Here is a 57,671-nt window from a genome sequence, read left to right as displayed (position 1 = left end):
CCTGCGCGCCGCGGCCGAGGCGATCGCGGCGCCCCCGGTGTGGACGACACCGGCGACCGTGAAGCCCGGCGTCCTGGTGACGTAGCCGCCGTGGATCCTCGCCACCATGAAGTCGTCGTCCACGACCAGGACGCGGATGTCGCCCATGTGCGTGTCCCCGGTCAACTCGGCACCTTCCGTTCCGTGGAGGCGGATTCCCCCGCTCCTTCCGCGAGAGGCGGGGCGGGCGCCGGCCGCGCTCGATCGCCCCACCCACCGAGGGCTCCTTCCGCGGTGGGCGGGGCGGGCTCCCTGGTGGGAAGGAGCGCGGTGAAGACGGCGCCGCCCGCGTTGTGCACCCGCACCCAGCCGCCCCGGCGTGCGCACGTCTGGCGGGTGAGTGCGAGGCCCAGGCCGCGCGGTCCCGCGTGGGCCGCCTTCGTGGTGAAGCCCTCCCTGAACACCTCGTGGACCAGGCCGGGGGTGACCCCGGGACCGGAGTCGCCGACCCGGACGCGCAGCCCGTCCGACTCGGTACGGACCGAGACCTCCACCGTTCCGCCGGTCTCCTGCAGCGCGTCGAGGGCGTTGGCGACCAGGTTGCCGACGACCAGGACCGCGTCGTGCGGGTCGCCGAGCATGCCCTCCTCCACCCGGGAGTCGTCGGACAGCACCAGGGTGGCGCCCCGCTCGGCCGCCTCGGCCGACTTGGCCAGCAGCAGGGCGGCCAGCGTCGGATCGGCGACCTTCTCCCTGATGCCGGAGGCGTGCCTGCTGTAGGCCTCGGTGGTCTGGGTGATGTAGCTGACGGCCGTCTCGTACTCGCCGAGTTCCAGCAGGCCGACCACGGTGTGCATCCGGTTGGCGAACTCGTGGGCCTGCGCGCGCAGCGCGCCGGTCGTGGTGCTGGCCCGGTCGAGCTCGCGGGTCAGGCGCACCAGTTCGGTACGGTCCCGCAGGGTGACCACCCAGCCGCTCTGCAGTTCCCGTACCGCCACCGGGGTCCGGTTGAGTACGAGCACCCGGTCTCGGTGGAGCACCACCCTGTCGTCGCCGGGGTCCACCCCGTCGAGCACGTCCCGCATCCGGTCGGACAGGGGCATCTCCCGCAGGCTCCGGCCGACGTCGTGCCGGGAGAGTCCGAGCAGTTCGCGCGCCGCGTCGTTGACGAGCGTGACCCTTCCCTGGAGGTCGAGGGCGAGCACCCCCTCCTTGACGCCGTGCAACACGCCCTCGCGCTGTTCGAGCAGGGCCGCGATCTCTCCCGGTTCCAGGCCGAACGTCTGGCGGCGTACCCGCCGGACGATCAGCGCGGCGGCGGCCGACCCGGCGACGAGGACGGCGAGGACCGTCCACAGCAGCGGCGGGAGCGCCTCGCCGAGCTGGTCGGCGAGACGCTCCTCCAGGATCCCGACCGAGGCCAGGCCGATGACCCGCCCCGAGGAGTCGAAGATCGGGGCCTTGCCGCGTACCGAGCGTCCGAGGGTGCCCGTCTGGACGCCGGTCCAGCGCCGCCCGTTCGTGAGGATCTCCGAGCCGTCGGTGGACAGCCTCTTGCCGATCAGGTTCGGGTTGGGGTGGGCGTAGCGGATCTGGTCGCGGTTCGCGATCACCACGTAGTCGGCGCCGGTCGCCGCCTGCACCCCGAGCGCGATCGGCTGCAGGCTCAGCTCGGGCCTGGGCAGGGCGAACGCCTCGCGCACCTGGGGAAGCCCCGCCACCGACTCGGCGATCGCCAGGGCGCGCTGCCGGTACTGCCGGTCCAGCAGGGCGCGGGTGTGCTCCATCCAGACACCCGCCGTACCGGCGACCGCGAGGAACACGATGACGGTCTGCAGCACGAAGAGCTGGGTGCCGAGCGAGGCGTCGAGTAAGCGTCGCACGAGTTGACTCCTGGTCGGAGACCTCGATGAAAGCAGTCGGAGATAACGGCGCGGTCGAGGACGTGTGACCAATACGACCGATACGACGGCAACCACGCAAAGCATCGACAGGGTGACCTCCCGGGGTCAGCATCCTCACCACGCTTTGTTGACGTTTGTTTGGAGCTGACCATGCGACTTCGGAGACTGGCCGCCCTCGCGGTGCTGTCCCTCGCCGCCCTCACCGCCTGCGGTTCCGATGGTGGCTCGGGAACGAGCGCGCTGAGAATCATGGCTCCGGCCTCACCCGGAGGCGGCTGGGACCAGACCTCCCGCGTCGCCGGCGAGGCGCTCAAGACCGCCGAGCCGTCGCGCAAGATCGAGGTCTACAACGTGCCCGGCGCGGGCGGCACCATCGGCCTGGCCCAGCTCGCGGGCGAGAAGGGCAACGGTGACCTGCTGATGACCATGGGCCTGGTCATGGTCGGCGCGATCGAGCAGAACAAGTCGAAGGTCACCCTCGCCGACACCACGCCGATCGCGAAGCTCACCGAGGAGTACGAGATCGTCGTGGTCCCCGCGGGGTCGCCGTACAAAACGCTCGGCGAGCTGGTGACGGCGTGGAAGGCGGATCCGACGAAGATCGCCATCGCGGGCGGCTCCGCCGGGGGCACCGACCACATCGTGGCGGGCCTGATGGCCAAGGCCGCGGGCATCGACCCCAGGCAGGTCAACTACATCGCCCACTCCGGCGGCGGCGAGGCGCTCAACGCGCTGCTCGGCGAGAAGGTCGCGATGGGGATCTCCGGCATCGGCGAGTTCGCCGAGCACGTGAAGTCCGGCAAGCTGCGCGCTCTCGGCGTCAGCTCTCCGGCACGGCTCGGCAACGTCGACGCGCCCACTCTCAAGGAGGGGGGTCTGGACGTGGAGCTGGCCAACTGGCGGGGCTTCGTCGCGCCCGGCGGGCTGGACGACGAGGCGAAGAAGAGCCTCACCGACCTGGTCACCAAGATGCACGAGTCCTCCGCGTGGAAGGAGGCGGTGCTCAAGAACGGGTGGGCCGACGTCTTCCAGACCGGTCAGCCGTTCGCCGACTTCCTCGCGGCCGAGCAGACCAAGGTCAAGGGCATCATCGCGGAGATGGGCCTCGTCTCCTGATGCCTCCCGTGGAAGACCCGTCCGACCGTACCGGCACCGGCGCGACCGGTGCCGGTACGGCCGGCACCGGATCCGAACCGGCCGCCGTCACCCGCGTGGGCGACGGCGGCGCCGATCCCGCCCTGGATTCCGGCTCGGGTTCCGGCCCCGATCCCGCCCTGGATTCCGGCTCGCCTTCGGGAGGCGGGGCGGCGACCGCGGCCGGGTGGTCGTGGCGGCGGCCCGAGCTGGGACTGGCGGTGCTGGTCCTCGCGCTGGGAGCGTTCGTGATCGTCGGTACCGCCGACGTCACCGCCGCGGGCTCCGTCCTCGGTCTCGGCCCCCGGTTCTTCCCCGCCCTCGTCGGGGGGGCGATGCTGCTGATCGGGCTGTTCTACGTGATCGACGTGCTCAGGGGAGGTCACGGCGACCCCGAGGACGCCGAGGACAGCGAGGACGCAGACTCGGCCGCGCGGGCGGACTGGCGTACGGTCGCGCTGGTCAGCGTGATCTTCCTGGCCTTCACCGGGCTGCTCGACCTGCTCGGCTGGATCATCGCGGGCGCGCTGCTCTTCTTCGGCCTGTCCGTGACCCTCGGGGCGACCCGGCGGCTGCGCGCGGGGGGCATCGCGATCCTGGTGTCCTTCCTCACCTACCTGCTGTTCGTCAAGGGCCTCAGCGTGACGCTGCCGGCCGGGCTGCTGTCCGGGGTGATCTGAGTGGACTCCCTGCGGCTGTTGCTGGACGGCTTCGTGACCGCGCTCACCCCGGTGAACCTGCTCTACGCGCTGGTGGGCGTCACGCTGGGCACTCTGGTGGGCGTGCTGCCCGGCATCGGCCCCGCCATGACCGTGGCACTGCTGCTGCCGATCACGTTCACCGTCCCTCCGGAGAGCGCGTTCATCATGTTCGCCGGGATCTACTACGGCGGCATGTACGGCGGGTCGACCACCTCGATCCTGCTCAACACGCCCGGCGAGAGCTCCTCGATGATCACCGCCCTTGAGGGCAACAAGATGGCCAAACGCGGCCGGGCGTCCCAGGCGCTGGCGACGGCCGCGATCGGCTCGTTCGTCGCGGGCACCATCGCCACCACGCTGCTGGTCGTCGCGGCGCCCCTGGTGGTGGACTTCGCGATCTCCTTCGGCCCCGAGGACTACTTCGCGCTCGCCGTCCTCGCCTTCACCGCGGTGTCGTCGGTGCTGTCCCGCTCCGTCGTACGGGGGCTCGCCTCGCTCGGCCTCGGCCTGGTCGTCGGGCTCATCGGCATCGACCAGCAGACCGGGCAGGCCAGGCTCACCCTGGGCGTCCCCCAGCTGCTCGACGGCATCGACGTGGTGATCGTCGCGGTCGGGCTCTTCGCCATGGGCGAGGTGCTCTACGTCGCCTCGCGGCTGCGGCACGACCGGCCGGAGGTGATCCCGGTCGGCCGGGCGTTCCTCGGCCGCTCCGACTGGTCGCGTTCCTGGCGGCCGTGGCTGCGCGGCACCGCGCTCGGCTTCCCGTTCGGCGCGCTGCCCGGCGGCGGCGCGGAGATCCCCACGTTCCTGTCGTACTCGGTGGAGAAGCGGCTGGCGCGCGGGGTCGCCCGCGAGGAGTACGGCAAGGGCGCGATCGAGGGGGTCGCCGGTCCCGAGGCCGCGAACAACGCCTCGGCGGCGGGCACGCTCGTCCCACTGCTCACGCTGGGCCTGCCCACCTCGGCGACGGCCGCGATCCTGCTCGCGGCCTTCCAGCAGTACGGGCTGCAGCCGGGCCCTCAGCTGTTCGACCACAACCCGGCGCTGGTCTGGGGCATGATCGCCTCACTGTTCGTGGGCAACACCATGCTGCTGGTGCTCAACCTGCCGCTCGCCCCGATCTGGGCGCGGGTGCTGCAGATCCCCCGGCCCTACCTCTACTCGGGGATCGTGCTGTTCGCGGCCCTCGGCGTCTACGCGCTGAACTCCTCCTGGGTGGAGCTGGTCATCCTCTACGTCCTGGGCATGCTCGGTTTCGCGATGCGCCGCTTCGGCCTGCCGGTGGCCCCGGCGGTGATCGGCCTGATCCTGGGCCCGATGGCCGAGATCCAGCTCCGCCGGGCCCTCGCGATCGGCGCGGGTGATGTGACGGTCCTGGTCAGGAGCCCGATCGCGGCGACGCTGCTGGTCATCTCGCTTCTGGCGTTGTTCACGCCCCTCATCAGGAAGGTGGCCGCCCGCCGCGGCGCCTGACCGGAACCGGCCGCACCGGGTGCGGCACACGCGGGCACGGACGGAGGTCCGTGCCCGTTTCCGTTTCCGCTCCGTGCTCGCGCAGGCGGTGGGCGAGCAGCGGGGCGGTGAGCGGGGCGAGAAGTGCGTCGGCGAGGGCGTGCAGGAAATCGGCAGCAGCCTCGCGGAACGCGTGCCGTACCCGGGGTGGACCTTTTAAGCGATGAGCAAGTCCGCGCTGGTCGGCCTGCCGAAAGGGCTCGCCAGGGACCTGGGCCCGCAGGGCATCACGGCCAACCTCGTCCAACCCGGCTCGACCGACACCGAGTTGACCTCCTCCCCTCCCTGAAGGGAGGGGAGTCCTCACGGTCACCCGTGAGATTTCCTGCTTCACCGCCGGTTGCCCGCCAGGAGGATCCCCCTTTGAGGTCTTACACCGGCTCCACAGGCGTTTTACCTCTCCGCCAGCCCGGCGGCGAGGATGTTTTTGGCGGCGTTGACATCCCGGTCATGGACCGCGCCGCAGGCGCACACCCAATCACGGACGTTCAGCGGCATGGACCGCTGGAGGGTGCCGCACGCCGAACACAACCTGGAAGACGGGAAGAACCGGTCCACGACCACCAGTTCGCGCCCGTACCAAGCGGCTTTGTACTCCAGCATCGAGCGCATCTGGCGCCAGGAGGCGTCGGAGACGGCGCGGGCCAGGCTGTGGTTTTTCACCATGTTGCGCACGGTGAGGTCTTCGATCACGACCGTTTGGTTCTCACGGACGAGACGAGTGGTGACCTTGTGCAGGTGATCTCGGCGACGGTCGGCGATGCGGGCATACACACGGGCGACCTTGAGTTTCGCCTTGGCCCGGTTCGCCGAACCCTTCTCCTTGCGGGAGAGGTCGCGTTGAGCTTTGGCGAGCTTGCGCCGGTCGGCCCGCTCGTGCTTGGGATTGACGATCTTCTCTCCGGTCGACAGCGTCGCCAGTGCCGTGATGCCCGCGTCCATCCCGACCACGTTGGTCGTCGGCTCCAGCGGCCTGATGGTGTCTTGGCACAGGATGGAGACGAACCAGCGGCCCGCCGCGTCCTTCGACACCGTCACCGTGGACGGCTGCGCCTCCTCGGGCAGGGGGCGCGACCACACGATGTTCAGCGGACCGTCCATCTTCGCCAGGGTGAGCTGGCCGTTGCGGTAGGTGAACGCCGAGCGGGTGTACTCGGCGCTGAGGCGGGACTTCTTTCGGGATTTGAACGTCGGGTACTTCGCGTGCTTGGCGAAGAAGTTGGTGAATGCCGCTTGAAGGTGGCGCAATGCCTGCTGAAGCGGCACCGAGGACACCTCGTTCAGGAACGAGAGGTCGTCGGTCTTCTTCCACCGCGTGAGCGCGGCCGACGACTCCACATAGGAGACGCGACGGCCTTGCAGCGTGTAGGCGCGGGTGCGTTCTTCGAGGGCTTTGTTGTAGACCAGGCGAGCGCAGCCGAATGTCCGGGCAAGCTCTTCGGCCTGCTCGGGGGTCGGGTGGAAGCGGAACTTGAACGCCCGCTTCACGGTCTGCGCCACGTCTCACATACTAACGCAAGATCAGCTAAGAATGGATGTGTATTCGATTCCAGGTCCGTGCGGCACCGTGCCGCGTTTCCTCTCCGGCCTGAAGGCCGGAGTATCCACGCTGGAGGCATTCGATGAACCCCGTCGACGCCCCGAGGCGGAGGAGGAACGGCGCCTCACCGCCCTGGACCGCTACTGCGACCCCGGTGACATCGCCGCCACCGTCGCGCACCTGGCCGGAGATGGTGGCAGGAACATCACCGGCGCCACCATCACCGTCGACACGGGTACCACGGCCTGACCACGAAAAAGGGCCGGCGACGGGAAACGGCCGCCCGGTTGTGGGGAGCCGGGCGGCCGGGTCTTGTCCGGGAAAGTTCGGGAAAAAAGGCTATTCCCGCAGGGTGTCGACGGCCGGTCCGTTGAATTTCAAGCCGTCCTCCCTCGCCAGATAGCTGCACGAAACCCATCCCGTGGTGCCGGAGGGCAATCCCGAGGCCGACCTGGCGCCCAGCCGGAAGTTACACCAGCCGCCCGTCGAGTTCGGGTTGAGAATCTGCCCGTAATCGCCGTAGTAGAGATAGCCGATGACCGTTGAGCCTCCCGCGCTCGATCGCAGGCGCACCCCGTCCGCCACCACCACCGCGTCCACGCCCGGGGCCGCCGACAGGACGAAAGCGCTCCTCACCGGGTCCGCATGAGCGGGAACGGCCGCAACGGCCATCCCCGCGGCGGCCGTCAACGTCGCGGCGGCGAATGCCAGAAGCTTTTTCATTGGACGTTCTTCCGATCGTGAGGTCAGGTCATACCGGAGTTAAAGGTGAGACTGCAGTGATTACTGTGCAAGCCATCAAGAATTTCGTCAACACCTGTTCAGTTTCAGAAATGTGAATTACCACATAAAAGAGGCCCTTCCGATTAAGGGCATGCAGGCGACCGGAAGGATCCTCGACATCCGTCACCGGGCCGGTCCCGCCGGAGGTGCGGGTCGCGTCGCAGGCCTCGCTCCGGGCGGCCACGGCGCCCGGCCCCTCGCGCTCCCAAGCGGAACACAAGTGGTCTACAAGTGATCGTTCCTAGGTTCCTCCGTAGAACCGGGAGCCGAAAGCGGCAACCCGGTGACCGGTTCTCGACACCGAGGCCGGAGGACCAGCCGAGGTCGCGACGACGCGGCCGAGAGGAATGATCATGTCGAAGATCACGATTGACGACCTGCCCTTCGAGGGTGCCGAGCTCGCCGAGGCCGAGCTGGGCGAGGTGTCCGGCGGCAAGTGGTCGGTCAGCGCGTGGAAGAAGGACCTGCCGTGCGAGTGGTGGCAGTACTAGTCCGCGGATCCAGCGGCTGATCGGGCCGGCCCACCGACGGGACCTTCCCCCCGGTGAGGCGGACCGGCCCTCGGCGCATCGGACGAACACGGCGCGGCGGGACGGGAGACCCGTTCCGCCGCGCCTTCGAGACGGGACCGGACAGTGATTCTGATCATCAGCAGGCGGGGTGACGGGGCGGTCGAGAGGGTCGTGGCCGCACTCCGGCGGCGCGGCGCTCACCTGGTGGGAGCGGACCGCGACGCGAACACCACCGCGACCTGCTCGGGGACGCCCGTGCTGTGGTGGGACACCGGTGACTTCCCGAGCCGCAGCCGGATCACCGCGTCGTTCGCCGGCGGGGAACGACGGCTGCTGCTGGACACCGGCGCGGAGACGATCGACCTGTCCCGGATCACCGCGGTCTGGCGCAGCCGTCCGAGCGCGCCCTCCGCGGCCGACACCGTGACCGAGCCGAGTCACCGCGCGCACGTCGACCGGCAGGCGGAGTTCATGCTGGACGGGGTGTGGAGCCTCCTGCCCGCGCGCTGGCTGCCCGGCCGCCGGGCGGACGAACGCCGCGCGCACAACAAGATCTTCCACATGGCGCGTGCGATCGAGCTGGGCTTCTCCGTACCCGACACGGTCTACACCAACGACCCCGCCGAACTCGCGGGCGCGTACGAATCGGCGGAACGGCTGGTCGCCAAGCAGATCACCGCCGAGCCGTTCCAGGTCGACGGCGCCGAGCACCGCGCGTTCACGACCGTGGTCACCCGCCGCCACCTGACCTCCCGGCACCGCCTCCAGGACGAACCGGTGATCCTGCAGCCCTACGTTCCCAAGGCGGTCGAGCTGCGGGTGATCGTCGTGGGAGAGCGCGTGTTCGCCGCGGAGATCGACGCGTCGGCCTCCCGGGCGGCGAGGGACGACTGGCGGCACTACGACAACGACCGGGTCAGGTACGGCGTACACGAACTGCCCGCCGAGGTGGCGTCGCGCTGCGCCCGGCTGGTCGCCGACGTCGGACTCACCTACGCGGCCCTGGACCTCATCGTCACCCCCGGCGGCGAGTACGTCTTCCTGGAGCTGAACTCCAACGGCGCATGGGGGTTCGTCGAACTGTGGAGCGGACTGCCCGTCAGCGACGCGATCGCGGGCTGGCTCATGGACGGAGAGAAACCGTGACCGATTTCGCGCAGGCCCTGCGATCCGGGGTCTCCCTGCTCCGTACGCTGCCCCGCCGCGACGCGGGCGTCGCCGACGCCCACCGTGCCGTCGGCGAGTGGGCGGCGCGGCACCCGGAGATCCGGGCACAGCTCGTCGTCGACCGGCGCCCCGGAACCCCGGTGGTCGACTACGACCTGCTCCTCGACCATCCCGAGGGCGGCACGGTCGCACTGACCTCCCCTGCCGAGGACGGGGTGCCCTGGCTGATCGACCACTCGACGCACTGGGCGGCCGGGTATCTGGTCAGCGTCAACGACGTGGACGTGACGGTTCCCCAGGCGCTGACCATGCTGCGCTCGCTCTCCCGGAGGGACGCGTCGCCGTACCAGGAGATCGTCGACCAGTGCCTGCTCGTCGAGGCCACCGAAGAGGCCGCCGGCACCGAGCCGCTCACCGCCGCCGACCTCCAGGCGACGGCCGACGAGTTCCGCAGGAGCAGAGGGCTGCACGACCGCGCGTCGACCCTGGCCTGGATGACCGAGGCCGGGATGTCCGGCGAGCGGTTCGAGGCGTACATCACCGAGATCGCCCGCCGCCGCCGCTTCCGCCGGGACAAGGAGGCGGAACTCGCCCCGGGCCACCTGGCCGCGAACCCCGGCGCCTTCGCCCGGGTCAGGGCCGTGTGGGTCACCGGCGAGGAGAAGGTGTCCGCCGCCGGCACGACCGACCTCCTCGCCGCCCTGACCTCGTTCGGGGAGGGGACGTCGGCGGAGGAGACGGTGGTGACCTTCGCGACCCGCTGGGAGACGGATCTGCCCGAGGCACTGCGCGGCGCGGCGCCCGGCCGGGTCGTCGGCCCGGTGGAGCTGCCCGACGGCGGCTTCCTGACCGGCGCCGTCCTGTCCAGGAGCGCGGCCACCGGCGACGCCGAGACCCTCGCCGCCGCCGGACGCGCCGCGTTCGCCCGCTGGCTGGCGGAACGTCGCGCCTCGGCCACGATCGAGTGGCACTGGTCGTGATCGATCCGGACAGCACACAGGCCGTCCCGGCGCCCGGCCGGCACCGGGTGCGGAACTGGGAGGACAGCGAGGGGTACCGTACGCGGCCCCCCTACGCCCCTCCCGCCTCCCCTCCGCACCCCGCGGCCGACGCCGACGACCCCCGAACGCGTTTTCCCGTTACCGCCGACGCCACCGAGACGCGGACGCAGCCCTCCACCGCCGCCGACGCCACCGACCCCCGGACGCGTCCCCCGGCCACCACCGGCCCCGGGGGGCCCTCCTCCGCGGCCGGCCCCGCCGCGCCGACGCCGTCCGCACCGGCCGGTCCCCCCTCGGGGAGCGGTCACGGGCGGCCCATCTACCGGGAGGAGGCGCTGCGCCGGCACGCCGACTCCCGCGCCGCCGCCAAGATGCCGCTGGTGATCAGCGGCCCGTCGTTCCTGCTGCTGTGGATCGTGGTGGCCGCCGTCCTCGCGGCCGGTGCCACGCTGATCACGCTCGTGCTGGGAGCGGGCGGATGAGGAACCGCGTACCGGTCCTGCTGCAGAACAGCGTCACCGAGTGCGGCGCGGCGTGCCTGGCGATGGTGCTCTGCCACCACGGCCACCGCACCACGCTGCACCAGGTGTCCGAACGGCTGCAGGTCGGCAGGGACGGGCTGAGCGCCAAGGCCATCGTGGAGGGCGCCCGCGAACACGGCCTGAAGGCGCGTGCCTTCTCCCTCGCACCCGAGGACCTGGCGCGTGTGCCGCTGCCCGCGGTCGCGCACTGGGAGTTCAACCACTTCGTGGTGGTCGAGCGCTGGTCACCCGACCGGGTTGACCTCGTCGATCCCGGGCGGGGCCGCCGCCGCCTCACCGCGGAGGAGTTCGGCGCCGGGTTCACCGGCGTACTGCTGGTCTTCGAACCCGGCGAGGGGTTCCATCGCGGCACGTCCTCGATGGCGAGCGCCTGGCGGCGCGAGTTCGTCCGCACCCTGTTCCGGCGCCGCCGCGGCCTGCTCGCGCAGGTCATCGCCGCCTCGCTGCTGCTGCAACTGCTGGGCCTGGCCCTGCCCCTGCTCTCCCAGCTGCTGATCGACAAGGTCATCCCTTCCCGGGGAGCGGACCTGCTCCCCCTCCTCGGCGGGGCCGTGCTGCTGGCCGGGGTGGCCCAGTTCGTGATCGGCTACCTGCGGGCGGCGCTGCTGGTGGCGGTACGGGCCCGCGCCGACCAGGAACTCACCGAGGGGGTGATCGGCCACCTGGTGACGCTGCCGTACCGGTACTTCGCGCAGCGCGGCAAGGGTGACCTGCTGACCAGGGCCGCCAGCGTCTCCACACTGCGCGACATCCTCACCGGCCAGATCGTGGCGGCGCTGCTGGACGGCCCGCTCGCCATCGGCTACCTCGTGCTCGTCTACATCTGGGATCCCGTCTTCGGGCTCGCCCTGACCGGGGTGGTCGTGGCTCAGGGGCTCCTGGTGCTGGCCACCACCCGCCGGATCAACCTCCTCACCCAGCGGGAGCTGACCGCCTACTCCGCGTCGCAGAGCAGCCTCATCCAGGCGATCACCGGCATCGAGACGCTGAAGGCATCCGGGGCCGAGAGCCGGGCGGTGGAGCAGTGGTCGGCCCACTTCACCGAGCAGCTCAACGCCGACGTGCGCAGCGGCCTCACCCGGGGCCTGGTGGAGGCCGCGCTGTCCGCGATCCGGGTGGTCGCCCCGCTCGGCCTGCTGTGGCTCGGCACCTGGCGGGTCCTCGACGGGGAGCTGACCGTGGGCGCGCTGATCGCGCTCAACGCCATCGCACTCGGCGCCCTCACCCCGCTGGGCTCGCTCATGACCGGCCTGCAGAGCCTGCAGCAGGCGGGCGCGCACTTCGACCGGCTCTCCGACATCCTGGCCTCGGAACCCGAACCCAGCGAAGGCATCGAGGTGCTCCGGCTGCGCGGCGCGGTGGAGTTGCGCGGCGTGAGCTTCCGGCACGACCCCCGCGGCCCGTGGGTGGTGAGGGACGTCTCGGTCTCCATCCGGCCGGGGCAGAAGGTCGCGCTGGTGGGCGCCTCGGGCTCCGGCAAGAGCACGCTGGCCAGGCTGCTGCTCACCCTGCACACCCCGGTGGAGGGCGAGATCCTGTACGACGGCGTTCCGGCCTCCGAGCTCAACCTGCGCACCCTGCGCCGCCAGTTCGGTGTGGTCGGCCAGGACTCCTCCCTGTTCAGCGGATCGATCAGGGAGAACATCGCACTGAACCTCCCCGACGCCCCCCTGGAGCGGGTCGTCGCCGCGGCCGAGGTGGCGGCGCTGCACGAGGAGATCATGGCCATGCCGATGAAGTACGAGACGGTGCTGACCGACGGCGGCGGTCTCTCCGGCGGCCAGCGTCAGCGGCTCTCGCTCGCCCGCGCGATCCTGCCGCGACCGAAGATCCTGCTGCTCGACGAGGCCACCAGCAACCTGGACAGCGCCACCGAGGCGACCATCGAGTCCAACCTGTTCTGGCTCACCCAGACCCGCATCGTGATCGCCCACCGACTGAGCACGATCAGGGACGCCGACCTGATCCTGGTGATCGACTCCGGACGCGTCGTGGAACGCGGCACCCACGACGAACTGATGGCCGCCGCCGGCAAGTACGCCGAACTCGTAACCGCCCAGACCACATCGAACTAACCTCACGCACCCCGCGCGACATCGAAGAGACCTTCGCGCGGACCGGCCCTGGAACCTCCGGCGCGACCTCCAGGACGCCGGCGCGAGTTCCTCGCGGAACCTTGCGCGTGGGCCTCCCGGAAGCCTCACGCGCGGGCCACTCTCAGCCCGTCGCGTGAGCCTCCGGGAGACCCCGCACGCGGATCGCCCGGTCAGCCGGAGACGCCGAGGCGCTCCAGGATGAGCTCGCGGGCGCGGCCCGCGTCGGCCTTGCCCCTGCTCGCCTTCATGACACCGCCGACCAGGGCGCCGACGGCGGCGACCTTGCCGCTGCGGACCTTGTCGGCCGCGTCGGCGTTGCTCGCCAGGACCTGGTCGATGATCTCCATGAGCTCGCCCTCGTCGTTGACGATCTGCAGGCCGCGGGCGGCCACCACCTCGTCGGGGGAGCCCTCACCGTTCAGCACGCCCTCAAGCACCTGGCGGGCCAGCTTGTCGTTCAACGCTCCCCCGGCGACCATCGCGCACACCCTGGCGATCTGGTCGGGGGTGATGCTCAGCGCGCTCAGCGGGAGCCCGGCCTCGTTGGCGCGGCGGGCCAGCTCACCCATCCACCACTTGCGGGCGTCCGCGGGCGGGGCGCCCGCGGCGACCGTCGCCTCGACCAGGGAGATGGCGTCGGCGTTGTGCATGGAGGCCATGTCCAGGTCGGAGACGCCCCACTCCTGCTGGAGCCGCTTGCGCCGCGCGCCCGGCAGCTCGGGCAGGGCGGCCTTGAGGGTCGCGACCCACGCGGGGTCGGGGGCGATCGGCACCAGGTCGGGCTCGGGGAAGTAGCGGTAGTCCTGCGCCTCCTCCTTGGACCGTCCCGAGGTGGTGGTGCCGGTGTTCTCGTGGAAGTGACGGGTCTCCTGGATGATCCGGCCGCCGTCGGCCAGGATCGCGGCCTGACGCTCGATCTCACCCCGTACGGAACGCTCGACGCTGCGCAGCGAGTTGACGTTCTTGGTCTCGGTGCGGGTGCCCCACTCCGAGGAGCCGCGCGGCATGAGGGAGACGTTCACGTCGAAGCGCATGGAGCCCTCCTCCATGCGCACGTCGGAGACACCGAGACCGCGCACCAGCTCACGCAGCTCGGTGCCGTAGGCGCGGGCGACCTCGGGGGCGAGCCTGTCGGTCCCCGGGATCGGCTTGGTGACGATCTCCACCAGCGGGATGCCCGCCCGGTTGTAGTCGACGATCGAGTAGTCGGCGCCGTGGATGCGGCCGGTCGCGCCACCCACGTGGGTGGACTTGCCGGTGTCCTCCTCCAGGTGGACGCGCTCGATCTCGATCCTGACGGTCTTGCCGTCGACCTCGACGTCGAGGTAGCCGTCGAAGCAGAGCGGCTCGTCGTACTGGCTGATCTGGTAGTTCTTCGGCATGTCCGGATAGAAGTAGTTCTTCCGGGCGAAGCGGCACCACTCGGCGATGGAGCAGTTGAGCGCGAGACCGATGCGGATCGTCGCCTCGATCGCGGCGGCGTTCGCCGTCGGCAGCGAGCCGGGCAGCGCCAGGCAGACCGGGCAGACGTGCGTGTTCGGCGGGGCGCCGAACGCGGTCGGGCAGCCGCAGAACATCTTCGACGCCGTACCCAGCTCGACGTGCGTCTCCAGGCCGAGCACCGGCTCGAAGCGCTCCAGCGCCTCGTCGTACGGCATCAACGTCTCAGCGCTCATTGTCGTTCACCGCTCCTCGCTCGCTACGCGGAGCGCTCGTCCCTCGCGCGCCACTACGCTCACTGCGTCGGGCTCTCTCAGCGCTCATTGTCGTTCACCGCTCCTGTGTTCATAGATATCCAAGTCCCTTCAACGCGTTCCTCGTCTCGGCCACCCAGTTCGCGTAGGCGGGCACCTGGGCCAGAACGGCGAGGTCGATGTTGCGTCCTATGTACTCGAAGTAGTCGCGGGCGGGCTTGCCGCGCTGGGGGACGGTCGTGGCCAGCACCCCCGCGGGGTCGGAGATCCTCTCGACGTCGCGAGGTCGCGCGGGCAGCCTGCTGAGGTCGCTGCCCTCCAGTTTCGCCCACGCGGCGGGGTCGGCGAGCATCCAGCCTTCGGTCTCGCCCATCCCGATCACCGGCACCAGGTAGTGCGAGTGGTAGCGGACACCCTCTCTGCGGCGGCGCTCCCGCTCGTCTTCGTGCGTGAAGAGCAGGTGGCAGTCGGCCGCGAGCTCCTCCAGCGCGGTGACCAGGTGCTCCCGGTCACAGGAGACGACCTCCGTCGCCTCGACGTCCACGGCGTACGGCGACATCCAGGTGAGCTCGCGCAGCTGCCTGGAGATCAGGACGCCGAGGAAGCCCTCGTCGACCTCCCCTTCCGCGATGAGTCCCGGCACCAGGGGGCGGCTGCTCATGCCGCCGCTCCCAGGTATTCGCGGACCTGCCGGGGCGAGACGAACGTTCCCGGCTCGCCGTCCGGCTGGATCGACTTGGCCACGGTCACCCGCGAGACCCGGTCGTTGTCGGGGTCGACGCGGACCGCGGTGTCCAGGAACGTGAGCGCGTCCGGCTCGGTCCGGTAGACCTCGGCGACGACGATCGGGGACTGACTGGTGAGGATGAGCTGCCGCAACGGCTCGGGACCTCCGGGCACGGTGATCCGGCGGCGCACCCGCCGGAGCAGCTCGCCGAGACGGGCCGGGTGGACACCGTTCTCGATCTCCTCCACCAGCAGCGTGCCCGGGTGGTCGGGATCGTGCAGGGCGGTGAGAAGGCCGAGGATCCGCAGGGTGCCGTCGGACAGCAGCGCTGCGGGAACCGCTCCCTGGCCGTCGACGAGCAGCTCGAAGGAGCACTCCCCGCGCTCGACGCGCGGCACCAGGTCGATCACGTCGGGAACCACCCCGGCGAGATCGGCCGCGAGGTCGGCCAGCGCCCCCGTACCCGCCATCCGCCCGAGCACCGCGGCCAGGTTCGCGCCGTCGGCCGCGAGCGGCCCCCGGTCGGCCGAGGGGCACCGGCGGCGCATCGCCGCAGGTGACGGCGAGTATCGCCGCCACGACTGGACCGTACGGCGGGGCGTTCCCTCCGGGTCGGGGTCCTCGACCATGAGCTCCAGCAGCTCCTCGGGGATCCGCTGGACCGCGTGGCTGACGACGGCACCGCTGGATCTGGGGATCTTCAGCACCATCTCCGCGCCCACGTCGAACCTGACCGGGACCACGGAGCCCGGCTCCGGGGTGACCAGCGCCTCCACCGAGACGACGAACCCCGGCACCGCCGAGCCGTGGGCGACCCGGTGGAACTGCTCCCCGGGCAGCCCTCGGGTCGCCCCGAGCAGCCCCCCGGAACCTTCGATCTCGGCCGCCACGAACCCCACGGCGTCGAAGAGGTTCGACTTGCCGCTCGCGTTGGGACCGACCAGCGCGAGGAAGGGCGGCACATCGAGATCGAAGCTCAAGAAGGACTTGAACCCGTCGATCTCGATCCGAGTGATCATGCCACCGTTCTCCCTGTCACCTGTCTCCCCCTCGCCCCACGATCCCGGAAAAGCCCTACAGCTCCGGTGCTTTGGACAGCAGGTCGCCGCCCCACCGGCTCTGGAGCGCCTTCTCCACCGCGGCGCCGACCCGGTAGCAGCGGTCGTCGCCGAGCACCGGGGCCATGATCTGCAGACCGACGGGCAGTCCGTCCTCGTCGGCCAGGCCGCACGGCACGGAGATCGCCGCGTTGCCCGCCAGGTTGGTCGGGATGGTGCACAGGTCGGCCAGGTACATCGCCATGGGGTCGTCGGCGCGCTCGCCGATCGGGAACGCCGTGGTGGGCGTCGTCGGCGAGATGAGCACGTCCACCTGCTGGAAGGCGGCCTCGAAGTCGCGCGCGATGAGCGTGCGGACCTTCTGCGCCTGCCCGTAGTAGGCGTCGTAGTAACCGCTGGACAGCGCGTACGTGCCCAGGATGATGCGGCGCTTGACCTCGGGGCCGAAGCCCTGCGCGCGGGTCAGGGCCATGACCTCCTCGGCGCTGCGGGTGCCGTCGTCGCCGACGCGCAGGCCGTAGCGCATCGCGTCGAAGCGGGCCAGGTTGGAGGAGCACTCCGAGGGGGCGATGAGGTAGTACGCCGGGAGCGCGGTGGTGAACGACGGGCAGGAGACCTCGAAGACCTTCGCGCCCAGCGACTCCAGCAGCTCCACGGTCTCGTGGAAGCGCGCGAGCACGCCCGCCTGGTAGCCGTCGCCGCCGAACTCCTTGACCACGCCGATGCGCAGCCCGGCCACGTCGCCGTTGCGCGCCGCCTCGACGACCGAGGGCACCGGGGCGTCGACGGAGGTGGAGTCCATGACGTCGTGCCCGGAGAACGCCTCGTGCAGCAGCGCCGCGTCGAGCACGTTGCGGGCGAAGGGGCCCGGGGTGTCGAGCGAGCTCGCGAAGGCGATCAGGCCGTATCGGGACGAACCGCCGTAGGTGGGCTTCATGCCCACGATGCCGGTGACCGCGGCGGGCTGGCGGATCGAGCCGCCGGTGTCGGTGCCGGTGGACAGCGGGGCCTCGTACGCGGCGACCGCGGCCGAGGAGCCGCCCGAGGAGCCGCCGGGGATGCGGGAGAGGTCCCAGGGGTTGTGGGTGACGCCGTACGCCGAGTTCTCGGTGGAGGAGCCCATCGCGAACTCGTCGAGGTTGGTCTTGCCGAGGATCACCAGCCCGGACTCGCGCAGGCGCCGGGTCACGGTCGCGTCGTACGGCGGCTTCCAGCCCTGGAGGATCTTCGATCCGGCCGTGGTCGGCATGTCCCTGGTGGTGAAGACGTCCTTGTGCGCGATCGGCACCCCGGCCAGCGGGCCGAGCTCCTCGCCGGCGGCCCTGCGGGCATCGACGGCGCGCGCCTGTTCCAGGGTCGTCTCGGCGTCGATGTGGAGGAAGGCGTTCACCTTCGGCTCGACGGCGGCCATCCGGTCGAGGTGGGCCTGGGCGACCTCGACGGCGGAGACCTCACCGCTCGCGATCAGCGCGCCGAGGTCCGCGGCGGACTTGCGGATGAGGCTCATGCTTCCTCCCCGAGGATGCGCGGGACGCGGAAGCGGTCGTCCTCGACCGCCGGGGCGCCGGACAGCGCCTCCTGCGGCGTCAGACTGGGTCGCACCTCGTCGGGACGGTAGACGTTGGTGAGAGGGAGCGCGTGCGAGGACGGCGGGATGTCGTCGGCCGCCACCTCGGCGACGCGGGCGACCGCACCGATGATCACATCGAGCTGGGCGGCGAAGTGGTCGAGCTCCTCGTCGGCCAGCGCCAGCCGGGACAGCCGGGCGAGGTGAGCGACCTCGTCGCGGGTTATGGCGGACATGAGTCGTTGAACCCGTTTCGTGGAATGGCAATTGGACACTGTCATCCTATGGCTCGCGACCTGAGGGTCCCGACTCATTAACACCGCCGCAACCAAGCGAAGATCTCTTACTCAGGGCGGTCAGACCGCGTCCGGGCCGCCGTCCCTCGCGGGAAGCCCTCTGAAGTCCGCCGGTGCGAGTCCGGACGGGGCCGCGATCACGATCCCGGCGGGCCACCGACCTCGAAACGTCCTCCATCACGGACTCGGGCGACGTCCGTACGCGCCGGAGGGAGTGGCCCGTCTCGTCCCGTGTGAACGGTCGGCCGTGCGCCCTTCTGGAGGAGATCGCGGACCACGCTCCTCATCGCATAGAAGCGTACTTCTCAGAAGTACGCTTCTATCTTCACTGGAAATACTATCGCTGCCGATAGTATCCCCAGCGATAGTATCGCCAGTGGAAGTATTGGAGGAGGCGTGGGCGAGTTCATCGGCAGGGAGCGCGAGTTGGCGGCTCTCGGCTCCCTGCTCGACCGCGTCCGGACGGAGGCGACGACCGGGCGTCCCGGACGGTGCGTGCTGATCCGGGGACGCAGGCGGATCGGCAAGTCGGCCCTGGCCGAGGAGTTCATCGCCCGCAGCGGCCTGCCGTCGCTCTTCTACACCTCCGCGCGGGCGGACGCCCAGAGCGAGCTCCACCAGATCATGGCGGACGTCGCGATGTCGGACCTGCCGGGCAGGAACGCGTTCTCCGAGGCGGCACCCGGCACCTGGAACGGAGCACTGCAACTGCTGGCGGACGCGCTTCCCGACGACAGCCCGTCCATCGTCGTGATCGACGAGGTCCCCTATCTCATGGACCGCGTCGACGCCTTCGAGGGACTGCTCCAGCGCGCCTGGGACCGGTTTCTCAGCCGCAAGCCCGTGCTGCTGATCCTCATCGGATCCGACCTGTCCATGATGGAGGCGCTGAACAGCTACGAGCGCCCCTTCCACCAGCGTGGCACCGAGATGATCGTCGGGCCGCTCAACCCCCGCGAGATCCAGCAGATGCTCCGCCTCACGGCCGCCGACGCGTTCGACGCGGCCCTCGTCACCGGCGGTCTCCCGCTCGTCTGTGGGGAGTGGCCTCGCGGGGCGTCGCTCTGGGAATACCTGCACGATGCGCTGACGAACCCGGTCTCGGCCCTTCTGGTGTCCGCCGAGCGCTCCCTCGCGGCCGAGTTCCCCTCCGCCGCCCAGGCGAGTGAGGTGCTCCGGGCCATCGGCAGCGGCGAGCGCACGTTCACCAACATCGCCAGAAGCGCGGGCGGGATCTCACACAGCACCCTCTCCAGGGCGGCCGAGCTCCTCACCTCCAAGGGAATCGTCACCGGTGACCTGCCGCTGTCCACCCGCCCCTCCAAAGAGCGCCGATACCGCGTGACCGATCCCCACCTGCGCTTCTGGCTTCACTTCGTCCGGCCGCACATGCCCGAGATAGAGCGTCGCAGGGGTGACCTGACCATGCGGCGGGTCGCCTCGCAGTGGAGCAGTTGGCGAGGCCGAGCCGTGGAACCTCTCATCCGCGAGTCACTGGCCCGGCTGCTCCCTGACGACCGGTTGCCGGAGGCGCCGGCGATCGGCTCCTACTGGACCAGGAGCAACGATGTGGAGATCGACATCGTGGGTGCGGACAGGGGGCCGATCGCCCGGCGACTGTGTTTCCTGGGGTCGATCAAGTGGCTGGAGAACGCCTCGTTCGACGACCGCGACCTCGCCGCGCTGGCCAGGCACCGGGCGGCCTTGACGGACGAACTGATCCCGCTCGTCGCGGTCTCGCACGGCGGAGTCTCCTGCACCGGCCTCACCGCCGCGTACGGCCCCGACGATCTCATCCGGGCGTGGAGCTGACCCCGTTGCCGGCACGTACCTCATCGTCGCGAGCCGGCAGCCGTATCCGCTCCGGCGCAGCGGGGGATCACCCCCCGGGCCGATCGGGGGGCACGTGCGGAACGCGGGACCGTACGGTCGGGACATCCGGGTGCGTGGACGTCCCCGACGGCATGGCGGCCTACCCCAAAGGACGACCTAGGCCCTCTGGGGATCGAGGATCTCGGTGCGGCGCAGGAAGCCCAGGTCATGGGTGGCGATGGCTCGATGTTCGCGCAACCATACGGTCGCGTCGGCAGCGGACATGGGTTCGGCGAACAACCAGCCCTGGCCTAGGTCGCAGCCCATGTCGGCCAGGCGCTTGGCCACCTCCTCCGACTCGACGCCCTCGGCGACCGAGCGCAGCCCGAGGGAGCGGACCAGGTCGATGATGGAGCGGACGATCCGTTCGTCGTCCTTGGACTCGCCGATACGGCGGACGAACGAGGAGTCGATCTTGACCTCGGAGACGGGAAGGCGCTGCAGGCGCACCAGCGAGGAGTAGCCGGTGCCGAAGTCGTCCAGCGCGAGCGGCACCCCCAGCGCGGTGAGGGCTCGGACGGCCCCGTCGGTGTACGCCTGGTCGGTCATCAGGATGCGTTCGGTGACCTCCAGCTGGATCGCCTTGGGCGGCAGCCGGTATCGCGCCAGCCCCTCCCCCAACTGGTCGGAGAGAGCGCAGTCGAGCAGGTCGCGGGCCGAGACGTTGACGGAGATCTGCTCGTGCAGGCCGGTGTGCCACCAGTGGGCGGCCTGCTCCAGCGCGGCGTCGATGACGTATCCGGTGAGGTGGCGCATCAGATAGGACTGCTCGGCCATCGGCACGAACTCCCCCGGAGGGATCATCCCCCGCTCGGGGTGGCGCCACCGCAGCAGTGCCTCCACGCCCCTGACCTGCCCTCCCTCCAGGTCGAGCTTGGGCTGGTAGTGCAGCCGGAGCTCGGAGCGGTCGATCGCCCTGCGCAGGTCGCCGAGAAGATTGAGGCGTTCCGGACTGTTGCGGTCCTTGTCGGCGGCGTAGATCTCGACCCCGCTCCTGCTCTCCTTCGCGAGATACATCGCCACGTCGGAGCGTTGCAGGAGCATCTCGAAGTCGGGGGCGTGGTCGGGGTAGATGGCGATGCCGAACGAGGCGTCCAGGTCGAAGCTCATGCCCTCCAGCCGGACCGGCTCGGTGATCGCCACCCGCAGGCGGGCCGCCACCTCCCTGGCCGCCGTGGCGTCCCGCACCGAGGGCAGCAGGACGGCGAACTCGTCGCCGCCGAGCCTGGCGACCACGTCGCCGGGCCGGACGCTGTGGGTGAGGCGGTGCGCGACCAGTTGCAGGAGCCGGTCGCCGACCGGGTGCCCGAGGGTGTCGTTGATCTCCTTGAACCTGTCGAGGTCGAGCAGGAACAGGCCGACCCGCTCGCCGTCGCGCGCCTCGGCGAGCGCCTCCTCCGTGCTGAGCACGAGCATCTTGCGGTTGGGCAGCCCGGTCAGCACGTCGTGCGTCGCCTGGTGGTCGCGGCGGACCGACATGGTGGCGGTGAAGTACACCGCCACCATCGGCGCCAGGAAGAGCGGCACCAGGGCCGGTGAGTGGTTCATCACCACCACGACGAGCGGGGCGAGGCCGAGCAGCCCCGTGTAGACGAGGCTCTGGTGGCCGATGGTGGTCCTGATCACCCGGTAGATCGACCTGCGCTCGTGCAGCGCCACCGCGCCGGAGACCAGCAGGGCCCGGACCACGAAGTAGGCGAGCCCGGCCAGTCCGATCGCGAGCAGGTCGGAGCCCGTCGGCACCCAGGCGGTCACCGTGACAGGCCGGTCGCCGAACAGCCCGAGCACCAGCCCGGCCGCACCGCAGGCCATCGTCACCTGCGCGATGTTGAACATGATCCGATGGATCGCCTTGCGGGTGACGGCCCCGTTGACGATCATGGCGACCGCCTGCAGCAGCACGGCGACCGGCAGGCCGTAGTGGAGCAGCGCGGCGAAGGTGAACATGGTCGACGGGTAGGTGCCCCCCACCGTCATCGACGACGACAGGACCACCGGCCGCAGCTCGCCCAGCACGATGAGGGCCGCGAGCATCCAGAACAGCGGGCTGCGGACGAGCTCCGCGGCCTCGGCCGCGTTCATGCTCAGCAGGGACACGACGAGCGCGGTGAACCCGATCGTGATGACGACGGCGAGATAGGCCCACAGGGGCGTCCCCGGTCGCGGTCCGGTGTCGCGAGTGTCGGTTGGGTCGGCCATGAGTAACAAAACCCCCATTAGTTCACTATGGGAGAGTACGGCCTACAGGCCACTTCGCGGAACCGATTGCGCACGTTCTGTCACTATCAATTCGCACGTTTTTGAGACACAAGTCTGGGGTGACCCCTACTCCTCAGGCTTCACCGTGACCTCCGACGCCGCCTCGGGCCCCTCGCTCAGCAGAACCCGCAGGCCGGCCTCGTCGAGGATCGGCACGCCGAGCTTGACCGCCTTGTCGAACTTGGAACCGGCGTTCTCCCCCACCACCACGAAGGAGGTCTTCTTCGACACCGACGCCGAGACCTTGCCGCCGCGGGCGGCCAGGGCCTCGCCCGCCTCGTCACGGGTGAAGTCGGCGAGCGTGCCGGTCACCACGAAGGTGAGACCGGCCAGGGTCTGCGGGAGCTGCTCGGCCGGAGGGTCGTCGACCATCCGGACTCCGGCCGCGGCCCACCTGTCGACGATCTCCCGGTGCCAGTCGACCGTGAACCAGTCGTGGATCGCCGCGGCCACGCGCGGGCCGACGCCCTCGACGGCGGCGAGCTCCTCCTCCGACGCCTCCGCGATCGCGGGGATCGATCGGAACTCCTCGGCGATCGCCTGGGCCGTCGGAGGACCGACATGCCGGATGGAGAGCGCGACGAGCACCCGCCAGACCGGCTGGGTCTTCGCCTTCTCCAGCTGCTCCAGCATCTTCTCCGCGTTCTTGCTCGGCTCGCCGCTCTGGTTGGCGAAGAAGGTGACGACCTTCGGCTCGCCGCTCTCCGGATCGGTTTTGGGCAGGCCGGTGTCGGGGTCGCGGACCACCGACCTGATCGGCAGCAGCCGATCCATCGTCAGGTCGAACAGGTCGGCCTCGGTGCGGACCGGCGGCTCCTGCGGCGGCAGCGGCTGGGTCAGCGCGGTGGCCGCCACGTAGCCGAGCCCTTCGACGTCGAACGCCCTGCGCCCGGCCGCGAAGAAGATGCGTTCGCGGAGCTGGGCGGGGCACGCCCTGGTGTTGGGGCAGCGCAGGTCGGCGTCGCCCTCCTTCTCGTACGCCAGCGGGGTGCCGCACTCCGGACAGTGCTCCGGCATCACGAACTCACGCTCGGTGCCGTCACGCAGGTCGACCACCGGGCCGACGATCTCGGGAATGACGTCGCCCGCCTTGCGCAGCACCACGGTGTCACCGATCAGCACGCCCTTGCGCGCCACCTCGGAGGCGTTGTGCAGCGTGGCCCGCTCGACCGTGGAACCCGCCACGACGATCGGCTCCATGACGCCGTACGGGGTGACCCTGCCGGTGCGGCCCACCGCGACCTGGATGTCGAGGAGCTTCGTGTTGACCTCCTCCGGCGGGTATTTGTAGGCGATCGCCCAGCGCGGGGCCCTGCTGGTCGAGCCCAGGTTGTGCTGCAGCTCGATGCGGTTGACCTTGACCACGACGCCGTCGATCTCGTAGGCCGGGTCGTGGCGGTGCTCACGGTAGAACTCGATGAAGCCGTTGATACCGTCGAGATCGTCGACGACCCGGTAGAGGTCGCTGACCGGCAGGCCGAACCCGCCGAGCCGTTCGTAGATCTCCGACTGGGTGCGGGGCGCGGCGGCACCCTCCCACTTGCCGATCCCGTGAACGATCATGTAGAGCGGCCGCTGGGCGGTGATGCGCGGGTCCTTCTGCCGCAGGGAGCCCGCCGCGGAGTTACGCGGGTTGGCGAACGGCGCCTTGCCCGCCTCGACCAGCTGCTCGTTGAGCTTCTCGAACTCCTCGACGGGGATGTAGACCTCGCCCCTCACCTCCACCACGTCGGGCACGTCGTCGCCGGTCAGGCGGTGGGGGATGTTGGCGATCGTGCGGACGTTGGCCGTCACGTCGTCGCCGACGCGGCCGTCACCCCTGGTCGCCCCCCTGGTGAGGCGCCCCTTCTCGTAGAGCAGCGCGATCGCCAGGCCGTCGATCTTCAGCTCGCACAGGTAGGGCGCGGGGTCGCGCTCGGCCAGCCGCTCGGCCCTCGCCCGCCAGGAGGCGAGGTCGTCGGCGTTGAAGGCGTTGTCGAGGCTCTCCATGCGCTGCAGGTGACTGACCGGGGTGAAGTCGCTGGAGATCGGCGCGCCGATCTTCTGGGTGGGCGAGTCGGGCGTGCGCAGGCTCGGGCTCCGCTCCTCCAGCTCGCGCAGCTCACGCATCCACCCGTCGTACTGCGCGTCGCTCACGGTCGGCGAGTCGAGCACGTGGTAACGCCAGTTGGCCTCCTCGACCAGCTCCGTCAGCTCCGCGTGCCGCTCCAGCGCCGACACCGGCACACCCTCGACCTCAGCGCCCATCGCCCGCTTCTCCCCTCGTCGTGACCCGAGACAGTCGTGGCCCATGACAAACGTATCTTCGAGCACCGACAACGCGACCCCGCCATTGCCCCGACTTGGACAAGCCCGAGCCGCCCCCGTCCGGGCGCCCGCGCGAGATCACTCGCCGGGGTCGTCCCGCAGCACGGCGGCGGCCTTGCGGCAGGCGGCCAGGGCCGCCCTGGCGTAGGCGGGCGAGGCCCCGGCCAGCCCGCAGGCGGGAGTGAGCACGACCTGCGAGGCGAGGGTCGAGGAGGGGAAGCCGAGGCGGTGCCAGAGCCCGACGGCGGGTTCGGCGACCGCGCCGACGTCCGGGATCGCGGAGTCCACGCCCGGTACGACGCCGAGGAACAGGGCGGTCCCGGCCTCGACGGTCTCGCCGATCGCGTCCTCGTCGCGTCTCCTCATCAGGTGGGCGTCCAGCGAGACGCCTCCCACACCCGCCGTGCGCAGGACCCCGAAGGGCACGCCGGGGGCGCAGCAGTGCACGACCGTGAACGTCTCCGCGGGGAACACCGCGCCGAGCCGGTCGGCGACGATCTGACGGTCGACGGCGGCGAGCCGCCCGAAGCCCGAGGCCGTCGGCACCGTACCCCGGAGGACGCCGGGCAGCCCCGGCTCGTCGATCTGCACCACGATCCGCGAGGCGCCAGGAACCCTGCGGCGTACGTCGGCGACGTGCGCGGTGAGCCCTTCCGCCAGGGATTCCACCAGGTCGCGCACCGCTCCCGGGTCGGCGAGCGTCTTGTCGCCGTGCCTGAGCTCGATCGCCCCCGCCAGCGTCCACGGCCCGCACACCTGGATCTTGAAGGGCCCCTCGTATCCCTGGGCCACCTCCTCCAGTCCGTCGAGGTCGCGTACGAGATGGTCGCGGGCGCGCTTGAAGTCGCGTCCCGGCCGGTCGGCGAAGCGCCAGCCGGACGGCTGCACCTCGACGGGCAGGTCCAGCAGGAGTGACGCGGTGCGCCCGATCATGTCGGCGCCGACACCGCGGGCCGGTAGTTCCGGCAGGTACGGCAGCGCGGGTGACTCCCCGAAGGCGACCCTGACCGCCTCGGCGTGATCCTCACCCGGATGCGACCCGATGCCGGTCGCGGTGGCCTCGCCCCATGGGTACTGGCTCAAGACTGCTCCTGGTTTCGCGTGGGGACGTGGGCGGGAACCCGCCGGCGCCTGCTCGGCTCCCCCGCCCAGGCCAGCCTATGGCCGCCGGATCGCGTCTCCGGCCGTGGCGATCCTGCCGCACCGTGACGGCGTGCGATCAAGCTGAGTAGGGTGCTGCCCGGTATTCACCCTTTTCTGGGGCCTTATCGCTCCGGAAGCGTCTCGGTGCGGGGCCGTTTCGCTCGGGGGACCGTTCGTGCTGGTTCGTTCTGGGGGCGTTTCGTGATCGGTCGGATGCTCGTCACGATGCTGGTGCTGGCGGCGGTCGCCGCGCCACCGGCCGTGGCGAAGAGTACAGAGGCGAAGGGTACGGAGGCGGAGACCGCGGCACGGGCCGCCGCGACGGCGGGGACGGCCTCGGCGGGCAGCGCGGGTACGGCGACCGCGGGGGGCGTTTCGACGGCGAAGGGCGGGGTGGGCAGCGCGGGTACGGCGACCGCGGGCGTTTCGACGGCGAGGGGCGGGGCGGGAACCCCGGGAACGTCCGCGCCCGCCAAATGCAACCCCCGGCGCGGTACGACCAGCATCGGGGAGTCCTGGGCCCAGCGCCGGCTCAGCCTCCCCGAGGTGTGGGAGCTGACCAAGGGGGCCGGGGTGACCGTCGCGGTCGTCGACAGCGGGGTGGACACCAGGCATCCCCAGCTGAGGAGGGCCCGGTCGATCGACCTGACCGCGACCGGTGCCCGCGACTGTCTCGGCCACGGCACCGCGGTGGCGGGCATCATCGCGGCGGCCGAGATCAAGGGGGTGCCCTTCACGGGGGTCGCGCCGCAGGCGAAGCTGATCTCCATCAAGCAGACCTCGGACGGTACCGGCGACGTGGGCCGGCTGGCCGCGGCCATCGTGCGGGCCGCCGAGCTGGGCGCCGACGTGATCAACGTGTCGGTCCAGGCGGGCGACCAGACCGACCTGCGCGACGCGGTCGCCTACGCCCTCGCCATGGACGCGGTCGTGGTGGCCGCGGCCGGCAACGTGCAGAAGGAGGACGGCACTCCCTCGCCCGCCTACCCGGCCGCCTACGAGGGGGTCCTCTCGGTCGGGGCCGCCGGTCCCGACGGCGCGAGGGCCGACTCCTCCAACGCCGTCACCCCCGTCTCCGTCCTGGCTCCGGGCCGGAACGTGACGAGCACCTGGGCCGGGCGGACCTACCGCGAGGACCTGGAGGGGACCAGCTTCGCCGCCCCGTACGTGGCCGGTGTGGTCGCGCTGGTCCGGGCCCGCCATCCCGGGCTGGACAACGTGCGGGTACGGCGGCGCGTCGAGTTGACCGCCGACGGCGGCGCGGGGGCGGGTACCGGCGCGGGGATGGTCAACCCGCTGCTGGCGGTCTCGGCGATCCTGCCGTCCGAGCAGGTGGCGCTCGCGCCGCGCCTCGCCGCCCCGCTGCCGGGAAACGTGGTGCGGCCCGCGCCTCCCGAAGATTCCCGGGCCGTCTCGATCTCGATCTGGGTCGCGCTGGGAGCGCTCGTCGTGGGCGTTCTGGTGGCCGTGGCGGGCATCGCGATACCGATGGGACGCCGCAGGGGTTGGCGACCGGGCACCATTGACCGCCAAACGTAACGAACAGGACTAAAAATACGATCTGGTGCGGCAAATTTGGTTGGATGGTGCCCGATTAGTTTAAAGCGGCTTTATTGACAGCTGTGCTGGAAGGAATGCAATGGGGTATTTGCACCCATTACTACCCGAAGATCCCAAGCGCATCGGTGTGTACATCCTGGTCGGCCGGCTCGACCAGGATCCAGGACACGCCGCCTACCTGGGACATCTTCCCGACGACGACATCATCCGCGTCATCCGCCTCCTCCCCGCCGAACCCGGGGCTCCCGACCCCAGGACACGGGAACGGATCACCAACGAACTGCACGCCGCCAAGCGCGCGTCCGGAGCCCACGCCGCGAGACTGCTGGAGGTCGGCTGGTTCGACGACCGCCCGTACGTGGTCCGCGAGCACATCGAGGGACCCACGCTGCGGCAGGCGGTGGCCGAGGGCGGGCCGCTCACCGGGGACGCGCTGGAACGGTTCGCCACCGGCACGCTCACCGCGCTGACCGCCCTCCACCTGTCCGGCCTCGCCCACGGGTCCCTCACCCCCGACACCGTGCTCCTCGGCCCGGACGGTCCCCGCGTCTTCGACATCGGGCTCGAACCCGTCACGGGCGAGCGGGAGCCGGACTACCGGGCCCCCGAGCACATTCGCGAGGAGGCCACCTCCGCGCCGGAGGCGAGCAAGCCCGCCGACCTCTTCGCCTGGGCGGCCACGGTCGTCTACGCCGCGACCGGACGGCCGCCCTTCGGCGGACTTGCCGAGAAGGTCCGGGAAGGCCACGCGAACCTGACCGGCCTGCCCGCGGAGCTGAGGCCACTCCTCGCCTCCTGCCTGGACGGGCGAGCTCGGGAGCGCCCGGACGCCAAGGCCGCCATGCTGCGCCTGCTGGGCGAGCCGGAGGTCACGGACGCACCGGCTCCTCTCCCCGGCATCGCCACCGGTCCCGCGATCCCCTCTCCGCCCGGCCCTGTCTCCGGCGTCCTGGAACTCCCGGGCGTCCCCGGCACCGTCTCGGACGCCGGAACGGAGATCGGGGCACCGGACACCGGCGTGGGGGCGCGGCCGGGCACGGGGACCACGGGGATCACGAGGATCACGGGGGAAGACGACTCATCACGGGGCGAGCAGGTTCCCGGTGCCGCCGCACCGCGACAGGCGGAGCCCGCGACGTCGGTCTGGGGAGCTCCGCAGCTTCCCCAGGTCGCGTCGGCCGCTCCCGGAGCCCCGGACCCGGCACCCGCGAAGGCGGTCAAGGACCGTCCGAGGACGGGCAACTTCTCGATGGCGCTCGCCGCCTGCGTCGGTGTGATCGTCCTGCTCTCCGGGCTCGGGATCTGGGCCGCCGGACGATACACCGCCCTGAGCGAGCAGCGGGCCTCCGCCGACGGCGCGCTCCCCGAGGTCTCGCTCGGGCTGGTGGACCGGTCACGGAACGAGCCGCAGGGGCAGGACCCCGTGCAGAACACCGGGGAGAACCCCTCGGGCAAGGTGACCGTGCCCTGGGGTACGACGCCCGACCCCGAGGTCGCCGAGGTGGGGCCGCTGCAACTGCCGAGCGACGCACCCACCGAGCTACCTCAGGTCCCGGACATCGGCATGTACACCAACCCTCCGCCCGTGCCGACGGCACCGCTCACCGAGGCTCCGAACGTGCCCGGGGTGCCGAGTCCCACGGCCGGGGTGCCCTCGGCGGCGGAGACGTCCGCCCCCGCGGCCCAGCCGACGCCGACACCGTCGTTGACCGTCGAGCCGGAGGGGCCCCCGACCGGAACGCCGACCCCCGAACCGAGCCCCACCCCCACCCCGGCCCCGCCCGGCACCCCCGAACCGACGCCGACCGCGCCCCGGGGAACCCCGACGCCGACGCCGACCCCCAGCATCGCGCCGACCCGTCCGGCCGCGAGACCGACGCCGTCCCCGGCCCCGCCGTCCTGGAAGCCCTCGCACACCGCACGGCCCTCATGGACGTTCAGGCCCTCGCAGACGGCCAGGCCCTCGTGGACGTTCTCGCCCCCGAGTCCTTCGTCGTCCGCGCCGGCGCGGCGCGCCAACCCCTACACGCCGGAGAAGGTCTGCGGGCCGGGCTTCGTCGTGCAGCGGCAGTCCCCGTTCACGGGCGGGACTGTCTACCAGCTCTTCAACGCCGCCACGAAGAACACCTGCGTGGCCACCCTGAAGAACGAGAACGTGGGGGTCGCGTCCCCGCTCTGGGCCACCCTTGAGGTGCAGGGCAGCCGGGCCAAGACCGAACGAGGCAGCCACGAGTACTACCTGGGACCGATCATCATCTCCGCCCAGGGCAAGTGCGTGCGCTTCAGCGGCGGCGGATCCACCGGCTCCGCTTCCGTCGACTGGGGGAACTGCCGGTAATGCGCGGCCAGCGGGAGAGCATGCCGGGTATGTCCGGCGAACCGTACTCACCGACCGGGGACCCGGAGGCGGACCGGCTCCTCACGGTGATCGGGGAGCAGACGACCCGGATGGAGGAGGTCGGCCGGAACCTGGCCGAGGCCAGGGGCCACGGCCGGGCGGCCGACGGCCACGTGTCGGTGGAGGTGCTGGCCAGCGGCGCGCTGGCCGCCCTCCGCATCGACCCGCGTGCTCTCCGCCTGGGCTCCGAGGCCCTCGCGGAGGCGATCCTGGAGGCCTCGGGCGAGGCCGTCAGGGACGCGGCCGAGCAGAGCGGCGCGCTGCTGAACTCCCTCCTGGAGGACCCCTTCGGGAACCAACCCCTCTGACCAGGTGACCGGCCGGCCCCGGTTCACCCTGGTCGTGGATCCGGCCCCGCGCTTTCGCCGGGGCCGGATCCACGACGGGACACGACGAGGGCCGACGAGGGCAGGCCCCGCTCAGACCGGTGGCTTGGCCGCGCGGGAGCCGTGCACGATCACCTTGGAGACCCACTGCTCCCAGGTGGGGAGGGCGGGGTCCCCCTGGACCGTGTTGTCCGCCACGGTGTACGTGCCCGAGCCCACCAGCCGGGACATCAGGTTGCCCGCCGCGTCGTTGGGGAACGCCCTGCCCCATGGGCCGATCTTGGTCAGGTCGAAGGCCGCGTTGAAGGCCATGTTGCTGACGAAGCCCCGGCCGAACTGCTTGGTGTTCTCCCCCTCTCCGGTGACGTCGTTGCCGGTGAGGTCCTTCTTCACCCCGGCGAGATCGAAGATGCTCCACTGCAGCACCTGCTGGCCGCCCGCGTAGCCCACGCTGTCACCCAGGTAGTAGAACGAGTTGTAGATGATCTTCTCGACGCTGATCTTGAAGATCTTCATCTGCAGGATCGCGCGGCCCTTGAAGAACCTGTCCATGATCTGCTTCTGCACGGCCGCCCCGATGCCCGCCGTGGCCCAGCCCCAGGCCACCGTGTAGACCATGTTCATCCACGCCTGGACGGCGAGCACGATCAGCACGTACCGGGTGATCTCCACGGCCTGCGCGTAGTCGCGGCAGGCCTTCGCGATCGCCCGGCAGAACGTGGCGACCTCACCGGGATAGGGCCGGAAGGTGCCCGTCCACAGCGTGTTGAACTCCCGGACGGCCGCGCCGCCGTTGTTCTTCCAGACCTGCTCGGCGACACCGTTCGCGTCGGCGCCGGAGCCTTCGATGGTTTTGGCCAGGTTGTCCCAGATATCCGCTGCCGTGCGCAGCTTGTCGGGATCGCCTTCCGGCCAGCCCACGCCGAGCATGGACGTGACGAACGCGGCGGCCCCGAGGGAACCCGCCCCCATCGCGGTCTTGACCGGGTTGGCCTTGGCGAACGCCCCCACCGCCCCCAGGGGCCCCGTGGGCAGGCCCAGGCCGCTCATTCGAGCTCGGCCTTGCTGCCCGGAGCACCGATCTCGGGGCCGACGACCGCTTTGACCATCTCCCCGACCGTCGCCCAGTTGGCCCCCGTGACGTTCTCACCGACCAGGCCCAGGTTGTCGCCGATCTTGCGGTAGCCGTTCCCGATGCCCTCGACATGGCTTTTGGCCTCGTCGCGGGCGGCGAGGTAGCCGGTGCCGCCCACGGCGCCCGCGAACTTCCGGCCGACCTCGTCGTTGCCCCAGAAGGCGCCCAGGGCGTCGAGGTCGGCCATCGCCTTGGCGAAGGCCGTGGCGAGCTCGTCGCTCTCGGCGTGAAAGTCTTCCTTACGTCTTTTCAGATCGGCCGGACTGATATCCGTCGGCTCCGAAGGAAATGACAAGAGAGCCCCCTGAACGTTACGCACGTTTTCCGGGTGAAATTATTCATCCATTGTTACGCGAGATGTTACGGGTAACGTTCTCCTTTGTTTCTTCCCGTTCACTTGTCCGTAGCGGGCTGGGAGACGAACGCGGTCTGGATGAGGCGCACGCCGTTCCTCCGGTCGGACAGATAGGCGCGTCCCGGCGGCAGCGCGTGGGGCCGCACCCCGAACAGCACACCCTCGTCCTTGTGGCCCGACATCATCACGGCCGGGGTCGCCATGTCCTTGAGCCGTTGGAGCACCGGGTCGAACATGGCGCGTCCCGCGCCGCCCATCGCGCGGGCCAGCACCAGGTGCAGGCCGATGTCGCGGGCCTGGGGCAGCAGGTCGAGCAGCCCGCCGAGCGGGTTGGCGCCCGAGGCCACCACGTCGTAGTCGTCGACCACGATGTAGATGTCCGCCCCCTTCCACCAGCCGCGCGAGCGCAGTTCCTCCGGCGAGAGGTTCGCCGGGGGGAGCCGCTTGATCAGCGAATCCCTGAGCTCGCCGATGAACTCGGTGGCGGCCGTCGAGGAGGCCGCGTACCCGATACGGTGCTCGGTGTAGGCGGCGTCCAGCAGCGAGCGGCGGTAGTCGATCACGACGAGGCGGGCCTTCGAGGGCTCGTGACGGGCCACGACCCCCTCGGCCACCAGGCGCAGCAGGTTGGACTTGCCGCTCTCGTTGTCGCCGATCACGACCAGGTGCGGATCGGCGTCGAAGTCGGCGAGCACCGGCGAGAGGGTGCTCTCGTCGATGCCCAGCGGGATGCGCGCACCGGTCTCCTCGGGGCCCGGCAGGCTCTCGGGCGCCAGGACGGCGGGCAGCAGCCGCACCCTGGGAGCGGACGGGCCCTGCCAGGCGGCGGCGACGGACTCGACCATCGCCCGGGTGGCGGCGGGCAGGTCGTCGCTCCGGTCGCCGCCGTCGACGCGGGGCAGCGCGCTCAGGAAGTGCAGGCCCTCGCGGGTGAGGCCGCGCCCCGGCACGCCCTCGGGAACGGCCATCGCGGTCCTGCGGTTCACCTCCGACTCGTAGGCGTCACCCAGCCTCAGCTCCACCCGGGAACCGAACAGGTCGCGGATGGAGGGCCGGAACTCCGACCACTTGTTGGTCGCGGCGACCACGTGGATGCCGTAGCCGAGACCGCGGGCGGCCAGCTCGGTGATCGTGGGCTCCAGCGACTCGAACTCCTGGCGGACCGTGAGCCAGCCGTCGACCACGAGGAACACGTCCCCGAAACCGCCGGGATCCACGGCCCCGGCGGCGATCTGGCGCCGGTAGGCGGCGATCGAGTCGACGCCCAGCTCGGCGAACTCCCGCTCTCGCCGCGCGAGCAGCGCGGTGACCTCGGCGACGGTACGGCGGACCCGGTCGCTGTCCATCCGGTTGGCCACCCCGCCGACGTGCGGCAGGCCCTCCAGCGAGGCGAGCGCGCCGCCGCCGAAGTCCAGGCAGTAGAACTGCACCTCGGCGGGGGTGTGGATGAGGGCGAGACCGGCGATCAGCGTACGAAGCACGGTGCTCTTGCCGCTCTGCGGCCCCCCGGCCACGGCCAGATGCCCGGCGGCGCCCGACAGGTCGAGCCAGTACGGGTCGCGCCGCTGCTCGAAGGGGCGGTCGACGACGCCGAGCAGCGCGTGCAGCCCCCCGCGCCCCTGCCAGTGCGCGGTCGTCAGCCCGTGCTGCGGAGTGACGGACAAAGGCGGCAGGAGCTGGTCGAGCGAGGGCGGCTCGGCCAGCGGCGGCAGCCAGATCCGGTGCGCGGGCGGACCCTGCCCGCCCAGCCTGCGGACCACGACGTCGAGCAGCGTGTCGCGCCCCGCGACGACGCTCTCGGGCTCCTCCTCCGGCTCGGCCTGGCGGGGAGGCGCGATGTAGGCGGGACCGTAGGGGACGATCTGCCGCCCCTCGGCGCGCTCGCGCCGCACGACCCGCCGCTCGGGGGTGTAGGGGCCGGAGACGTACGCGGCCTTGAAACGGACCATCCCCGTGGTGTCGAACTTCAGGAAGGCGTTGCCCGGCGCCGAGGGCAGCTCGTAGGCGTCGGTCACGCCGAGAACCACCCTGCTCTCCATCGCCGAGAAGGTCCGCAGGCCGATCCGGTACGACAGATGGGTGTCCAGGCCGCGCAGCCTGCCCTCCTCCAGCCGCTGCGAGGCCAGCAGCAGGTGAACCCCCAGGGACCTGCCGAGGCGGCCGATCATCACGAAGAGCTCGATGAACTCGGGCTTGGCCGACAGGAGCTCGCTGAACTCGTCCAGCACCACGAAGAGCGTGGGCATCGGGCGCAGGTCGGCCCCCTGCTCCCTGGCCTGCTCGTAGTCGCGCAACGAGGCGTAGTTCCCCGCGGCGCGGAGCAGTTCCTGGCGCCGTACCATCTCGCCGTGCAAAGCGGCGTGCATGCGGTCGACGAGCGGCAGCTCGTCGGCGAGGTTGGTGATGACGGCCGAGACGTGCGGCAAAGAGTCCATGCCCAGGAAGGTCGCGCCGCCCTTGAAGTCGACGAGCACGAAGTTCAGGACCTCCGACGAGTGCGCGACGGCCAGCCCGAGCACCAGCGTGCGCAGCAGCTCGCTCTTTCCCGAGCCGGTGGCGCCGATGACGAGGCCGTGCGGGCCCATGCCGCCCTGCGCGGACTCCTTGATGTCCAGCTCGACCGGGCGCCCGTCGGTACCGACGCCGATCGGCACCCGCAGCCGGTTGCGCGGTGCCCTGGGACGCCAGAGCAGCGCCGGGTCCAGCCCCGCGGGGTCGCCGAGTCCCAGCAGCTCGGCCAGCGTGGTGTCGGCGGCGAGCGCGTCGCCGCCCCCGGCTCCGGCCGGTGAGCCACGCAACGGGGCGAGCCGCCTGGCGAGCCCGTCCGCCTGCAGGTACGAGAACCGGTCGGGCCTGCCGAGCGGGGTGACGACCTCCTTGCCCGCCTGGTCGGTGGTGACCCGGCTGAACAGGTCCTCGGTGACGCGCAGCCTGAGCATCGTCTTCTCGCCCGCCGGCGTGGTGGTGCCGTCGAGGTCGATGAGGGTGACCCCCTCGATCGCGTCCGCGCCCAGCGGGGAGTCCTGCGGGACGTGCCCGCCGTCGATGATCACGATGTGGTACGGGAGCGCGTCGGGGGAGATCCCCGGCTTGAACCGTGCCCGGTTCTTGAAGTCGGCGCCCAGCAGCCGGTCGAGCTCGCCCAGGTCCTCGGTCATGAGGCGGACGGGCCCCGCCGCGTCGGTCTCGTGCGGGTGGAGGGCGTGCGGGAGCCACTTGACCCACTCCCAGTGGGCCATCCACTCCCTGGACGCGCACACCGCGATCCTGAGCTCGTCCGGCGAGTGGAAGACGGCGAGCTGGCCGACGAGCGCCCTGACCATGTCGCGGACGGCCGCCTCGGGGCCGGTGAGCCTCACCCTGGCGAAGGAGTGCAGGGAGATGGCGATGGGCAGGTCGGCCACCGTCGAGTGGGCGCGGACGAAGCGGCGCAGCGCCCCGGCGGACATGGCGTCCAGGTCCTCGACCGGCTTGGACTCCGGCGGTATGAGCTGGATCGCGAGACGCTGGGAGCCGGTGCCCACCCTGACGGCGCCGAAGTCGGCGTCCGAGGGGCGCCGCTCCCACAGGCGGGCGCTCAGCGCGATCGCCCAGAGGGCGTCGGGGGCGGGGCCGTTCCAGTCGAGCGCCTCACGCTGCCTGGCGGCCGCGCGCCTCACCTTGGCGCGGGTCTGGGACAGGTAGCGGAAGTAGTCGCGACGCTGGCCGTTGATCCGTAGCTTGCGCTCCCCGCCCGCCCTGCCCATCTGACCGACGGTCATACCGACCATGGAGAGCGCGAACATGCCGCTCGCCACGTACATGATCGGGTTTCCGCCGCCGCCCCCGGCGAACATCAGCCCCATCGCGGCGCCGCCCGCCACCATCGGCAGGTACATGAGCACCTGCGTGAACCCCGCCGAGGTGGTCTCCGGGATCTCCGGCGGCGACTCCAGGAGGATCTCGCCGCGCGGTGGTGCCGGGGGTGGGCGCCGCTCAGGACGCCGAACGACCACTATGCCCACTTCGCCCCCGATGTGAGTTAAGCAAATATCGTGCAGTCCGGATCACCGTAGCGAAACCGCCCCCGATGTTCGACGGGGTCTTCGAGAACGTCCCGGGACCGATACCGGATGATCGCGGGGATGACTCCACCACCCGTGACCGGATGACCGGGGGGACTCCACCGCCCATGGATCGGATGATCGCGGGAGGACTCCACCGCCCGCGGACCGGGTGGTCGGCGGGGTGAACACCGTGCGGCTCGCCCCCGACGGGTGCCGGATGATCGCGGAGGTGGCTACCATGCGCCCTGTGAACCAGGTGACCGCAATCTCCCTGTGCCGCATCACCGTCGTCACCCCGCGCCGCCGGGTCGACCTGGCGGTGCCCTCGGACCTCCCCCTCTCCCATCTGCTGCCCGACCTGCTCGCCGCCACCGGCGAGAGCGCCGAGGAGGTCGCGCCGGTCGGAGGATGGGGACTCCAGCGGATCGGCGCGGCACCCATGCCCCCCGGCGCGAGCCTGAACGAGCTGGGCATCAGGGACGGCGAGGTCCTCTACCTGCTGCCCCGCTCGTCCCAGCTGCCCGAGGCGGTCTTCGACGACGTCGCCGACACCGTGGCGACCGGCGTCAAGGAAAGGACCGGGCGCTGGCGGCCCGCGCACACCAGGGGCGTGGGGCTGGGCACCGCGGCGCTGTCGATGGTCGCCGCGGCCGTGGTGCTCGCGGTGAGCGGGCCTCCCTGGGGCCCGGTCGTCGCCTTCGCCGGAGCGTGCGCGACCCTCGCCGTCGTGGCGGGCGCCGCGCTCTCCAGAGCCCTGGGCGACGGACGTGCCGGCGCGATCATCGGCTACACCGCGCTGCCCCACGCCTTCCTCGCCGGGGCCTGCGCACCCGCTCCCCCCGCCGGCTCCGCCGCCTTCGGAGCGCCCAACCTGCTCGCCGGGTTCGCGGTGACCGCGCTGGTCGCCACCGTGACCGGCTGGGTCGTCGCCGAGGGCCTGCCCAACTTCTTCGGCGTCGGGCTGGCCGCGGTCATCGGGACGATCTGTTCGGCGGTCGTCATGTTCACCGGGGCGCCCGCCGCCGGTGTGGCCGCGGTGGCCGCCGCGGTGACCCTCGCCTGCGCACCGCTCATCCCGACGACGTCCTTCCGGCTGGCGCGGCTCCCGCTGCCCGCGCTGCCCGCCAACGCCGAGGAGTTGCGTGCCGACACCGAGGACATCGACGGCGCGGACATCCGGCGCCGCGCGACGGAGGCCGAACGGTTCGCGACCGGCCTCACCGCGGGCGTCGCCCTGGTGGCACTGGGCACGCTGCCCGCCCTGCTCACCGCGAGCGGATGGACCGCCCCCGCGACGCTGGTCACGCTCTCGCTCGCACTGCTGATGCGCGCCCGCGTCTTCCAGGGGACGGGTCAGCGTCTCTGGCTGCTCGGCTCGGGGCTGACCGGCCTGCTCGCACTCGTCCTGGGCGTGGCGTTCACCACGCCCGGCTCGGCTCCGGCGGTCACGGTCGGCCTGGTGTGCGCGACGGCGGTGGCGGGCGGGATGGCGCTCTTCCTCCCCCAGCGGCGGCCCTCCCCGTTCTGGGGTCGCGCCGGGGACATCCTGGAGTTCTGCCTGATCCTCGCCCTGATCCCGCTCGCGCTCGGGGTGATGGACGTGTACGCGGCCATCAGGGGCCTGTCGGGCTGACCGGCGACAGCGCATCCCGACCGCGAGCTCGTCGACAGCGGTGAACGCCAGATACCGGTGCCGTTCACCGTTCGCGCTCTTTGCACTGATCGTCGATCACGCTTCTATGCTGTCGGCGACCGCGCACCCGGCGAGGCGGAGGTGGGATGCAGACCCGTCGTGATCTCTATCAGGCGCACAAGCTGATGACCCAGCGCCTGGGCATGGCCCTGCTCCAGGGCGAGCCCGACGTGCCGGAGTCGCCGATGCGCAGGCAGAACGTCGCGACGTTCTGCGGCATCCTGGTCGCGGTGCTGGTGGCGGTGGCGTTCGGTGTCTACGGGCTGCTGCGTCCCGGCGGCGCCACCGCGCTCACCGAGCCGGGGACGGTGATCGTCGAGGAGGAGTCGGGCGCGACCTTCGTCTACAGCGCGACGCGGGGGCAGATGATCCCGGTCGCCAACGTGACCTCGGCCAGGCTGCTGCTCGGCGGCGGGCAGGGGGTGAAGGTCCGCACGGTCACCACGGCATCACTGGCGAGCTTCCCCCGCGGGCTCCTGGTCGGCATCCCCGGCGCCCCCGAGTCGCTGCCGCCCCGCGAGCGGCTCGTCCGCGCCCCCTGGTCGGCCTGCGTGGTCGAGGGCGTGGACACCGCGGGGACACGTATCCCGCACACCTCGCTCGTCGGCGGCTTCTCGGTCGGCGGCACCCCGCTCGGGCAGGACACCGCGATGGTCGTGCAGGAGGGTTCGCAGACCTGGCTGCTCTGGTCGGATCGGCGGATGCGGGTGCCGCAGAAGAGCCTGCGGGCACTGACCGAGGAGCAGCCCCGGCAGGTCCCCGCGGCCTGGCTCAACGCGCTGCCCATCGGCCCCGACTTCAGCGCCCCGGCGCTCGCGGCCCGCGGCAGGGTGATGCGCGGCCCCGACGGGGGGCGCTCCGCCGCGGGCCGGATCTATACCGTGCGGGCCACGTCGGGGGACACCGCCAAGTGGTACGTCCTGCTCCCCGACGGTCTGGCCGCGCTCACCCCAGCCCAGGCCGAACTCCTGCTCCAGGACCCGGCGAGCAAGAGGGCGTACGGCAGGGCGCCGGTGCGCGCCGTGGAGATCGACGCCGCGACCGCGAACGGGATGCGGCGCTCGGCCACCCGCTTCGATCCCGCGGGGCTTCCCGCCACCATGCCCCGGGTCGTCGCCCCCGATCCCGCCTCGCCGGTGTGCGCGGTCTACGCCGAGACCGAGCGCGGATCGACGCGGGCGCGGCTCACCGTCGGCAGCACCATGCGCATTCCCGCACCGCCGGCGGGCCGCTTCGACCAGGACTCGGTGGACCAGGTCGTGCTCCCGCCGGGCACCGCGTCGCTGGTGGGCGTGCTGCCGGGGAACGACAGGCTGGACGCGGTCACCTCGGTCTTCCTCGTCAGCGACCAGGGGCGACGGCACGCGATCACCGCGACGGAGTCGCTGGCGAGCCTCGGCTACACGGCGGCGGACGTCGCGCCGCTGCCCGCGCACATCGTGCATCTGATCCCGCAGGGCCCCGCGCTCAGCCGGACGGCGGCGGGAGTCCCGGTGCCCGTGGGACAACCGTGATCCCCGTTATCAACGGTACATCTGTTCGTTACAGATGAGAGATGCGATGGTTGTCCACTTTGTAATGATCGAAAGACCCATGTCAGTCGAACACCATGGAGGTGTCACGTGGTTCAGAGGACCACCGCGTATCATTCGCGGCTTGGTGAGGCGTCACAGAAGACCGACGACGCCAAGGGCACGATCAACCAGATCAAGACCCAGCTCGACGGCCACCGGGGCGAGCTGCGCTCCGGCTGGGACGGCCAGTCCGCGGTCTCCTTCGACGGCGTGTTCAACGCCTGGAGCACCGAGATGACCAACATCCTGCGCGAGCTCGAGGGCCTGTCGATCAAGCTCAAGAACATCCAGAAGAACTACGAGACGGCCCAGGAGAACCAGACCGCCGTCTCGCAGCGGCTCGGGGCCGACATCAACAGCTGACAGCTCAGAAACGGGGATCACCATGGCTAGCGACTTTGACCGCACTCTTGTCGACTTCGGCCAGATGGACCGCTCTGCCGCTGACTTCGCGCGGCAGTGGCAGATGTTGGAAGGGACCCTCCAGAACCTGGAAGGGGACCTCGACCGGTTGCTCGGCGACTGGGAGGGCGACGCCCGCACGGCCTACTACGGCGCCCGTGCGCAGTGGGACGCCGCGTCCGGCCGGATGGCCGCGCTGCTCCAGCGTCTCGGTGGCGTCATCGAGATCGGCAGGGAGAACTTCGCGAACACCGAGAAGGTCAACGTCACGATGTTCGACGGACGCTGACCCCGCGAACGGGGCGGGTCACGGCGCTGCCGCGGCCCATGTCACCGGGGAGAACCAACCGGGTCACGGCGTCGCCGCGGCCCCTTCAGTAACGGGGAGAGAGGCATGTTACCTCCCGAAGACAGAGTCGCGCCCCCCTGGCCAGGCCTCGACAAGGACCGTCCGGCCGTCGAGATCAAGCGCGACCGGATCAAGCAGCTTCTCAAGGCCCTTGAGGAGGACGTCGCGCGCCTTGAGGGCTCGAACGAGGGCGCCCTGCAGGACATGCGGGCCATGACCAACCTGACCGAGGCCCACTTCGGCACCTGGGACACCGCCAAGGACGTCGCCAGGACCGCGGGCAAGGCCCACATGAAGGTCGGCACGGTATACCAGGACACCATCGTCAAATACCGGGCCGCGATCGAGTTGCTGCGCGTCGCCGCCTACAACTACCAGGACGCCGAGCAGGCCAGCACCACGAACAAGGCGGGCTGAGGCGATGGGCAACGACCACGCGCTTCACCACATCAAGTTCGACGGTGAGGGCCCCCCTGGGATCGGCAGCCGTGGCCACTACAGCGGCTACAGCGCCGAAGAGATCAAAATGATGCTGCAGAGCACCAACCCGCGGGCCATCGAGGACGCGGGCCACGCCTACAGTTCCGCCGCGTCCACACTGCGCGCCAGCCACACCCTCATCCGGCAGATCGCCGGAGAACTCGCCCAGGTCTGGAGCGGTGACGCCTCGATCGAGGCGCAGAACGCGCTCCAGCTGGTCCACAAGACGGTCAACGAGCTGTCCACCCGCTGCGGCCAGCTCGGGCCACCACTGACCCACTACGGCAGGGAGGTCCTTCCCAAGTACATCGAGTACGCCAACAGCAGGCCCTCGATGGGCTTCCTCGACGGGGTCGACTTCCTTCCGGGAGACGACATCGCCGTCGGGAAGGTCGGTGACACGTATCTCTTCACCAACAAGTCGACGAACGACTTCGCCCGCGAGGACCTGATGGCCCTCAACCAGGAGCTGGTCAACCTCTACGACCGCATTCCCGCGACCGTGGAGAAGGACCTGCCCCAGTTGAGCGGCGCGGTCGACCCCGCGCTCACCAACCAGAACTACCCCGGCGGCCTGGGAGGCTACCCGGGAGGCGGGGGTTACCCCGGGGGCGGTGGCATACCCGGCGGCTACGGCGGGGGTGGCGTCGGAGGGCTGCCCGGTTTCTCGGGCGGTTATCCGGGGGGCTCTGGGAGCGGCTATCCGAGCGGGAGCGACTATCCCGGCGTCTCCCACCCCTCCGTCCCGGCCTATCCCGGCGGTCCCGGCGGTCCCGGCACGGGTAATCCGGGTACGGGTCTTCCCGGTCCGGGTGTTCCCGGCACGGGCCTGCCGGGCAACGGCAACCTTCCGCCCGGATACACCGACCCGACGGTTTTGAACCCGAACGACCCACGCGCGGGCCTGGATCCGAACGATCCGCGCAACACCAAGCTGGCCGGTTTCGAGCCCACCGTGCCCGGCCCCGGAACCGGGCTCGGTCCCGGCACGGGAGCCGGTCCCGGTACCGGGCTCGGCCCCGGAACCGGCCTGCCCCCCTACACCGGGGGCGGTGGAGGAGGCGCGGGTCCCACCGTGTTCGGCCAGAACGGTCCCGCGGGGCCGAGTTCCTGGGTCGGCAACGGCGGCACCACCGGGACCGGCGGTGGTTTCGGCGGCGTCGGTGGGGTCGGTGGCCCGAGGGTCGACGGCCGTGGCGGCATGGGCATGGGCGGCATGCCGTTCATGCCCATGAGCGGCGCGGCGGGCCAGGGAGACCAGGACCGCGAACGCTCCACCTGGCTCACCGAGGACGAGGACGTGTGGGGTGGTGACCGCGGTACCGCGCCGCCCGTGATCAACTGATCGGACCGCGCGGGGGGCGCCGCCTTCCCGGCAGCCCCCCGCGCGTTCCGCCCTCCCTCCCCGAGGGGCCGTGATCTCGGCTCCTCATAGAGTGAGGGGATGAGACTCACGAAATTCAGACACGCGTGTGTCCGCCTGGAGAAGGACGACTCCGTCCTCGTGATCGACCCGGGCTCCTTCAGTGAGGAGTCCGCGCTCGACGCGGCACAGGCCGTACTCATCACCCACGAGCACTTCGACCACGTGGACGCCGACCGGTTGCGCCGGGCCGCCGAGGCCAACCCGGCCCTGGAGATCTGGACCAACGAGAGCGTGGCCGCCACGCTCACCGACGTTCCCGCGAAGATCCAGGTGGTACGGCACGGCGACGCCTTCGACACCGCCGGCTTCGGGGTGAAGGCCGTCGGTGAGTGGCACGCCCCCAACCACCCGGACCTGCCGATCGTGCGCAACGTCGGTTTCCTGGTGGACGAGGAGGTCTTCTACCCGGGTGACGCGTTCACCCCTCCGGGTGTCGAGGTGCCCACGCTCCTGGTACCGACCAACGCGCCGTGGATGAAGGCGACGGAGATGGTCGAGTATCTCCGCCAGGTCCGTCCGGCCCGCGCCTTCTCCACCCACGACGGCCTGATCAACGACATCGGGCTCCGGCTGGTCGACATGTGGCTGGAGATGGAGTCGGACAAACAGAAGGCCGACATGCGCCGCCTCAAGCCCGGCGAGTCGGTCACCCTGCCGTAGGAACCTCTCGGCCACCGAGCCGCTCTCCCGCCGGACCCGCGGGGGACATGAAGCGGCCGGCCGGTAGGTGAACCCGCGCCGGTTCCGCACGCCGGGCTCGCGGGGACGTGACCGCCGAGGACACGCCCGCGCGACGGCCCGGCACGCGGACCGAAGAACGCACCCTCAGGGAACGTGCTCGGAGTACGGGCGTGGAGAGCACGCTCAGGGGAACGCGCTCAGGAGGCCGAGGCGATGGTGGCCGAGCCGATCACGGTGTCGCCGAGATAGAGCACGGCCGCCTGCCCCGCCGCGACCCCGGTGGCCGGGTCGTCCAGCGTGATGTGGACCTCCCCGCCGGAGAGCTGGGCACGGCAGCCGTACACCTCGCCGTGGGCGCGGAGCTGGACCGTGCAGGCCAGTGGCTCGCGCGGCTCGTCCACCGGGCCGTTCCAGACCGGCCGCTCCGCGACGATGGTCGTGACCTGGAGGGACGAGCGCGGTCCGACGGTGACGGTGTTGGAGACCGGCTCGATGGAGAGCACGTAGCGCGGGCGGCCGTCGGGGGCCGGGCGGTCGATGCGCAGGCCCTTGCGCTGGCCGATCGTGAAGCCGTAGGCACCCTCGTGGCCACCCACGACCTCGCCGGACTCGTCGACGATCGGGCCGTGCTCCGCGCCGAGGCGGTCGGCGAGGAAGCCTCGGGTGTCGCCGTCGGCGATGAAACAGATGTCGTGACTGTCGGGCTTGTCGGCCACCATGAGACCACGTCGCGCGGCCTCCTCACGGACCTGGGCCTTGGTGGAGTCACCCAGTGGGAAGATCGCGTGAGAGAGCTGCTCCCTGGTGAGCACGCCCAGGACGTACGACTGGTCCTTGCCCTGGTCGGGGCTGCGGCTCAGGACACCGTCCGTGATCCGCGCGTGGTGCCCGGTGGCCACCGCGTCGAAGCCCAGCGCGAGAGCCCGGTCGAGCACCGCCTCGAACTTGATCTTCTCGTTGCAGCGCAGGCACGGGTTGGGCGTGCGTCCGGCGGCGTACTCGCTGACGAAGTCTTCGACCACGTCCCGGTGGAACCGCTCGGCCATGTCCCAGATGTAGAAGGGGATGCCGATCACGTCGGCGGCCCTGCGGGCGTCTCGCGAGTCCTCGACCGTACAGCACCCGCGGGCGCCGGTCCGATAGGACTGGGGGTTGGCGGAGAGGGCGAGGTGGACACCGGTGACGTCATGGCCCGCCTCGGCGATGCGGGCGGCCGCCACTGCGGAGTCGACGCCACCGGACATGGCGGCAAGCACACGAAGACTCATAACCCCTTGAGCCTACCCGCGTCGGGCGCCCACCCCCGTCGGATCAGGAGGCCCCTGGGCCATGAACCGGCTCGCGCCCGGCCGAGAGACCGGGAGCCCTGGAAACACGGACCGCCCCGCCCGAGATTCGGCACGCGCCCGGTACGACGGACACCTGTACGACGAGGATCAGCTCATGCCCGCGCGACGGGCGCGCTCGACGACGAGGCCGATGACCTCGACGAGCCGGTCCACGTCCTCCTCGGTCGAGGTGTGCCCCAGGGAGAAGCGCAGCGAGCCGCGAGCCCGCACCCCGTCGGCGCCCATCGCGAGCAGCACGTGGGAGGGCTGGGCCACCCCGGCCGAGCAGGCCGAACCGGTCGAGCACTCCACTCCCTTGGCGTCCAGCAGCATGAGCAGGGCGTCGCCCTCGCAGCCGGGGAAGGAGAAGTGGGCGTTGCCGGGGAGGCGGCTCACGGGGTCGCCGTTGAGGATCACGCCGGGTACCGCCTGGCGGACCCGGTGGATGAGGTCGTCGCGGAGCCCGGTCAGCCGGGCGGAGGTCTCGGCCTGCCTGGCCACCGCGGCCCGTACCGCCGTGGCGAAACCGGCGACGGAGGGGGCGTCGAGCGTGCCGGAGCGGATGTCGCGCTCCTGGCCGCCGCCGTGCAGCACCGGCATCGGGTCGACGCCCCTGGCGAGCAGCAGGGCGCCGACGCCCATCGGGCCGCCGACCTTGTGCCCGGAGATCGTCAGCGCGTCGACCCCCGAGTCGGCGAAGTCCAGGGGAAGCTGGCCGACGGCCTGGACCGCGTCGGTGTGGAAGGGGATGCCGTGCTCCCGGGCGATCGCGGCGAGCTCGTGGACCGGCTGGATGGTGCCGACCTCGTTGTTGGCCCACATCACGCTGACCAGGGCGACGCTCGCCGGGTCACGCTCGATGGCGTCGCGGAGGGTCTGCGGGTGCACCCGGCCGACCTCGTCGACGTCGAGCAGCTCGACGGTCGCGCCCTGGTGGTCGCTCAGCCAGTGCGCGGGATCCAGGGCGGCGTGGTGCTCCACCGCGCTGATCAGGATCCTGTCGGCGCCCCCGGCGCGACGGGCCCAGTACAGGCCCTTCACCGCGAGGTTGTCGGCCTCGGTGCCGCCCGCCGTGAAGACGACCTCGCTGGGCCTGGCGCCGAGCGCGGCGGCGATGGTCTCCCTCGACTCCTCGACGACCTGGCGGGTGCGGCGACCGGCGGCGTGCAGGGACGACGCGTTGCCGACCCGGCCGAACTGGGCTGTCATCGCCTCGATCGCCTCGGGAAGCATCGGCGTGGTCGCCGCATGATCGAGATAGGCGGGCTTCACGGCCGCATTCCCCTCCCCCACTCGCTGTCAACCTTCCAAGGGTATCCGCGCCCGCCCGGGACCTGATCCCCGAGTTGACCACTAAACCGTCCAGACGGTACAGTAACCGCCATGAGACGGGAAGAGCTGTTGGACGCGGCAGAGGATCTGCTCTGCGACCAGGGCTCTCAGGCGCTCACCCTGGCGACCGTCGCCGAGCGCGCCGGATGCAGCAAGGGCGGTCTGCTCTATCACTTCGGCACGAAGGAAGCCCTGATCAAGGGCATGGTCGAGCGGCTGATCGAGGAGTTCGACGAGCTCATCGCGGCTCAGGGACACGACACCTACACCAAGAACTATCTGGCGGCCACGTTCGCCGCCGTGCAGAGCGGCAGGCTGCGGCGCTGGGCCGTGGTGACGGGAGCCTCCGGCAACCTCTATCTTCTGGCGCCGCTGCGGGTGGCGATGGCCCGATGGCACCGCGAGGGGCTCGACCGCGAGCCCGACCCGGGGGCCGCGCAGATCGTGCGCCTGGCCTGCGAGGGACTGTGGGACGTGGCGAGCCACGACCCCGATCTCTACGACGCCGAGCACTTCGAGGGGCTGAAACAACGCCTTCTCGCCCTGCTGCCCGCCTGAACACCCTGCCCACCTGATCATCCTGGCGCCCTGACGCGCCGATCGGTGGGCGTCTATTCCGATCATTCACCGAGCAGGTGGGCCCCTAAAAACTGGTGGTCGCTTTCGCGTGCGAAAGCGACCGTCTTCGGCATGCCCGCTCCCCGGTTTGTCAAAACATTTATTGAAGGGATTACGTCATGACCCGCGACCTGAGGGCGGCCCGAACCGGGGCGGTTCTCACATTCGTGCTCGCCGGGCTGCTGTGCGGATCGATGACCGTGCGCATTCCGGCGCTCTCCGACAAACTCGGCCTGTCCGAGGCGTCGGTGGGCGTCACCCTCCTCGTGTGGGGGCTGGGAGCGCTCATCACCATGCAGTCGATGCGCGGGGTGATGGCACGCTTCGGCAGCCGGAGCATCCTGCGGGTCGCGGCCCCCCTGACCGCGATCACCCTGGCGCTGCTCGCGGTGGCGCCCTCGTTCCCCCTCGTCCTGGTCGCGAGCGGCCTGTTCGGCATGGCGTTCGGCGCGGTGGACGTCGCGATGAACGCGCAGGGATCGGCGGTCGAGCGCGCCTACGACCGCCCGCTGATGAACGGCATGCACGCCGGCTGGTGCGTGGGGGCGATCTCGGCGGGCCTGCTGGGCACCGTGGCGATCGTGGCCGGGCTCTCGATCACGGTCCACCTCGCCCTGGTCGCGCTGCTCGCGCTCCCCGTGACGGTCTTCCTCGGCCGCTCCTACCTGCCCGACCCTCCGGCGCCCTCGGGCCGTTCGGCCGGGAGCCGGAGCACGACGAGGCGCCGGATGCCTCCGGTGGTCTACCTCCTCGGCGTGATCGCCTTCTGCGCGTTCATGGTGGAGGGCACGATCGCCGACTGGAACGGCCTGTACCTGCGCAACGTGCTGGGGGCGCCGGAGGCGCTCGCCGCCCTGGGCTATCCGATCTTCGAGGCGGGCATGCTCGCCGGACGTCTCGCCGGCGACCGGGTCCGGATCCGCTTCGGGGCCCGCGGCATGACGGTCGCCTCGGGTCTGGCCACCGCCGCGACCTTCGCCGTGGTCATCACGGCCCCCACGGCGCCGATCGCCCTGTCGGCGATGCTGTTCGTGGGCGTGGCCGTGGCGACGGTCTCGCCGATGGCGATGTCCCTGGCGGGCGGCGCGACCGGCGATCCCGGACCCGCCATCGCCCAGACCGGTGCGATGGGCTACGCGGGGCTGCTGCTCGGCCCCGTGATCATCGGTTTCCTCTCCGACCTGGTCACGCTCAGGGTGGGCCTCGGCATCGCCGTGGTGCTCGGCGTCCTGATCGCCGCCGCGGCGTGGTTCCTGCCCCGCTCCCGCGCGGTCACCGTCCCGCTGGAGAGTCCCAGGCGCGAGCTGTCCATGGCGGCCTGACCTCGTCCCGGCCTGCACCTGAAAACGGGGCCGGGCGGGCGAACCACGCGCCATGGGTCCGGGGCTTCGCGGGTCACGGGTCTCGCGTGCCGTACCGGTCCGGGAGCCCTCCGGGAGAACCGGAAAGAAGGACGGGAGGGGCCCGCACGCGACGTGCGGTGCCCCTCCCGTCTTCCTGCCTGTCGTACGCGAGTGACCCGAGCGGGTCACTTGCGCTTGGTGACCTCCTCGGTCAGCTGCGGGACGATCTGGTGCAGGTCGCCCACGACGCCGTAGTCGGCGAGCTCGAAGATCGGCGCCTCGGGGTCCTTGTTGATCGCGACGATCGTCTTCGCGGTCTGCATGCCGGCCCGGTGCTGGATCGCCCCGGAGATGCCCGCCGCGATGTACAGCTGCGGCGAGACGGTCTTGCCGGTCTGGCCGACCTGGAACTGGTGCGGGTACCAGCCGGCGTCGGTGGCGGCGCGGGAGGCGCCGACGGCCGCGCCGAGCGAGTCGGCCAGCTCCTCGATGATGGAGAACTTCTCCGCGGAGCCGACACCCCGGCCACCGGAGACCACGATCGCGGCCTCGGTGAGCTCCGGGCGAGCGCCCTTCTCCTCCTTGACCCGCTCCACGATCCTGGCGCCCTTGGCGGCGTCGGACACGGTGAAGGCGACGTGCTCCTCGGCGCCCGCGCCCGCGGCGGCCTCGACGGGAGTGGCGTTGGGGCGCACCGCGACGATCGGGATGCCCTTGGTCACCCGCGAGCGGACGTTGATGCCGCCGCCGAAGATGGACTGGTCGGCGACCAGGCCGTCCTCGATGCCGACGACGTCGGTGAGCACACCAGAGTCGATCTTGATGGCGAGACGGCCGGCGATCTCCTTCGCCTCGGCCGTCGCGGCGACGAGCACCGCGACCGGCGACTTCTCGCCCACCAGGTGTGCGAGCAGCTCCGCCTTGGGGGCCACGACGTAGTCGCTCACCTCGGCGGAGTCGGCCACGTAGATCTTCTCCGCGCCGTACTCGGCCAGCCTGGCCTGGGCCTCGGGAGAGTATCCCGCGCCCGTCCAGACCGCCGCCGGGGTGCCCAGCTTCCTGGCGAGCGTCAGCAGCTCAAGGGTGACCTTCTTGACCTGGCCCTCGACGTGCTCGACCAGAACGAGAATCTCGGACATTTCACTTAACCCCCGTTCTCAGACGAACTTCTTCGACGCGAGGAAGTCGGCGGCCTTCACGCCACCGTCGCCCTCGTCCTTGACGACCGTGCCCGCCGCGCGGGGCGGGGCGACCGCGAACTCGGCGACCTCGCTCCACGAGTTGGCCAGGCCCACCTGGGAGGCGTCGATCTCGGCGTCGGCGACGCCGAGCTTCTCGACCGGCTTCTTCTTCGCGGCCATGATGCCCTTGAAGGACGGGTAGCGCGGCTCGTTGATCTTCTCCACGACGGAGACGACGGCGGGCAGCGAGGCCTCGACCTTGTCATAGCCGTAGTCGGTGACGCGCTGGATGGAGATGGCGCCCTTGTCGACCTGCACCTGGTTGGCGAAGGTGAGCTGCGGCACGCCGAGGCGCTCGGCCAGCATCGCGGCGAGGACGCCTGTGCGGGCGTCCGTCGACTCCGAGCCGAGCACGACCAGATCGAAACCGATCTTCTTGAGGGTCTGTGCCAGGGCGTATGAGGTGCCCAGGGCGTCCGAGCCGTGCAGCGCGTCGTCCACCAGGTGGACGGCCTTGTCGGCGCCCATGGCCAGAGCCTTGCGGATGGTGTCGCTCGCCTTGGCGGGGCCCATGGTGAGGACGGTCACCTCACCGCCGTGGGCCTCCTTCAGGCGCAGTGCCTCCTCGACCGCGTATTCGCACAGCTCGTTGATGACGCCGTCGGCGGCGTCGCGGTCGAGCGTATTGTCTTCGGACCTCAGCTTGCGCTCGGTCGCCGTGTCGGGGACCTGCTTCACGCAGACGACGATGTTCATGGCCGGTGGCCGACCTCCCGTGTTCGCGTACGCCACCGCGTCGCTGCGGTTGACGCCGAATGCGGTACGTGCACGCGGGGTACGTGCACGCGCTGCCAAGACTGCCAAATGCTCTCGGGCGGCGTGGCAGTGGGTTGCCCGGTCGGTACGTGCCCGCCCCGGCCCCCCTCAATTATGTTACCCACGAGTAGCTTAGGTGCAAACCACCAGGTTGCACGGCTCACATCGGGCAGCCGTAACCTTCCCCGAGGAACACGCCCCTACCATACCGAGCTATGTTCCGGTGCTAGCGGGCGGGTTCCACACAGCGGGACGGCCCTCGCCCGCTCAGCTCGCCACCAGGATCCCGACCAGGACGAAGACGACGGTGCCCAGCACCAGCGCCAGGGTGAGCGTACTGAAGAACGTGCTCAAAACCGCTCCCAGCGCGACGGCCCCGGCCCCCGCCGCCAGGTCGAGGATCATGCGCCCACGGTCGCGGCGGGCGAACAGCGCGATGCCCGCGTCGACGAGCATCACCGAGCCGTACCCGGTGAGCAGCAGCAGCGCCACCTCCGGCAGCGGTTCCCTCGCGGTCGCGGCCAGCAGGGAGACGAACAGACCGGTGCCGACGACCCAGCGACGGTGCAGGACGACCCTGCGGCGCGCGAAGGCCTCCTCCGGCGAGGGCCTGCCCGCCGCCCGGCGCGGCTCCCCCGGCCGCCACTCCCGGGTGCTGAGATCCTGCATCCCGGTGTCGGCCGGTCGTCTGCTCTCCGGCACCGAGACGTCCCGGTGCCGGGCCCCGGCGTCAGAAAGGTCCGCCTCCACGAACGGCGAAGGGTCACGGAACCCGACCCTCCGCCGCCGCACGCCCTTGGCCCGGGCACTCTTCCCCGCGTCCGCGACCTCATGGCGGGGTCCGGCCGGTCGGACGACCGGCGTACCGTCCAGCCACTCCAGGATCGTGTCCGCGGACGGCCGGTCGGCGGGAACGCGCAGCAGGCACCTGCCGAGCGTCGGCTCCAGCCATCCGGGAACGCCGTCGAGGTCGGGAGGGTGGTGGACGACCCGGTAGCCGACCGCCGACGCCGGCCCCGTGCCGTAGGGGTGCCGCCCGGTGGCCGCGTACGCCAGCGTCGCCCCGAGGGCGAAGACGTCGGCCTCGGGGCCGGCCTCGGCGCCCTCCAGCACCTCGGGCGCCAGGTAGCCGGGGGTGCCGAGCACGGCCCCCGAGGCGGTGACCGAGGGCGAGTCGAGCGCGGAGGCGATGCCGAAGTCGATCACGACCGGTTCGCCGTCGGTCAGGATCACGTTGGCGGGCTTGAGGTCGCGGTGCACCACCCCCGCGGCGTGCACGGTGGCGAGGGCCTCGGCCAGGCCGCGCGCCAGGCGTACGAGATCGTCGCCGGCGACGGGACCGTCGGCGGCGACCACCGCGCTGAGCGGGCGCCCCTGCACATAACGGGTGACCAGATAGGGGCGGGGCCCCTCCAGGGAGGCGTCCAGGACCTCGGCGACCCGAGGCCCCTGGACCAGCCGCATGGTCTCCACCTCGCGGGCCAGCCTGGTCAGGGCCGTCTCGTCCGCCGCGACGTGGGGGTGCAGGATCTTGACCGCCACCGTGCGTCCCCTGGGATCCAGCGCCAAATGGACCTCGCCGAAACCTCCGGCGCCCAGTCGCGACAACAGGCGGTAGGGGCCAAGACGTTCACCGTCGGTCGCGACCATGCGACTCCTTCCGGCCGGTCACCTCCATCGTGCAGCAGAGAAGACGATCGCGCACCGGTTCACCGGCCGGAAAAACCCGCCGACGGCCCCGACGTGCCGTTATCTCCAGAAGGTGAGGAAGCCGAGACCGAGGCTGGTCATCAGGTCGTCGAAAAGACCCCCGACGAGGTCGAGCACACCCATCGTGCCCTCGTTCGCCGTCTGCCGCCACTGGGCCGTGAGGTCTTTGACCACCTCGGTGGGGGGCTGCCACGGCGAGAAGGAGGGGACCACGCTCCACGCCGTCATGACCGCGAAGAACGCCAGCGTGCCCAGCACGATCGTGGTCACCATGCCCGCGCCGGGGCTGCGGATGACCCCGCTCAGCGCGCGGGCGACGGCCTTGCGCGGCTTGCCGCCACCGGGCAGGACGAACAACCCCGCCACGAAGGCGCCCGCGGCGTAGGCGGCCGCGAAGTTCTTGTTCATGTCTCCGGCGTAGACGAGGAAGCCCCACACGCACATGCCGAACATCGCGGACAGCACCGCGCTGGTGAGCGTCCCGAACGCGGACCTGATCAACGCCCACGGGGTGCCGAGCACCGCGAGCAGCGGGTCACTCGGGCTGCTACCCCGGATGGAGCGGCGCTCTGCCAGCTCGCCGAAGAGGTGCTCGCCCACCCGCAGGCAGAGCGCGGCGGCCAGCGCGAACACGCTCACCACCACGGGCAGCATGCAGGCGAGCGCCACCAGGATCGTGAGCAGCAGCGCCGCGGCGAGCGGATGGCCCGCGCGGTAGCGCTCCTGCGGAGGGGTGCGGGGCGCGGGCCGGTCCTGGGTCGGCGCCTCACGCCGCGCCTGGACCGGCGGCGGGTAGGGCCGAGCCTGACCGGTGGGCGGCGGCGCCGGATATCCGGCCACCCGCTGGTCGGGGAAGGGCGGCGGTGCGGCGGCCCTCGCCTGCGCCGAGGGCGGCGCGGGGACGTAGGGCGGCGGTTTGGAAGCCGGGACGTAAGGGGGCGGTGCCGTCGCAGCGGATCCCTGGCCCTGCTCCTGTCTGGGCCTGCGCTCGCGCCGCTCCGGCTTGGCGTACTCGACCGGCGGGAGCAGGTCGGCGTAACCGTCGTCCTGCGGCAGCACCCGGGTGCCCTGCGGGGGCGGGGGCGGCGGCGGGGCACCGTCCAGGACCCTGGTGCCGTCGGTGTTGAGCACCTTCGTGCCGCCGTCGAGGACGGCGGTGGGCGGCGTCTCGTGGAAGGCCGTCACCCTCGGGTCGAGGGCGCGGGCCATCCTGTGCAGCTCCGGCGCGGACGGCCTCGCGGTGGGGTCGACGGCGAGGGCCCGCCTGAGCCAGCCCCGCAGCCACGCGGGGGCCAGGTCGACGTTGGCCCTGCCCTCCATGATGTTGAAGCAGACGACCTCGAAGCTGCCCGTGCCGAACGGCGGCTTGCCGGTCGCGCCGAAGAATACCGTCGAGGCCAGCGCGTGCACGTCGGCCGCCTGGGTGATCTCGGAGTCGCGGATGATCTCCGGGGCGAGATAGCCGGGGGTGCCGACGAACATGCCGGTCTGGGTGAGCCGGGTCGCGTTGACCAGGTGCGCGATACCGAAGTCGATGACGAGCGGGTCACCGTTGACGATCATCACGTTGGACGGCTTGAAGTCGCGGTGGATGACGTCGGCGGCGTGGATGGCCACCAGCGCCGCGCACATGCCCTGCGCCAGCCGGATGAGCTGGTCCGCGGGGAGCGGGCCGTCCTCCAGGACGGTCTCCTCCAGCGTGCGGCCGGGGGCGAACCTGGTCACGATGTAGGGCTGCCTCGCCGTCAGCTCGGCGTCGAGCACCTCGGCGACGTGCGGGCTGCGCACCCGCCGCATGGTCTCCACCTCGCGGGTGAGCCGGTCGCGGGCCTTGAGGTCGGCGGCCACGTGCGGGTGCAGGACCTTGACGGCCACCTCGCGCCCGTCCTCGTCGAGCCCGAGGTGGACGACGCCCATGCCGCCCTCGCCGATCTTTCTGAGCAGGCGGTACGGACCCAGCCGCTCGGGCGCCCGCGTGTCGCCGGTCATCACGCCGCCTTCTTTCGTAGGTCTACCAGTTCTTGCACCACCGTTCCGACGTCGACCGGTGTCCACACCGCTCGTCGTGCCGCGTCTCCCACGGTGCCGATCGCCAGGAAGACCATCAGCGCCGCCACCGCGGCCAGTCCCGCGGCGGCGACGATGGCCGCGCCGCGCGACGGCAGCAGTGATGCCAGCGTACGTCTCATCTGGCGGCTGGGGCCTTCGACACCGGGTCCGGCGCAGACGGTCCAGAGCGCGACGGCCACGCCCCAGCTCAGCGCGTTGGTCTCCGGCATGTCCCTGACCAGCACGGCGAGCAGGAGCGTCACCGGCAGGCCGAGGATGAGCGCGTACGGCACCAGGGCGACGGTGATGCCGATCGACTTCAGGAGCGCGGCCGGCTGGCCGAGCACCCGCAGGACGTCGGCCGCGGCCTCGCCCGCGCCCCTTCTGGCGTTGAGCGCGGGCTGGGCGATGTCGGCGGCGCGCAGCAGGATCGCCACCGGGATCACCAGCGCGGCGACGATCACCGGGGCGATGACCGCCGCGACCGTCATGATGACCAGCATCAGCACGCCCGCCACCCCGTACGCCTTGGAGCGCTGCAACGCGTGCCCCGGACGCTGGCCGGGGTGGAGCGCCGGCGGCACGGGCTGCTGGGGCTGCTGGTGGTGCTGTGCGTACTGGTGGGCCTGCTGCTGATGCTGCGACTGGGGGTGCGGATAGGGGTAGGGCGGCGGCGTGGGGGTGCGGACCTGCGGGGTCTGCTGCTGGTCGGGCGGTGCCTGCCGCTGCGGGTAGGGCGGCGCGGGCCGACCGCCCGGCAGCGGCGACCGGCTCTGCTGACCGTGCTGACCCGGCTGCGCCTGCTGACCCGGCTGTCCCTGCTGTCCCGGCTGGTTGGTGTACTGGCGGATGTATTCCTGCAGATCCTGGGGGCGGACCCGCTGGGTGGGGATGTCTCCGTCGGAGACCGGCGCGGTGGCACCCTGGTCGTGGACGGCGGGAGTGGACGGGCCGGGCACCGCTCCGGGGACGACGCCCGGGGTGCGGGTGGGGACGTCCTCGGGGGCGAGCATGCCGGTGGGCAGGTCGTGCGCGGCCTGCTGGGCCGCCGCGGCCTGGCGCAGCTCCTCGGACGTCACCCGGCGGGTGGGCCACGGGTCGGGCTGCTCGGCGCCGAGCATCGAGACGTACTCGTGGGGCTGGGCCACGGGGGTGGGAGGCCAGGAGGTGGGCTGCGGGACCGCGGGACGTGACGCCACCGGGGTCGGCACGTCGCCGGGCTCGACGGCGGCGCCCTGACGGCCGGGAACGTGCGGGACCGGGGACCCGGATCCCGTGGACCCCTGCCCCTGCCGGGCCGCCTGACGGCCGTGATCACCCTGACCCGGCAGGCCACCCTGGCCGGACCGCGCGCCGGGGACGCCGGGGACACCGGGGACGCCGGGGACGCCGGGGACGCCGTACGCACCGGGGACGCCCGACGTGCCGGGGACGCCGAAGGCTCCGGGACGGCCGGAGGTGCCCGGGGCGCCGGACGTGCCGGGCGTACGGGAGCCGGGGGCGGGGTCGTCGAACTCCGCGACCGTGGTGATCTCGTCGGGCACCCGGGGCCTGCCGGAGACGGGCAGCAGGCGTCCCACCCGCTCCGCCAGCTCGGCGGCCGACGGCCGCCTCGCCGGGTCGCGCTGGAGGGCGGCCCGCAGGACCGGCTGGAGCGCCTGCGGGACGGCGTCGACGTTCGCCTTGCCCGCGGTGATGTTGTAGAAGATCATCTCCAGCGTGCCCTTGCCGAAGGGCGGCTGGCCGGTGGCGGCGAAGACCAGGGTCCCCGCCCAGGCGTGCACGTCGACCTCCGGCCCGGCCTCGTGCCCCTCGATGATCTCGGGGGCGAGATAGCCGGGGGTGCCGATGAACATGCCGGTCTGGGTGAGCCGGGTGGCGTCGACCGCCTGCGCGATGCCGAAGTCGATGAGAACCGGCTCGCCGTCCAGGATGAGAATGTTGCCGGGCTTCAGGTCGCGGTGGATCACCCCGACCGAGTGGACGGCGGCCAGCGCCGACGCCACCCCGTGCGCGACCCGCAGCAGCGCGGGCAGCTCCATGGGGCCGTCCTGCTTGATCACCTCGTCCAGCGGACTGCCCGCGACGTATCGCGTCACGATGTACGGGCGATGGCCGGTCACATCGGCGTCGAGGACCTCCGCGATGTATTCGCTGCGCACCCGCCGCATCGTCTCGACCTCGCGCGAAAGACGGCGACGCGCGACGTCGTCGCCCGCCACCTCCGCACGGAGGACCTTCACCGCCACCTGCCGGCCCTGCGGGTCGACGGCTAGGTGGACCACGCCCATACCGCCCTCGCCCAGCCGCCTCAGCAGCCGGTAAGGACCCAATCGGTCGTCCTGATTCATGGCATGAAGCACCATATCGGCTTAGATCCCGCCCACGAGATGAACCATCGGGCCACATTTCCCGATTGAATAACGTTCACAGAACCTCGACGGTTTCCCGATTTCCTCTCCCACTTAATCTCATTTTCGCGTCAGTTCGCCAGGTGAAGAACCCGTGCCGTCTTCAACCCCGCCAGCAGGGAGCCGGAAACGGCGAGCTTGGAGCGGCGGACACCGCTGCCGATCACGACCCCCGGGTGGGCCGCCACCGCCTCGTCGACGAGCACCGGCCAGTCCTCGGGCAGCCCGAGCGGGGTGATCCCGCCGTACTCCATTCCGGTCAGCGTGACCGCGTCGTCCATCGGCGCGAACGAGATCTTCCGCGCGTCCAGGTGGCGCCGGATCACCCCGTTCACGTCGGCCCTCATGGTGGCGAGCACCATGCACGCCGCGTAGCGGGTCTCCCCCGCGCGCCTGGCCGCCACGATCACGCAGTTGGCCGACTCGTCCATGCCCACCCCGTAGCGCTCGCAGAAGGCCGCCGTGTCGGCGAGCTCCGGGTCGATCTCGGCGACGGTTATCCCGGCGAGCCCACCGACTCCGCCGGCCCCGCCGCCGAACCCGTCAAGCTCCCCGACGGCCCGCGCCACCGGCTCGGCCAGCAGGTCAGGCCGCTCGGCGGCACTCGTCCAGTCCAACGTCCCGATCGTCATCGCCGTCTCGTCTCCCTAGGAATTCCCTTGGAAATTCTCCCGCACCGAAGACTTTACGGCCGTGCGGTGACACTCAGGATGTCGTCTGGAGTACCCGGTGGTGCAGATCGGTGACCGCTCTCCTCGCGGACTCCATCGCACCGGCCTGCCAGGCGGTGAGGTGGGTGAGCCAGTCTCCGGCGAAGTGGACCCGGCCCGCGGGGCGCTGCAGCAGGGCGAACGCGCCCTCGTAGGAGGGCCAGCTCGCCCAGCCGCCCTCGATGTGCGGCTGGCGCCCCCAGGAGATCGAGATGCTGGAGCGCAGCTCCGCGCGGTACTTCTCCCCGTGGATCTTCTTGCCCTGGGTGAGCGCGCGGTTGCGGCGCTCGCGGTGGGAGAGGCCGGTGTACACGTCGGCGTTCTCGTCCCTGTTGTAGTAGCCGACCACCAGGCCGCCGCGGGAGTGGTAGCCGTGGGAGGGATACCAGATATGAGTGATGTCCAGGTCCGTCTCGGTGGCGCCGCCGTAGATGTGGTCGTCGATCTCCCACCAGCGCCTCCCGTACTCCAGCCCGATCTTGCCCGCGGAGACGGGTACGGGGGTGCGGAGGGCGGCGGTGATCGGGGTGCCGAGATTGTGCGGCAGGCGCGCGAGCAGGTGGGGCGGCAGGGTCGCGACGCAGTAGTCGGCGCGGACGACGCCGTCCTCGGTGCCGCTCCGGTGGGTGATCTCCACCCCGTCGGGCAGGTTCTTGATCCCGGTCACCCGGGTGCCGGTCCTGATCCGGTCGCGGCCGACCGCGTCGGCGAGCGCGACGACGATGGCGTCCATGCCGCCCACCGGCTGGAACATGGGCATCACCTGGTCGTAGCCGAAGTCCATGGTGACGTATCTGCCGGTGCCCGCGGCGAGCACCTCGCGCAGGGAGGCGGCCGCGTCCACGGGCACGCCCTCGCTCACCCCCGGGTAGGTCTCGAACCCGCGCCGTCTGGAGTCCCGCTGGTAGGCGAGGTCGGGGCCGAGGTCGCCGAAGCGCCGCAGGAACTCCTCCAGCCGCTCGCGGTCGTCCTTGGTGAGCCGCCGGTTCAGCGCGCCCGCGTTGCTCGCCTTGGCGAGCAGCTCGGCGACGTAGCCGTACAGGTCGGCGCGGGCCGCGCGCGCCCTGGCCGGGGCGGTCATGCCCTGGGTGTAGACGTACGCGGAGGCGTTGTTGTTGACGAAGATCTCAACGGGTACGCCCAGTTCGCGGCAGTAGTCCATGGTGACCATCCAGGGCGCGATCCGCGCGGCCCCCGCGTTGAAGTAGATGCCCTCCTCGAACGCCGCGGTCTGCGTCTCGCCGCCCAGCTCGTCCAGCCGGTCGCCCGCGCGCAGCGTGAGGGTCCTGCCGCCCACCCGGCCGGACGCCTCCAGGACCGTGCAGTCGTACCCGGCCTTGCCCAGCTCGTAGGCGCAGGTCAGCCCGGCGACGCCCGCGCCGAGGACGACCACCTTGGCCGCCGCCCTGCCGGTGAGGGAGAAGTCGGAGCGCTGCGGGGGCGTGAAGTCCCTGTCCTGGGACTCCGGGGCGAGACCGAGCGCGCCCATCGCCGCGAACATCGCCCCGGCGCCCCCGGCGGCGCCCACCCCGACCAGCAGCGCCCTGCGCGTCAGACCCGCTCCGGCGGGTGGCGCGGTCTTCGCGGGGGGCGCGGTCTTTTCTGCGGTGGGCACCGCGGAGGAGGTGTCGGGCCGCTCGGGACCCGTCTCGTCACTCATGGGGGTTGTCACAGCACATCGGGCACCGTCGGGTCGAAGGGGTTTGCCGGGGCGAGAGGAATCGCGCGTCGCAGGTTATCCGGATCGATGGTGACTAGGTGCCGAAAGAAGGGCGAAAGGGCAGCGAGCGGTCATCGGAAGGGTCACCCGTACGCGCCGCTGCCGCAGGCCACCTGGCCGCCGATCATCGCGAAGATCCCGAGGAGGGCCATGATCTGCGAGAAGTCGTCGGTGGCGAACTCCGTGTGCCGGGGGCCCGCCGCCGTCACACCGGGGATGATCGCGCATCCGGCG

General features: G+C 71.2%; 47 protein-coding genes and 1 pseudogene (2 of these 48 running past the window's edge). 23 read left to right on the top strand and 25 right to left on the bottom strand.

What is annotated here, in order from left to right; all coding sequences use genetic code 11:
• Positions 1-147, bottom strand: the beginning of a protein-coding gene (locus ACFY3D_RS13390; protein WP_350947648.1) for a response regulator. 531 nt of this gene lie to the left of the window's left edge; 147 of the gene's 678 nt are visible here — the first part of the coding sequence; the start codon lies at positions 145-147; its stop codon lies beyond the left edge, outside the window.
• Positions 148-161: 14 nt separating this feature from the next.
• On the bottom strand, positions 162-1,862 hold the full coding sequence (locus tag ACFY3D_RS13385) for an ATP-binding protein (protein WP_389978799.1): 1,701 nt from the start codon (positions 1,860-1,862) through the stop codon (positions 162-164).
• A gap of 171 nt (positions 1,863-2,033) precedes the next feature.
• On the opposite strand from ACFY3D_RS13385, the gene ACFY3D_RS13380 reads away from it, so the two are divergent.
• The 4 genes from ACFY3D_RS13380 to ACFY3D_RS13365 all read left to right on the top strand — a co-directional run bounded on the left by ACFY3D_RS13380 (position 2,034) and on the right by ACFY3D_RS13365 (position 5,519).
• Positions 2,034-2,999 carry a tripartite tricarboxylate transporter substrate binding protein gene (locus ACFY3D_RS13380; RefSeq protein ID WP_362899433.1) on the top strand — a complete coding sequence of 322 codons (966 nt, stop codon included), beginning with the start codon at positions 2,034-2,036 and terminating at the stop codon, positions 2,997-2,999.
• The gene (locus ACFY3D_RS13375) at positions 2,999-3,697 is read left to right on the top strand and encodes a tripartite tricarboxylate transporter TctB family protein (protein WP_389978796.1); all 699 of its coding nucleotides are present in this window, start codon (positions 2,999-3,001) and stop codon (positions 3,695-3,697) included. The genes ACFY3D_RS13380 and ACFY3D_RS13375 overlap by 1 nt, the downstream gene beginning before the upstream one ends.
• Positions 3,698-5,191: a tripartite tricarboxylate transporter permease gene (locus tag ACFY3D_RS13370; RefSeq protein WP_362921036.1), complete on the top strand. Its 1,494-nt coding sequence runs from the start codon at positions 3,698-3,700 to the stop codon at positions 5,189-5,191.
• A 202-nt stretch (positions 5,192-5,393) separates the two neighbouring features.
• Positions 5,394-5,519, top strand: a complete 126-nt coding sequence (locus ACFY3D_RS13365) for an SDR family oxidoreductase (RefSeq protein ID WP_389979188.1) — start codon at positions 5,394-5,396, stop codon at positions 5,517-5,519.
• Positions 5,520-5,525: 6 nt separating this feature from the next.
• Here the strand turns inward: ACFY3D_RS13365 and ACFY3D_RS13360 are convergent.
• Positions 5,526-6,730 (bottom strand): annotated as a pseudogene (locus ACFY3D_RS13360) (RNA-guided endonuclease InsQ/TnpB family protein); the annotation flags it as partial.
• A gap of 31 nt (positions 6,731-6,761) precedes the next feature.
• On the opposite strand from ACFY3D_RS13360, the gene ACFY3D_RS13355 reads away from it, so the two are divergent.
• Positions 6,762-7,019 carry an SDR family oxidoreductase gene (locus ACFY3D_RS13355; protein WP_389978792.1) on the top strand — a complete coding sequence of 86 codons (258 nt, stop codon included), beginning with the start codon at positions 6,762-6,764 and terminating at the stop codon, positions 7,017-7,019.
• Positions 7,020-7,109: 90 nt separating this feature from the next.
• Here the strand turns inward: ACFY3D_RS13355 and ACFY3D_RS13350 are convergent, their stop codons facing one another.
• Positions 7,110-7,493 (bottom strand): SH3 domain-containing protein, encoded by a 384-nt coding sequence (locus tag ACFY3D_RS13350; protein WP_350947615.1) that lies wholly within the window; start codon positions 7,491-7,493, stop codon positions 7,110-7,112.
• Between the two features lie 413 nt (positions 7,494-7,906).
• On the opposite strand from ACFY3D_RS13350, the gene ACFY3D_RS13345 reads away from it, so the two are divergent.
• The 5 genes from ACFY3D_RS13345 (at position 7,907) to ACFY3D_RS13325 (ending at position 12,850) form a co-directional block, all read left to right on the top strand.
• Positions 7,907-8,044, top strand: a complete 138-nt coding sequence (locus ACFY3D_RS13345) for a putative ATP-grasp target RiPP (RefSeq protein ID WP_350947614.1) — start codon at positions 7,907-7,909, stop codon at positions 8,042-8,044.
• A gap of 144 nt (positions 8,045-8,188) precedes the next feature.
• Positions 8,189-9,211 carry an MvdC/MvdD family ATP grasp protein gene (locus ACFY3D_RS13340; RefSeq protein ID WP_389978789.1) on the top strand — a complete coding sequence of 341 codons (1,023 nt, stop codon included), beginning with the start codon at positions 8,189-8,191 and terminating at the stop codon, positions 9,209-9,211.
• The gene (locus ACFY3D_RS13335) at positions 9,208-10,212 is read left to right on the top strand and encodes a TIGR04500 family putative peptide maturation system protein (RefSeq protein ID WP_389978786.1); all 1,005 of its coding nucleotides are present in this window, start codon (positions 9,208-9,210) and stop codon (positions 10,210-10,212) included. Before ACFY3D_RS13340 ends, ACFY3D_RS13335 begins: the two co-directional genes overlap by 4 nt.
• The gene (locus ACFY3D_RS13330) at positions 10,209-10,715 is read left to right on the top strand and encodes a hypothetical protein (protein WP_389978783.1); all 507 of its coding nucleotides are present in this window, start codon (positions 10,209-10,211) and stop codon (positions 10,713-10,715) included. The genes ACFY3D_RS13335 and ACFY3D_RS13330 overlap by 4 nt, the downstream gene beginning before the upstream one ends.
• Positions 10,712-12,850 (top strand): peptidase domain-containing ABC transporter, encoded by a 2,139-nt coding sequence (locus tag ACFY3D_RS13325; RefSeq protein ID WP_362899415.1) that lies wholly within the window; start codon positions 10,712-10,714, stop codon positions 12,848-12,850. Before ACFY3D_RS13330 ends, ACFY3D_RS13325 begins: the two co-directional genes overlap by 4 nt.
• 191 nt (positions 12,851-13,041) lie before the next feature.
• Here ACFY3D_RS13325 and gatB read toward each other — a convergent pair whose 3' ends face one another.
• The 5 genes from gatB to gatC form a co-directional block, all read right to left on the bottom strand.
• Complete coding sequence (gene gatB, locus ACFY3D_RS13320; RefSeq protein ID WP_350947607.1) at positions 13,042-14,547, bottom strand: Asp-tRNA(Asn)/Glu-tRNA(Gln) amidotransferase subunit GatB; 1,506 nt, start codon at positions 14,545-14,547, stop codon at positions 13,042-13,044.
• A 109-nt stretch (positions 14,548-14,656) separates the two neighbouring features.
• A complete protein-coding gene (locus ACFY3D_RS13315; protein ID WP_389777326.1) occupies positions 14,657-15,226 on the bottom strand; it encodes a hypothetical protein in 570 nt (189 codons plus the stop codon).
• On the bottom strand, positions 15,223-16,311 hold the full coding sequence (locus ACFY3D_RS13310) for an AAA family ATPase (protein ID WP_362899412.1): 1,089 nt from the start codon (positions 16,309-16,311) through the stop codon (positions 15,223-15,225). Before ACFY3D_RS13310 ends, ACFY3D_RS13315 begins: the two co-directional genes overlap by 4 nt.
• A 55-nt stretch (positions 16,312-16,366) precedes the next feature.
• Complete coding sequence (gene gatA, locus ACFY3D_RS13305) at positions 16,367-17,857, bottom strand: Asp-tRNA(Asn)/Glu-tRNA(Gln) amidotransferase subunit GatA (RefSeq protein WP_389978778.1); 1,491 nt, start codon at positions 17,855-17,857, stop codon at positions 16,367-16,369.
• Positions 17,854-18,153: an Asp-tRNA(Asn)/Glu-tRNA(Gln) amidotransferase subunit GatC gene (gene gatC, locus ACFY3D_RS13300; protein WP_350947603.1), complete on the bottom strand. Its 300-nt coding sequence runs from the start codon at positions 18,151-18,153 to the stop codon at positions 17,854-17,856. The genes gatA and gatC overlap by 4 nt, the downstream gene beginning before the upstream one ends.
• Positions 18,154-18,609: 456 nt before the next feature.
• On the opposite strand from gatC, the gene ACFY3D_RS13295 reads away from it, so the two are divergent.
• Positions 18,610-20,025 (top strand): ATP-binding protein, encoded by a 1,416-nt coding sequence (locus tag ACFY3D_RS13295; protein WP_389978775.1) that lies wholly within the window; start codon positions 18,610-18,612, stop codon positions 20,023-20,025.
• Positions 20,026-20,202: 177 nt separating this feature from the next.
• On the opposite strand, the gene ACFY3D_RS13290 is transcribed toward ACFY3D_RS13295, so the two are convergent.
• From ACFY3D_RS13290 to ACFY3D_RS13280, 3 genes are all read right to left on the bottom strand, one after another.
• On the bottom strand, positions 20,203-22,284 hold the full coding sequence (locus ACFY3D_RS13290; protein WP_389978772.1) for a putative bifunctional diguanylate cyclase/phosphodiesterase: 2,082 nt from the start codon (positions 22,282-22,284) through the stop codon (positions 20,203-20,205).
• A gap of 126 nt (positions 22,285-22,410) precedes the next feature.
• Entirely contained in the window at positions 22,411-24,591 is a 2,181-nt protein-coding gene (ligA, locus tag ACFY3D_RS13285) for an NAD-dependent DNA ligase LigA (RefSeq protein ID WP_389978769.1), read from the bottom strand.
• Between the two features lie 138 nt (positions 24,592-24,729).
• Positions 24,730-25,734 (bottom strand): methionine synthase, encoded by a 1,005-nt coding sequence (locus ACFY3D_RS13280; RefSeq protein WP_389978766.1) that lies wholly within the window; start codon positions 25,732-25,734, stop codon positions 24,730-24,732.
• A gap of 261 nt (positions 25,735-25,995) precedes the next feature.
• Between ACFY3D_RS13280 and ACFY3D_RS13275 the strand changes: the two genes are divergently transcribed.
• From ACFY3D_RS13275 to ACFY3D_RS13265, 3 genes are all read left to right on the top strand, one after another.
• Positions 25,996-27,333, top strand: coding sequence for a S8 family serine peptidase (locus ACFY3D_RS13275; protein WP_389978763.1), 1,338 nt, complete (start codon positions 25,996-25,998; stop codon positions 27,331-27,333).
• Positions 27,334-27,433: 100 nt separating this feature from the next.
• Complete coding sequence (locus ACFY3D_RS13270) at positions 27,434-29,692, top strand: serine/threonine protein kinase (protein ID WP_389978760.1); 2,259 nt, start codon at positions 27,434-27,436, stop codon at positions 29,690-29,692.
• 29 nt (positions 29,693-29,721) lie between these two features.
• Entirely contained in the window at positions 29,722-30,060 is a 339-nt protein-coding gene (locus tag ACFY3D_RS13265) for a YbaB/EbfC family nucleoid-associated protein (protein ID WP_350947596.1), read from the top strand.
• Between the two features lie 111 nt (positions 30,061-30,171).
• Here ACFY3D_RS13265 and ACFY3D_RS13260 read toward each other — a convergent pair whose 3' ends face one another.
• The 3 genes from ACFY3D_RS13260 to eccCa form a co-directional block, all read right to left on the bottom strand.
• Positions 30,172-31,128: a hypothetical protein gene (locus tag ACFY3D_RS13260; protein WP_389978755.1), complete on the bottom strand. Its 957-nt coding sequence runs from the start codon at positions 31,126-31,128 to the stop codon at positions 30,172-30,174.
• On the bottom strand, positions 31,125-31,508 hold the full coding sequence (locus ACFY3D_RS13255) for a hypothetical protein (protein ID WP_389978752.1): 384 nt from the start codon (positions 31,506-31,508) through the stop codon (positions 31,125-31,127). The genes ACFY3D_RS13260 and ACFY3D_RS13255 overlap by 4 nt, the downstream gene beginning before the upstream one ends.
• 98 nt (positions 31,509-31,606) lie before the next feature.
• Complete coding sequence (eccCa, locus tag ACFY3D_RS13250) at positions 31,607-35,572, bottom strand: type VII secretion protein EccCa (RefSeq protein WP_389978749.1); 3,966 nt, start codon at positions 35,570-35,572, stop codon at positions 31,607-31,609.
• Positions 35,573-35,861: 289 nt separating this feature from the next.
• Between eccCa and eccD the strand changes: the two genes are divergently transcribed.
• From eccD to ACFY3D_RS13215, 7 genes are all read left to right on the top strand, one after another.
• Positions 35,862-37,247, top strand: coding sequence for a type VII secretion integral membrane protein EccD (gene eccD, locus ACFY3D_RS13245; protein ID WP_389978746.1), 1,386 nt, complete (start codon positions 35,862-35,864; stop codon positions 37,245-37,247).
• A 146-nt stretch (positions 37,248-37,393) separates the two neighbouring features.
• Entirely contained in the window at positions 37,394-38,821 is a 1,428-nt protein-coding gene (gene eccB / locus ACFY3D_RS13240; protein ID WP_389978743.1) for a type VII secretion protein EccB, read from the top strand.
• Positions 38,822-38,929: 108 nt separating this feature from the next.
• Positions 38,930-39,244 carry a WXG100 family type VII secretion target gene (locus tag ACFY3D_RS13235; protein WP_350947590.1) on the top strand — a complete coding sequence of 105 codons (315 nt, stop codon included), beginning with the start codon at positions 38,930-38,932 and terminating at the stop codon, positions 39,242-39,244.
• 22 nt (positions 39,245-39,266) lie between these two features.
• Complete coding sequence (locus tag ACFY3D_RS13230) at positions 39,267-39,572, top strand: WXG100 family type VII secretion target (protein ID WP_350947589.1); 306 nt, start codon at positions 39,267-39,269, stop codon at positions 39,570-39,572.
• A 105-nt stretch (positions 39,573-39,677) separates the two neighbouring features.
• Positions 39,678-40,049, top strand: a complete 372-nt coding sequence (locus ACFY3D_RS13225) for a hypothetical protein (RefSeq protein ID WP_362899385.1) — start codon at positions 39,678-39,680, stop codon at positions 40,047-40,049.
• Positions 40,050-40,053: 4 nt separating this feature from the next.
• On the top strand, positions 40,054-41,457 hold the full coding sequence (locus tag ACFY3D_RS13220) for a WXG100 family type VII secretion target (RefSeq protein WP_389978738.1): 1,404 nt from the start codon (positions 40,054-40,056) through the stop codon (positions 41,455-41,457).
• Between the two features lie 99 nt (positions 41,458-41,556).
• Positions 41,557-42,198 (top strand): MBL fold metallo-hydrolase, encoded by a 642-nt coding sequence (locus ACFY3D_RS13215; RefSeq protein ID WP_389978735.1) that lies wholly within the window; start codon positions 41,557-41,559, stop codon positions 42,196-42,198.
• Between the two features lie 218 nt (positions 42,199-42,416).
• On the opposite strand, the gene mnmA is transcribed toward ACFY3D_RS13215, so the two are convergent.
• Together mnmA and ACFY3D_RS13205 are read right to left on the bottom strand one after the other, a co-directional pair.
• Positions 42,417-43,487, bottom strand: a complete 1,071-nt coding sequence (gene mnmA, locus ACFY3D_RS13210; protein WP_350947585.1) for a tRNA 2-thiouridine(34) synthase MnmA — start codon at positions 43,485-43,487, stop codon at positions 42,417-42,419.
• A 168-nt stretch (positions 43,488-43,655) separates the two neighbouring features.
• Positions 43,656-44,819 (bottom strand): cysteine desulfurase family protein, encoded by a 1,164-nt coding sequence (locus ACFY3D_RS13205; protein WP_362899377.1) that lies wholly within the window; start codon positions 44,817-44,819, stop codon positions 43,656-43,658.
• Positions 44,820-44,930: 111 nt separating this feature from the next.
• Between ACFY3D_RS13205 and ACFY3D_RS13200 the strand changes: the two genes are divergently transcribed.
• Both ACFY3D_RS13200 and ACFY3D_RS13195 read left to right on the top strand, forming a co-directional pair.
• Complete coding sequence (locus tag ACFY3D_RS13200; protein ID WP_350947583.1) at positions 44,931-45,437, top strand: TetR/AcrR family transcriptional regulator; 507 nt, start codon at positions 44,931-44,933, stop codon at positions 45,435-45,437.
• Positions 45,438-45,616: 179 nt separating this feature from the next.
• Positions 45,617-46,819, top strand: a complete 1,203-nt coding sequence (locus ACFY3D_RS13195) for an MFS transporter (protein ID WP_389978731.1) — start codon at positions 45,617-45,619, stop codon at positions 46,817-46,819.
• Positions 46,820-47,025: 206 nt separating this feature from the next.
• Here the strand turns inward: ACFY3D_RS13195 and ACFY3D_RS13190 are convergent, their stop codons facing one another.
• From ACFY3D_RS13190 to ACFY3D_RS13155, 8 genes are all read right to left on the bottom strand, one after another.
• A complete protein-coding gene (locus ACFY3D_RS13190) occupies positions 47,026-47,979 on the bottom strand; it encodes an electron transfer flavoprotein subunit alpha/FixB family protein (protein ID WP_389978728.1) in 954 nt (317 codons plus the stop codon).
• Positions 47,980-47,997: 18 nt separating this feature from the next.
• Entirely contained in the window at positions 47,998-48,777 is a 780-nt protein-coding gene (locus tag ACFY3D_RS13185; protein ID WP_389978725.1) for an electron transfer flavoprotein subunit beta/FixA family protein, read from the bottom strand.
• 327 nt (positions 48,778-49,104) lie between these two features.
• Positions 49,105-50,487, bottom strand: coding sequence for a serine/threonine-protein kinase (locus ACFY3D_RS13180; protein WP_389978722.1), 1,383 nt, complete (start codon positions 50,485-50,487; stop codon positions 49,105-49,107).
• A gap of 99 nt (positions 50,488-50,586) precedes the next feature.
• Positions 50,587-52,536, bottom strand: a complete 1,950-nt coding sequence (locus ACFY3D_RS13175; protein WP_362899366.1) for a serine/threonine-protein kinase — start codon at positions 52,534-52,536, stop codon at positions 50,587-50,589.
• The gene (locus tag ACFY3D_RS13170) at positions 52,536-54,947 is read right to left on the bottom strand and encodes a protein kinase (protein WP_389978718.1); all 2,412 of its coding nucleotides are present in this window, start codon (positions 54,945-54,947) and stop codon (positions 52,536-52,538) included. The genes ACFY3D_RS13175 and ACFY3D_RS13170 overlap by 1 nt, the downstream gene beginning before the upstream one ends.
• A gap of 131 nt (positions 54,948-55,078) precedes the next feature.
• Positions 55,079-55,639, bottom strand: coding sequence for a YbaK/EbsC family protein (locus ACFY3D_RS13165; RefSeq protein WP_350947576.1), 561 nt, complete (start codon positions 55,637-55,639; stop codon positions 55,079-55,081).
• Positions 55,640-55,712: 73 nt separating this feature from the next.
• Positions 55,713-57,377, bottom strand: coding sequence for a flavin monoamine oxidase family protein (locus ACFY3D_RS13160; RefSeq protein WP_389978715.1), 1,665 nt, complete (start codon positions 57,375-57,377; stop codon positions 55,713-55,715).
• A gap of 143 nt (positions 57,378-57,520) precedes the next feature.
• A protein-coding gene (locus tag ACFY3D_RS13155) for a M55 family metallopeptidase (RefSeq protein ID WP_389978712.1) crosses the window boundary here: on the bottom strand, positions 57,521-57,671 show its end. The gene runs 704 nt beyond the window's last position; only the last 151 of its 855 coding nucleotides appear in the window; its start codon lies off the right edge, out of view; it ends in the stop codon at positions 57,521-57,523.

The organism is Streptosporangium sp. NPDC000509 (assembly GCF_042898365.1).
In the GTDB taxonomy this organism is placed as follows: Bacteria; Actinomycetota; Actinomycetes; order Streptosporangiales; family Streptosporangiaceae; genus Streptosporangium.
The sequence above is the reverse complement of the archived record's forward strand: the minus strand, read 5'-3'. Positions and strand labels throughout refer to the sequence as shown.

Bases quoted from the DNA above. Each gene is read 5' to 3' on its own strand.
- ACFY3D_RS13380 (WP_362899433.1), top strand. From the start codon at position 2,034: ATGCGACTTCGGAGACTGGCCGCCCTCGCGGTGCTGTCCCTCGCCGCC.
- ACFY3D_RS13375 (WP_389978796.1), top strand. From the start codon at position 2,999: ATGCCTCCCGTGGAAGACCCGTCCGACCGTACCGGCACCGGCGCGACC.
- ACFY3D_RS13365 (WP_389979188.1), top strand. From the start codon at position 5,394: ATGAGCAAGTCCGCGCTGGTCGGCCTGCCGAAAGGGCTCGCCAGGGAC.
- ACFY3D_RS13355 (WP_389978792.1), top strand. From the start codon at position 6,762: ATGGATGTGTATTCGATTCCAGGTCCGTGCGGCACCGTGCCGCGTTTC.
- ACFY3D_RS13350 (WP_350947615.1), bottom strand. From the start codon at position 7,493: ATGAAAAAGCTTCTGGCATTCGCCGCCGCGACGTTGACGGCCGCCGCG.
- ACFY3D_RS13345 (WP_350947614.1), top strand. From the start codon at position 7,907: ATGTCGAAGATCACGATTGACGACCTGCCCTTCGAGGGTGCCGAGCTC.
- ACFY3D_RS13325 (WP_362899415.1), top strand. From the start codon at position 10,712: ATGAGGAACCGCGTACCGGTCCTGCTGCAGAACAGCGTCACCGAGTGC.
- gatB (WP_350947607.1), bottom strand. From the start codon at position 14,547: ATGAGCGCTGAGACGTTGATGCCGTACGACGAGGCGCTGGAGCGCTTC.
- ACFY3D_RS13315 (WP_389777326.1), bottom strand. From the start codon at position 15,226: ATGAGCAGCCGCCCCCTGGTGCCGGGACTCATCGCGGAAGGGGAGGTC.
- ACFY3D_RS13310 (WP_362899412.1), bottom strand. From the start codon at position 16,311: ATGATCACTCGGATCGAGATCGACGGGTTCAAGTCCTTCTTGAGCTTC.
- gatA (WP_389978778.1), bottom strand. From the start codon at position 17,857: ATGAGCCTCATCCGCAAGTCCGCCGCGGACCTCGGCGCGCTGATCGCG.
- gatC (WP_350947603.1), bottom strand. From the start codon at position 18,153: ATGTCCGCCATAACCCGCGACGAGGTCGCTCACCTCGCCCGGCTGTCC.
- ACFY3D_RS13290 (WP_389978772.1), bottom strand. From the start codon at position 22,284: ATGGCCGACCCAACCGACACTCGCGACACCGGACCGCGACCGGGGACG.
- ligA (WP_389978769.1), bottom strand. From the start codon at position 24,591: ATGGGCGCTGAGGTCGAGGGTGTGCCGGTGTCGGCGCTGGAGCGGCAC.
- ACFY3D_RS13270 (WP_389978760.1), top strand. From the start codon at position 27,434: ATGGGGTATTTGCACCCATTACTACCCGAAGATCCCAAGCGCATCGGT.
- ACFY3D_RS13265 (WP_350947596.1), top strand. From the start codon at position 29,722: ATGTCCGGCGAACCGTACTCACCGACCGGGGACCCGGAGGCGGACCGG.
- ACFY3D_RS13260 (WP_389978755.1), bottom strand. From the start codon at position 31,128: ATGAGCGGCCTGGGCCTGCCCACGGGGCCCCTGGGGGCGGTGGGGGCG.
- eccB (WP_389978743.1), top strand. From the start codon at position 37,394: ATGCAGACCCGTCGTGATCTCTATCAGGCGCACAAGCTGATGACCCAG.
- ACFY3D_RS13230 (WP_350947589.1), top strand. From the start codon at position 39,267: ATGGCTAGCGACTTTGACCGCACTCTTGTCGACTTCGGCCAGATGGAC.
- ACFY3D_RS13225 (WP_362899385.1), top strand. From the start codon at position 39,678: ATGTTACCTCCCGAAGACAGAGTCGCGCCCCCCTGGCCAGGCCTCGAC.
- ACFY3D_RS13220 (WP_389978738.1), top strand. From the start codon at position 40,054: ATGGGCAACGACCACGCGCTTCACCACATCAAGTTCGACGGTGAGGGC.
- ACFY3D_RS13215 (WP_389978735.1), top strand. From the start codon at position 41,557: ATGAGACTCACGAAATTCAGACACGCGTGTGTCCGCCTGGAGAAGGAC.
- mnmA (WP_350947585.1), bottom strand. From the start codon at position 43,487: ATGAGTCTTCGTGTGCTTGCCGCCATGTCCGGTGGCGTCGACTCCGCA.
- ACFY3D_RS13200 (WP_350947583.1), top strand. From the start codon at position 44,931: ATGAGACGGGAAGAGCTGTTGGACGCGGCAGAGGATCTGCTCTGCGAC.
- ACFY3D_RS13195 (WP_389978731.1), top strand. From the start codon at position 45,617: ATGACCCGCGACCTGAGGGCGGCCCGAACCGGGGCGGTTCTCACATTC.
- ACFY3D_RS13190 (WP_389978728.1), bottom strand. From the start codon at position 47,979: ATGTCCGAGATTCTCGTTCTGGTCGAGCACGTCGAGGGCCAGGTCAAG.
- ACFY3D_RS13185 (WP_389978725.1), bottom strand. From the start codon at position 48,777: ATGAACATCGTCGTCTGCGTGAAGCAGGTCCCCGACACGGCGACCGAG.
- ACFY3D_RS13180 (WP_389978722.1), bottom strand. From the start codon at position 50,487: ATGGTCGCGACCGACGGTGAACGTCTTGGCCCCTACCGCCTGTTGTCG.
- ACFY3D_RS13175 (WP_362899366.1), bottom strand. From the start codon at position 52,536: ATGACCGGCGACACGCGGGCGCCCGAGCGGCTGGGTCCGTACCGCCTG.
- ACFY3D_RS13170 (WP_389978718.1), bottom strand. From the start codon at position 54,947: ATGAATCAGGACGACCGATTGGGTCCTTACCGGCTGCTGAGGCGGCTG.
- ACFY3D_RS13165 (WP_350947576.1), bottom strand. From the start codon at position 55,639: ATGACGATCGGGACGTTGGACTGGACGAGTGCCGCCGAGCGGCCTGAC.
- ACFY3D_RS13160 (WP_389978715.1), bottom strand. From the start codon at position 57,377: ATGAGTGACGAGACGGGTCCCGAGCGGCCCGACACCTCCTCCGCGGTG.